45 protein-coding genes (1 of these 45 cut by a window edge) are annotated in these 57,671 nt (G+C 40.7%); 22 read left to right on the forward strand and 23 right to left on the reverse strand.

From position 1 onward, the window contains the following. Positions 1-181: 181 nt before the first annotated feature. Positions 182-1,834: a hypothetical protein gene (locus tag B9A18_RS18620; RefSeq protein ID WP_235005378.1), complete on the reverse strand. Its 1,653-nt coding sequence runs from the start codon at positions 1,832-1,834 to the stop codon at positions 182-184. Between the two features lie 210 nt (positions 1,835-2,044). Here B9A18_RS18620 and B9A18_RS18625 point away from each other — a divergent pair, with 210 nt between their 5' ends. The 4 genes from B9A18_RS18625 (at position 2,045) to B9A18_RS18640 (ending at position 5,503) form a co-directional block, all read left to right on the forward strand. Further along, on the forward strand, positions 2,045-2,968 hold the full coding sequence (locus B9A18_RS18625) for a metallophosphoesterase (RefSeq protein WP_235005379.1): 924 nt from the start codon (positions 2,045-2,047) through the stop codon (positions 2,966-2,968). Positions 2,969-3,314: 346 nt separating this feature from the next. Then, entirely contained in the window at positions 3,315-4,694 is a 1,380-nt protein-coding gene (locus tag B9A18_RS18635; protein WP_084291056.1) for a hypothetical protein, read from the forward strand. Between the two features lie 191 nt (positions 4,695-4,885). After that, a complete protein-coding gene (locus B9A18_RS25565; protein WP_262497676.1) occupies positions 4,886-5,020 on the forward strand; it encodes a hypothetical protein in 135 nt (44 codons plus the stop codon). A 45-nt stretch (positions 5,021-5,065) separates the two neighbouring features. Beyond that, complete coding sequence (locus tag B9A18_RS18640; RefSeq protein WP_084291057.1) at positions 5,066-5,503, forward strand: hypothetical protein; 438 nt, start codon at positions 5,066-5,068, stop codon at positions 5,501-5,503. Between the two features lie 66 nt (positions 5,504-5,569). Here B9A18_RS18640 and B9A18_RS18645 read toward each other — a convergent pair whose 3' ends face one another. The 10 genes from B9A18_RS18645 to B9A18_RS18695 all read right to left on the reverse strand — a co-directional run bounded on the left by B9A18_RS18645 (position 5,570) and on the right by B9A18_RS18695 (position 19,785). Beyond that, on the reverse strand, positions 5,570-6,826 hold the full coding sequence (locus B9A18_RS18645; protein ID WP_084291058.1) for a YeiH family protein: 1,257 nt from the start codon (positions 6,824-6,826) through the stop codon (positions 5,570-5,572). A 20-nt stretch (positions 6,827-6,846) separates the two neighbouring features. Beyond that, on the reverse strand, positions 6,847-8,280 hold the full coding sequence (locus B9A18_RS18650; protein ID WP_084291059.1) for a phytoene desaturase family protein: 1,434 nt from the start codon (positions 8,278-8,280) through the stop codon (positions 6,847-6,849). Further along, entirely contained in the window at positions 8,261-9,832 is a 1,572-nt protein-coding gene (locus B9A18_RS18655) for a hypothetical protein (RefSeq protein WP_200816395.1), read from the reverse strand. Before B9A18_RS18655 ends, B9A18_RS18650 begins: the two co-directional genes overlap by 20 nt. Before the next feature lie 22 nt (positions 9,833-9,854). Beyond that, entirely contained in the window at positions 9,855-11,327 is a 1,473-nt protein-coding gene (locus B9A18_RS18660; protein ID WP_084291060.1) for a hypothetical protein, read from the reverse strand. Positions 11,328-11,330: 3 nt separating this feature from the next. Next, on the reverse strand, positions 11,331-12,662 hold the full coding sequence (locus B9A18_RS18665; RefSeq protein WP_084291061.1) for a hypothetical protein: 1,332 nt from the start codon (positions 12,660-12,662) through the stop codon (positions 11,331-11,333). Positions 12,663-12,680: 18 nt separating this feature from the next. Then, entirely contained in the window at positions 12,681-14,054 is a 1,374-nt protein-coding gene (locus tag B9A18_RS18670) for a RagB/SusD family nutrient uptake outer membrane protein (protein WP_084291062.1), read from the reverse strand. 19 nt (positions 14,055-14,073) lie between these two features. Next, a complete protein-coding gene (locus B9A18_RS18675) occupies positions 14,074-17,160 on the reverse strand; it encodes a SusC/RagA family TonB-linked outer membrane protein (RefSeq protein WP_084291063.1) in 3,087 nt (1,028 codons plus the stop codon). Positions 17,161-17,604: 444 nt separating this feature from the next. Then, entirely contained in the window at positions 17,605-18,600 is a 996-nt protein-coding gene (locus B9A18_RS18685; RefSeq protein WP_084291065.1) for an aldo/keto reductase, read from the reverse strand. A 180-nt stretch (positions 18,601-18,780) separates the two neighbouring features. After that, entirely contained in the window at positions 18,781-19,398 is a 618-nt protein-coding gene (locus tag B9A18_RS18690) for a hypothetical protein (protein WP_084291066.1), read from the reverse strand. 30 nt (positions 19,399-19,428) lie between these two features. Beyond that, positions 19,429-19,785: a hypothetical protein gene (locus B9A18_RS18695; protein WP_084291067.1), complete on the reverse strand. Its 357-nt coding sequence runs from the start codon at positions 19,783-19,785 to the stop codon at positions 19,429-19,431. Positions 19,786-20,061: 276 nt separating this feature from the next. Between B9A18_RS18695 and B9A18_RS18700 the strand changes: the two genes are divergently transcribed. Together B9A18_RS18700 and B9A18_RS18705 are read left to right on the forward strand one after the other, a co-directional pair. Further along, positions 20,062-20,973 carry an Rpn family recombination-promoting nuclease/putative transposase gene (locus B9A18_RS18700; RefSeq protein ID WP_084291068.1) on the forward strand — a complete coding sequence of 304 codons (912 nt, stop codon included), beginning with the start codon at positions 20,062-20,064 and terminating at the stop codon, positions 20,971-20,973. 136 nt (positions 20,974-21,109) lie between these two features. After that, positions 21,110-24,271, forward strand: a complete 3,162-nt coding sequence (locus B9A18_RS18705; protein ID WP_144009543.1) for a T9SS type B sorting domain-containing protein — start codon at positions 21,110-21,112, stop codon at positions 24,269-24,271. 117 nt (positions 24,272-24,388) lie between these two features. Here B9A18_RS18705 and B9A18_RS18710 read toward each other — a convergent pair whose 3' ends face one another. Then, complete coding sequence (locus B9A18_RS18710; RefSeq protein WP_084291070.1) at positions 24,389-24,913, reverse strand: dihydrofolate reductase family protein; 525 nt, start codon at positions 24,911-24,913, stop codon at positions 24,389-24,391. Positions 24,914-24,959: 46 nt separating this feature from the next. Further along, complete coding sequence (locus B9A18_RS18715) at positions 24,960-25,325, reverse strand: hypothetical protein (RefSeq protein WP_084291071.1); 366 nt, start codon at positions 25,323-25,325, stop codon at positions 24,960-24,962. 137 nt (positions 25,326-25,462) lie between these two features. Here B9A18_RS18715 and B9A18_RS18720 point away from each other — a divergent pair, with 137 nt between their 5' ends. From B9A18_RS18720 to B9A18_RS18730, 3 genes are all read left to right on the forward strand, one after another. Then, a complete protein-coding gene (locus B9A18_RS18720) occupies positions 25,463-25,834 on the forward strand; it encodes a hypothetical protein (protein ID WP_084291072.1) in 372 nt (123 codons plus the stop codon). 62 nt (positions 25,835-25,896) lie between these two features. Further along, a complete protein-coding gene (locus tag B9A18_RS18725) occupies positions 25,897-26,271 on the forward strand; it encodes a nuclear transport factor 2 family protein (protein WP_084291073.1) in 375 nt (124 codons plus the stop codon). Positions 26,272-26,613: 342 nt separating this feature from the next. Then, complete coding sequence (locus B9A18_RS18730; protein ID WP_084291074.1) at positions 26,614-27,534, forward strand: Rpn family recombination-promoting nuclease/putative transposase; 921 nt, start codon at positions 26,614-26,616, stop codon at positions 27,532-27,534. Positions 27,535-27,569: 35 nt separating this feature from the next. On the opposite strand, the gene B9A18_RS18735 is transcribed toward B9A18_RS18730, so the two are convergent. Continuing rightward, on the reverse strand, positions 27,570-28,634 hold the full coding sequence (locus B9A18_RS18735; protein WP_084291075.1) for a DUF2652 domain-containing protein: 1,065 nt from the start codon (positions 28,632-28,634) through the stop codon (positions 27,570-27,572). 130 nt (positions 28,635-28,764) lie between these two features. On the opposite strand from B9A18_RS18735, the gene B9A18_RS18740 reads away from it, so the two are divergent. Further along, positions 28,765-29,610 carry a class I SAM-dependent methyltransferase gene (locus B9A18_RS18740; protein WP_084291076.1) on the forward strand — a complete coding sequence of 282 codons (846 nt, stop codon included), beginning with the start codon at positions 28,765-28,767 and terminating at the stop codon, positions 29,608-29,610. 23 nt (positions 29,611-29,633) lie between these two features. Here the strand turns inward: B9A18_RS18740 and B9A18_RS18745 are convergent, their stop codons facing one another. The 3 genes from B9A18_RS18745 to spt are packed head-to-tail and all read right to left on the reverse strand — an operon-like array spanning position 29,634 to position 32,021. Continuing rightward, on the reverse strand, positions 29,634-30,227 hold the full coding sequence (locus tag B9A18_RS18745) for a class I SAM-dependent methyltransferase (protein ID WP_084291077.1): 594 nt from the start codon (positions 30,225-30,227) through the stop codon (positions 29,634-29,636). A gap of 5 nt (positions 30,228-30,232) precedes the next feature. Beyond that, positions 30,233-30,814, reverse strand: coding sequence for a class I SAM-dependent methyltransferase (locus tag B9A18_RS18750; protein WP_084291078.1), 582 nt, complete (start codon positions 30,812-30,814; stop codon positions 30,233-30,235). A 1-nt stretch (position 30,815) separates the two neighbouring features. Next, positions 30,816-32,021: a serine palmitoyltransferase gene (spt, locus tag B9A18_RS18755; protein ID WP_084291079.1), complete on the reverse strand. Its 1,206-nt coding sequence runs from the start codon at positions 32,019-32,021 to the stop codon at positions 30,816-30,818. Between the two features lie 242 nt (positions 32,022-32,263). Here spt and B9A18_RS18760 point away from each other — a divergent pair, with 242 nt between their 5' ends. From B9A18_RS18760 to B9A18_RS18770, 3 genes are all read left to right on the forward strand, one after another. Then, positions 32,264-33,013 carry a YoaK family protein gene (locus B9A18_RS18760; RefSeq protein WP_084291080.1) on the forward strand — a complete coding sequence of 250 codons (750 nt, stop codon included), beginning with the start codon at positions 32,264-32,266 and terminating at the stop codon, positions 33,011-33,013. A gap of 88 nt (positions 33,014-33,101) precedes the next feature. Then, the gene (locus tag B9A18_RS18765; RefSeq protein WP_084291081.1) at positions 33,102-33,371 is read left to right on the forward strand and encodes a hypothetical protein; all 270 of its coding nucleotides are present in this window, start codon (positions 33,102-33,104) and stop codon (positions 33,369-33,371) included. A gap of 20 nt (positions 33,372-33,391) precedes the next feature. Beyond that, a complete protein-coding gene (locus B9A18_RS18770) occupies positions 33,392-34,099 on the forward strand; it encodes a Crp/Fnr family transcriptional regulator (protein ID WP_084291082.1) in 708 nt (235 codons plus the stop codon). 32 nt (positions 34,100-34,131) lie between these two features. Here the strand turns inward: B9A18_RS18770 and B9A18_RS18775 are convergent, their stop codons facing one another. From B9A18_RS18775 to B9A18_RS18785, 4 genes are all read right to left on the reverse strand, one after another. Next, the gene (locus B9A18_RS18775) at positions 34,132-35,847 is read right to left on the reverse strand and encodes a hypothetical protein (RefSeq protein ID WP_084291083.1); all 1,716 of its coding nucleotides are present in this window, start codon (positions 35,845-35,847) and stop codon (positions 34,132-34,134) included. 103 nt (positions 35,848-35,950) lie between these two features. After that, positions 35,951-36,097, reverse strand: a complete 147-nt coding sequence (locus B9A18_RS25185) for a hypothetical protein (protein WP_159452690.1) — start codon at positions 36,095-36,097, stop codon at positions 35,951-35,953. Between the two features lie 117 nt (positions 36,098-36,214). Next, a complete protein-coding gene (locus B9A18_RS18780) occupies positions 36,215-36,748 on the reverse strand; it encodes a hypothetical protein (RefSeq protein WP_084291084.1) in 534 nt (177 codons plus the stop codon). Between the two features lie 24 nt (positions 36,749-36,772). Further along, positions 36,773-37,369, reverse strand: coding sequence for a hypothetical protein (locus B9A18_RS18785; protein WP_084291085.1), 597 nt, complete (start codon positions 37,367-37,369; stop codon positions 36,773-36,775). A 373-nt stretch (positions 37,370-37,742) separates the two neighbouring features. On the opposite strand from B9A18_RS18785, the gene B9A18_RS18790 reads away from it, so the two are divergent. Beyond that, the gene (locus B9A18_RS18790; protein ID WP_084291086.1) at positions 37,743-38,576 is read left to right on the forward strand and encodes a DUF6929 family protein; all 834 of its coding nucleotides are present in this window, start codon (positions 37,743-37,745) and stop codon (positions 38,574-38,576) included. Positions 38,577-38,675: 99 nt separating this feature from the next. Here B9A18_RS18790 and B9A18_RS18795 read toward each other — a convergent pair whose 3' ends face one another. Further along, a complete protein-coding gene (locus B9A18_RS18795; RefSeq protein ID WP_084291087.1) occupies positions 38,676-41,045 on the reverse strand; it encodes a TonB-dependent receptor in 2,370 nt (789 codons plus the stop codon). Positions 41,046-41,275: 230 nt separating this feature from the next. Between B9A18_RS18795 and B9A18_RS18800 the strand changes: the two genes are divergently transcribed. Further along, positions 41,276-42,613 carry an alpha-L-fucosidase gene (locus tag B9A18_RS18800; protein ID WP_084291088.1) on the forward strand — a complete coding sequence of 446 codons (1,338 nt, stop codon included), beginning with the start codon at positions 41,276-41,278 and terminating at the stop codon, positions 42,611-42,613. A gap of 60 nt (positions 42,614-42,673) precedes the next feature. Here the strand turns inward: B9A18_RS18800 and B9A18_RS18805 are convergent, their stop codons facing one another. Next, positions 42,674-43,561 (reverse strand): AraC family transcriptional regulator, encoded by an 888-nt coding sequence (locus tag B9A18_RS18805; RefSeq protein WP_159452691.1) that lies wholly within the window; start codon positions 43,559-43,561, stop codon positions 42,674-42,676. Between the two features lie 392 nt (positions 43,562-43,953). Between B9A18_RS18805 and B9A18_RS18810 the strand changes: the two genes are divergently transcribed. The 7 genes from B9A18_RS18810 to B9A18_RS18840 form a co-directional block, all read left to right on the forward strand. Beyond that, on the forward strand, positions 43,954-47,034 hold the full coding sequence (locus tag B9A18_RS18810) for a SusC/RagA family TonB-linked outer membrane protein (RefSeq protein WP_159452692.1): 3,081 nt from the start codon (positions 43,954-43,956) through the stop codon (positions 47,032-47,034). Between the two features lie 10 nt (positions 47,035-47,044). Then, positions 47,045-48,766 carry a RagB/SusD family nutrient uptake outer membrane protein gene (locus tag B9A18_RS18815; RefSeq protein ID WP_084291147.1) on the forward strand — a complete coding sequence of 574 codons (1,722 nt, stop codon included), beginning with the start codon at positions 47,045-47,047 and terminating at the stop codon, positions 48,764-48,766. Between the two features lie 57 nt (positions 48,767-48,823). After that, positions 48,824-50,026: a glycoside hydrolase family 88 protein gene (locus tag B9A18_RS18820; protein WP_084291148.1), complete on the forward strand. Its 1,203-nt coding sequence runs from the start codon at positions 48,824-48,826 to the stop codon at positions 50,024-50,026. 101 nt (positions 50,027-50,127) lie between these two features. Further along, positions 50,128-51,372 (forward strand): DUF2264 domain-containing protein, encoded by a 1,245-nt coding sequence (locus B9A18_RS18825; RefSeq protein WP_084291091.1) that lies wholly within the window; start codon positions 50,128-50,130, stop codon positions 51,370-51,372. Positions 51,373-51,417: 45 nt separating this feature from the next. After that, positions 51,418-53,310, forward strand: coding sequence for a glycoside hydrolase family 97 protein (locus B9A18_RS18830; protein WP_084291092.1), 1,893 nt, complete (start codon positions 51,418-51,420; stop codon positions 53,308-53,310). 42 nt (positions 53,311-53,352) lie between these two features. Then, complete coding sequence (locus tag B9A18_RS18835; protein ID WP_084291093.1) at positions 53,353-54,699, forward strand: sugar porter family MFS transporter; 1,347 nt, start codon at positions 53,353-53,355, stop codon at positions 54,697-54,699. A 73-nt stretch (positions 54,700-54,772) separates the two neighbouring features. After that, on the forward strand, positions 54,773-57,671 hold the 5' portion of the coding sequence (locus B9A18_RS18840; protein ID WP_084291094.1) for a DUF5107 domain-containing protein. 431 nt of this gene lie beyond the right edge of the window; the window shows 2,899 of its 3,330 coding nt (coding positions 1-2,899); the start codon lies at positions 54,773-54,775; its stop codon lies off the right edge, out of view.

Genomic DNA, 57,671 nt, shown 5'->3' on the forward strand with positions numbered 1-57,671 from the left:
AGGCAAACTGGAAGGACGCCATGAAGAGGCTTTGGAAATTGCACGTGAACTCAAAAAAGAAGGGCTGGCTATTGATTTCATTGCTAAAACCACCAAACTGTCTATCAAGGAAATTGAGGTTTTATAGTTTATAATAGAATATTCTAAACACCCATTGAACGAAAACAGGCTGCTTTTCTGTCTAAATCTTAATTTTTACATCCTTAAATAGGAAGAGATTGTCGCTTATCCTGAGGGCTTTCTTACTGGCGGTTGTGACATTCCTGAGAATAACCTCCCTGGTTTTAACATAGGGGAACTTTTCCTGGTAGGTGTTGTTTGTCATTTGCGGATTGAAATTGGCGAAAATAGTAGGACCCAGATAATTATCCGGATGTTTAGCATCGTCAATCCGAAGGTTTTCAATGGTGATCCGTTCTGGCATATAGCAGGTATAGCCGAAATTATGCTGACCTGAATAAGATCCGCTGATCAGGGAAGCAGCAACAGATTTGCCGCCTGCCGGCACAAAGACACAGTTACGGATCAGCAGTTCTCCTTGCCATGTACTGCCGTAGTCGGAGCGCAGGTTAACAAAACTCCGTCCGCGGACGGTGGAATTTTCGATGGTCAGGAGTCCGCTGCCAATGGCATTGATTCCCATGTGTCCGAGGGTCGAGTTGCGGATGGTGGCATTGGCAACCCCCTGGTGGGCATCAAACCGGGAGAGCGTACAATGATCATAAAGTAGATTTTTGCAAAAGTTTGAGCTCAAAATCCCCCAGTACTTGCTGTCGTCGATGTCATTGGTTTGGCTGCAATTCAGAAAAGATATGTTAACCGCGCGGTTGGCAGAAAGGTCGTACGTACCCAATGAGACAGGCTTACCCGCCCTGCCAGTGGTGGTATAGGTCTTGTGTCCGGTTAAGACGGTGTTTTTTACAGTTACATAGGCGCAGTTACCGATGTTGAGAAAGCCTCCATATGGCGCACCATGGTCCCCCTCACCCTTGATGTAGTGTTGCAACCCCTCAACCAGCACATGGGACCGTCTGATCGCGATGCCCCGGTTATAATAGATAGACTTTGATTCGGCTTGATTGGCAATTGTGGTGAAACGGCCTCCGCTGATCTTCAGCAGATTTTTATCGATGGGCAGCGCAGTAATTTCCGTAATCTGTTCAAAATCCCAGATGATTGGGGCGTTCATATCCACTTTGCCGTTTTTATCGACAATAAAGATGTCGGTTTGAGAAGAACCATCGTTTAGGTTTAGCCCAAACCGGATGTATTGTTTTACGTTGGAATTTGTTACCGTGATTAAACAGGGACCTGGTAATGACAGCTCGATTTTTTGCTGGTTCCGCTTAAGTGAGGATATCTTTTCCAGTTTAATGGGTTTCAAGCCTGAACTTACCGTGAAAACAGAAGCATTGCGGTTTTTTACTTCAGTATCATCGATAATGAAAACTGCCGTTCCGAAATCAGTGTCGGTTTGGATAACCGCTGTGCGCTCCTTCCCTCCAATATAGTAAGTGGCTCCAGCATCTGCTTTAACCAGAAGGCCGTGCAGGTTGGCAAATGCATGGGTTGCGGCGATCACATCTATGTCATCGGTGGTTCCATCACCTTTGGCACCCAGGTCACTGTAGCGAACCAACCCGGCAGCTTTAAACTTAAGTACATCTTTTGGCGATACATTGACAATCAATTCCTGCTTATCGTTGGTGTATACCTGGGTTTTCTGCTCTAGGGATGTGACCATTACATTATTTTCGAGCGGGGCTTTATGCTGTGCCTGGGTTGTCAATACACAGTTTAAGAAGAAAAACATCAGGAATATATACTTCATCATAAGAATTGGTTTGGTCGTTATGAGGTTAAGATATATAAAAACTGGATAGGATAGAAATAAAAAAAGGCCCGTAGTTGAAGACTGGACTGCTTCCTTATGGCTACTCCTAATATAATGGACATAAACCCATTCTATTTAGCTGCTTGTTTTTTGCTTAATTTAGGTTAAATTTTAATTCCTGATATAAAGGGATCAACAATATAACCCTAAATGAAAACTAAAACAGAATTACGGATGGTAAGAACCAATTGCCATAGCTTTATTTTATGCTTTTTACTGTTTATCAATGGAATTGCAAAAGGGCAGCAAGCGCAGCCAATAATCCGGTTCGGAGTTATTGCTGATATTCAATATGCAGAGAAGGAAGATCACGGAAGCCGGTTTTACAGGAACTCAATAGAGAAAATGGATAGCTGCATTATAGGCTTAAATAAAAAGAAATTAGCATTTAATGTGGTGTTTGGCGATCTGGTAGATCAAGGCCCCAAGGATCTTAAACCAATAATGGCTCACCTCAGAAAACTTAGAGCAGGGTATAAGAATGTGTTGGGCAATCATGACTATGTTGATGTGAAAGACAAAGAAATGCTATACAAACAGTTTGATATGCCTGCGCCACACTATGTTTTTGAAAAAGCCAATTGGATGTTTATCGTACTGAACACAAATGAAGTTTCTGAATATGGCGCAAATGAGAATTCACCATTTTTAAAAGAATGGAGAGATCTTTCAGCTACTTTAAAAAGGGAAGGTAGGAAGAACAGCCTTCCATGGAACGGAGGGATTAGTTCCATACAACTGAACTGGTTGGAGAACAATTTGAAAAGAGCTCAAAACAAACAGAAAAATGTGCTTGTTTTTACTCACCATCCTCTTTATCCCGAAAATGGTTACGAAGCACTTAACAATCGTGAAATACTGCGCGTATTGGAAATGTATCCTAATGTAAAAGGGGTAATTTCCGGGCATCATCATGAAGGTAATTTTGCCTATTATAATAAGATTCCTTCTATAGTTCTTGAAGGAATGGTAGAGACTTCAAAAGAGAACGCATATGGGGTGGTAGAACTTTATCCAAATAAGATTGTACTGATCGGTCATGGTAGAATGACATCAAGAACACTTGATTTTTAATTTCATTTCTGCGTTAACTATTTCAATATATCAACTGTATGGCCAAGTGCCTCACAGCTTGTTGGGCAAAATCATGGGCTTTTTAATGAAAATATATTAATTGCAGAAATAATATTGTTTATATCAAATTTACCTATTATCTTCACTGTTGCTGTAGACCAGAATAGAATAGACTTGTGCAATGTAGCAATTTGGGATGTTCCTAATGCCGCTTATGAATTAACTTTTGAAGAATTAGTTGCAATTGAATTACCTTTTCCTTTTGTAGCTTACAATGGAAAGGCAAGCTTATGGCGATGTCGGAAATTAATGTTCATTGCAGTAATAAATTAACCCTTTATTAAATATGAAACAAACAATTTTTTTATACGTCTTTACCTTCTTCTGTTGCAGTGTTTATGCTCAGAATACGGGGATAACTTTTAAGTCTTCAGATCCAGCATTAGAAACGGCATTTGTCAGGGCAAAAGAAATGGCGTTAAGCTATAAAGGAAAACCCGGAGATCCGGTGGGGCCATGGTATGAATCGGCATTGCCGCCACGCTCTGCGTTTTGCATGCGTGATGTATCACATCAGAGCATTGCTGGCGAGGTGTTGGGCCTCAATAAGGAGAACAAGAATATGTTTCGGATTTTTGTTAAAGGGATCTCTGCCTCAAAGGACTGGTGTTCTTTTTGGGAAATGAACCATCTGGGTAAACCAGCTGTGGAGGATTACCGAAATGACCAGGCATTTTGGTATAATTTAAATGCAAATTTCGACCTGCTAACTGCCTGCTGGAAAATGTATTTGTGGACTGGTGACGAAGAGTATATTAAGGGGGCTGATTTTGCCAACTTTCAGGAGAAGTCTGTAACCAGTTTTATTGACAGCTGGGTGTTACAGGCAGATTCGCTCCTGAGCAGACCGACTCATCCAAATGCGCCGGTCCCTTTTAATGTGAATGATAGTTTTCATAGGTGCCGGGGTTTACCTTCTTATTCAGAAGGGGTTCCTAATATTAAAATGGGAGTGGATTTGGTTGCAGCAATATACAGCGGTTTAACTTCATATGCTCATATATTGGACGTAAAAGGACAGTCTAAAAAGGCAAAATCGTACAGAGAAAAGGCTGCGACTTACCAGAAAAACATTGATGCTTTTTGGTGGAATAATGCTACTTCGCGCTATAATACTTTCTATTCCGATAACCACAAATTTGGTCTGGATGAAGGCGAAACATTTTTATTATGGTTTGATGCCTTGAAAGATGGGGAGAGAAAAGAAAAGACGATACAGCATTTGCTAGCCAACAAATGGAATGTTGAAAACTTGTCTTATTTTCCGTTGATTATGTATCAGAATGGACAAGCGGAAAGAGCCTATGATTATATGCTACATTTAACAGATGTTTCTACGAAAAGAAGAGCATACCCTGAAGTATCTTTTGGTGTGGTTAAGGGATTTGTAGAAGGGTTAATGGGACTGGAAGCCGATGCCAGATTTAATCGGATAGCTACTTTGTATCGCGGTAAAACAGAAAGTACCTCAGAGGTTAAGGATGTACCAGTGCTGAAAACGTTAATCACCATAAAGCATGAAGGGAATAAAAGATCCAGACTAATCAATAATGGAAATAAGAAAGTCCTTTGGCAGCCGAGGTTTATAGATAATCAAGGGAAACTGATTATTAAACCTGTAGTTTGGGTGCAGCCGAAAGCCTCAAAAGAAATCACTCGCGTATAATTTAGGCTTGGCAAATGTAGGTAACATCTTTCCAGTAAATAAGATTCTACTCCTTATTTCAAAGATGAAGAATGAAATACTCATATGTAAGTATTTTTAATAGTCGATTTCTGATTATTTTTTTTTTAAAAAAGTCCTTAATATTTTGTAATATTGTGTCAGTCAATATCATATAAACTAACCTCTCCAGTATGAAGAAATTCAAGAACAGTGCACTTGTTCGTAAAAAGCTGATTACCCAGGCTTTTAATCAGCTCTTATCTGATGATAAAAGTGTTCTCACTGAGCAGGCTTCGCAGGAAACTTCAGGAGGAGGCACGAAATAACAGCAAAATCAATTATCGCAACCAACTAATAAAAAAAACGCTTTTATGAATAAATTAATTACTTACCTCGAGGCTATAGCTGCAAGTAAAGTGAATGAGTTGTCGGATACTTACTATTTTCGCAAATTTGAGAGCGTAAATCGAAAAGAATACCAGCATTTTGTTCCGATCCTATGTGAATATATTACTTACGAAAGGAATTGCGTGGCTAGGTTTACAGCATATGATGCTTTGGCGATGATCCTTTTACCCGATTCGGGAAATGGGGTGATTGACTTTTTGATAGACAGACTGGCATCAGGATTAGATTATGAACTGGATATTCTTCGTATTATCAGTGAATTAAAAATTCCACAGGACACAAATCTTGAACCATTAGAGGAGATACTGCTTGGCAATAATGAGCGAAGTAAGAAATTGGTACGTATGGTTCTTAGCAGAGTTGAACAGGGAGAACTTTTAGAATGTATCCCCATACACTAAACTTTCTATAGAAGAAATCGAATCCCTATAAACCCCAGCTTTATAAATTTACTCATCTTCCCCCTGTTATCCAAAAAGTAAAAACGCGATGATTAGCGTAACAATGACATTAAAGCCTTGTGCAATTAAAAAGGCATAAAATGGCTTCTTACTGTTCCTACCAAACAAATCGGCAAAGTTGGTTTCCAGGCCGATGCTGGTAAATGCCAGTGCAAACCAAAGCCCCTGTAAATTCTTTAAGCTGCCTTTAATTTCCCCATTCACTGTTGCCGGAATAAAGAAAGAGAAAAGGAGCGAAGCCGCAATAAAACCAATTACAAATTTAGGGAAGCGCTCCCAGATCACCTTAAGCGTAGGCTTCGCTGCTTTGTCTTTTCCTGCCGGATGCTGTGTGTAGGTCCAGTAAACGGAGATCGCGAAGGCCGCAATTCCCAATAGTACATTCTGCGAAAACTTGACGATGGTGCTGATCTTTAAAGCTTCTTCGCCAACCAGACTGCCTGAGGCCACAACGGCTCCGGTGGTATCAATGCTGCCTCCCAGCCATGCGCCGGTAACGGTCTGCGGAAAATGAAAGTAAGCTGCAATATAAGGCATGAAGATCATCATCGGGATAGCCGTGATGAGCACCATCGAGATCACGTAGGACAGTTTTTTTGAATCACCCTTAATTGCCCCTGAAGTGGCAATTGCTGCCGATACCCCGCAAATGGAAACCGCACTGGAGATCATCATGGTCAACTCCTCATCTATCTTTAATTTTTTACACACCCAGAAAGCAAAATACCATACAGAAAGTACAACGGCCAGGGCCTGTATCAAACCCAGAGAACCAGCTTTTAATACGTCTGAGAAGATGACACCCGTACCCAGCAATACCAGTCCGATCTTCACAAACAACTCGGTTGATAAGGATGATTTGAACCATTCTGGTAAGCGGAAGAAATTGCTGATCGCCAATCCAATGGCTAGGCTAAAGATCACAGCTTCCAGGTTTAAGGCTTTGACCTGGCTATTGCCAGCCATGATGAGTGCGATGATGGTCAGCACATATACGGCAGGAAAAGTTAGTACCGCACTTTTTACTGATTTTCCGGTTAAAAAAGCCCCCAGTGCGGCAATGATGATAACAAAGATGAACTGTAGCCCGATATAGCCGAGGTTAGTTGGGGTGACTACTGTATTATAAAGATCGTCTGCATTTTCCCAGTTGAATTGGGGAACTGGTAATAGAAGTCCGGATAGTGATAAAATAATAGTGACTGCGCCGAGTATTACGACAACCCAGTCTTCATGAATGCTTAATTTATTGGTTGCTGACATTGATGTTTAGATGTGTGTGTTTAAATGTTAATGGAAAATATATCTTTTAGTGCACGTTTGGCAGCATGGTAACCACACATGCCGTGTACGCCTCCGCCCGGAGGCGTGGAAGAGGAGCAGAGATAAAGACCCTTTGCCGAGGTCCGATAGGGAGAGCTTCTTAAAGCTGGACGGGTAAAGATCTGCCCCAGGTCAATTACGCCGCCGTTTATGTCTCCACCTATATAATTTGGATTGTAGGCTTCGACCTGCGCAGTGTTCATGGTATGTTTGGCAAGGATCCTTTCCTTGAAACCCGGTGCAAAACGTTCTACCTGGTTTTCAATAGCCCCCGTCATGTCTTTTACAGATCCATTTGGCACATGGCAGTAGGCCCATGCGGTATGTTTTCCTTCGGGCGCCCTCGTGGAATCAAATAAACTTTGCTGGGCAAGCAATACAAAGGGTTTTTCTGCATGTTTGCCCTGCCAGCTCAGCTTCTCGGACAAGGTGATTTCTTGAATCGTATTGCCGATATGTACGATGCCCGCTTGTCTGGCCTGCGGCGCAGTAAATGGGATCGGGCCATCTAACGCCCAGTCGACCTTAAAAACCCCCATGCCATAGCGGTACCTTTCCAGCTGCCACTTGTAAATGGAAGAGAATTTATGACCGGCAATCTGTAGCAACTGTTTGGGTGTGATATCGAAAAATATGGTTTTGGAACTGGGCAGTTCATCCAAAGATTTGATAAAACGCCCTGTCTCAATTCTGCCGCCTATCGAAATAAAATAGGAAGACAAGGCATTGGCTATTTTCTTAGATCCGCCTGTAGGAATGGGCCAGCCCTTTAAATGTGCTGCTGCCATGAGCACCAGGCCAATTGCAGAAGTACTTAGATTAGATAAGGGCTGTATCGAATGGGCAGCCATCCCAGCCCATAGGCCTTTTGCTGCTTTTGTTTTAAAACGTTTGGCCAAAAAAGAAGCAGAAGTAAGCGCATTCAGCCCAAATTTAGCCATGGCAATGGGATGCTCAGGGAAGTGTAAAGGACCTAAAACATCGGATGCGATATTTGGCCAGTCCCTAACCAGCGGTTTCATCAGTTTGAGGTAAGCCCGCTCATCATCACCAAGTAAGCTTGCGGTTTCTTCCAGCGAGCTGCCCAGGACTGCCGCTGTCCCATCATCAAAAGGATGCGCTGCAGCCAGGTCCGGAAATTCATAGATTAAGCCATGGTCCTGAAGGGGAAGGGTATTAAAAAACGGAGAACCGATGGCAAGGGGATGAACGGCAGAACAAACATCGTGGATAAAACCCGGCAAGGTTAATTCGGCAGAGCGCAGCCCGCCACCAATCTCAGCCTTCCCTTCAATGATCAATACCGATAAACCCTGCTGCTGCAAGGCAATGGCGGCTGCCAGCCCATTAGGACCGGAACCTACAACTACTGCGTCAAAATCTGTTCTGTTCAATTTGATTGTTATTTAAATGGTTTGACATGCCCTGGCGTTGTGAAGATAGGGATATTTGGGTTAATGGATATTTTTTAGCAGAACGGTCTAAGACCACATAAATGGAGTCTTTAAATTCATTAAGACCTGAAAGGATGATCCGGTTTGCCGATGGTCTTGAATAATGTAACACCTGTTTCAGGTGACGGTTTGTTCTGCTTTTATTTTGCAGATACAACACGTGTTTAACGGTATCGGCCTTATAGTAGTACCAATGCCTTCCAGCCATCCCGCTGGATTCCCAGGTGATGTTTAAATCCCGTTGTGCAGGATCTTTCTTCCTGTGTTTCTTTTCGGGATCTCCGTAACGGCGGATATCTCCCTGCCAGTGAAAATGCCATTTTCCATCGTAGACTTCGGTTCTTCTCGGGTAACTTCCGGCAGCAAACATTTCAATGTCCTGCGGACGGTTGGCCAGCTTGATGCTGATGGACGACCAGTCTTCAAAGGTCACATCATGCCAGCGGATTGAATCCTGCTGAGAATAGGGAACTACCTTATTGTTCAGCTTAAATTCCGTCACTTCGTAAAAACCCGCTGAACCTTTCAGGCCCGGCGTGTTAGGGATTTTATAAAAGTCGTTGTGGGTGTAGCCGTAGACTTCCAAAATGAAGAACAGGACCACAAACACGAAGTTGAATGCATATTTAACAGCCAGCCGCGCATATTTTTGCCAGGCTATTTTAAACTTTGGATAATAATGCACAATCCGGGCATCCTGTTCCTTTACAATCAGGCTCCACACGCCGGGAACGTCATGCCAGAGGATAAACATAGAAAGCATGGCCATAGCTGCACTGGGTACCTGCTCGCCGATATCGTAAGCATGATTGGAAATGGCAATGTTACCAAATACAATCAGGGTAATAGCGGCACCAATGCCGGTTGTGCGCCTGAAAAGCAGTAAAAAGCCGCCGATAAATTCTGCGAAGCCCAGGAATACTTCATAGCGCGGCGCAACGCTAATGGCTTCCCAGTACAGTCTTTTGGCAAAGAAATCGATCAGCTCCGTATTCCACAATCCTTCGTATTCCCGGGGCATTTGCATCACAAACAGCTTTTTGTAGCCCCAGCCAATTCCTGCATAAGCAACACGGTACCTGGCGAATACCCTGACCCAATAATATAACAAATTGTACTGCGTACGCTGTTGATCCAGCGCGGTCCAGATGATGCCCCCAATGATGGCGATGAGCAGGATAAAGGGGAAGTTGATATAGCTGGCCGGGCCAAAAAAGCCGCTGGCTGAAAATATATTGATAAACTGGGGATTGAAAAAGGCGACAACCTCTGTCAGTTCCCTGTAGGTCAGATGCGCGTAGTCAAAATGATAGATCATCCTGTAAAACCCGGTATCCAGAGGGAAACAAAATAGGGTAACGAAAATGAACGCAATTCTGAACGCTATTTTCTGTGTTTCTGTCCAGCGCTCGTTATTGTAAATCCCGGCTGCTGCCTGCCTGGCTGCAGGCTGCCCACTTATGGGCCTGGCTGTTAATGTTTCTGTCGACATATCTTATTAATCTTAAAATCAATCAGGGCTGCACGATCACAGACTTTTCCCGGTTTTGATAGAGTGGATAAGTTTTATTTTTCCTGTTCAATACAATGTATATGCTGTCCTGATGTTCATTTTTGCCCCATAAAATGAGCTGGGACGCCGATGGACGTGAATAATGAAGGTCTAATTTCTGATGGGCATATACCTTGTTTTTATTTTGCAGATGCAGCACCTGGTTCACTGTGTCCGCTTCGTAATAAAAGTGCCTGCGGCCACCACCGGTACCCGCCGATTCGTAAGTCCGGTCTACATCCTTAAACTGCTTGCCACGCCCGGCCTCGCCATGGATCATGAAGGTATTAAACACCGAAAAGGATAAGGTTGACCATTTTTCGAAGGTAACATCCTGCCACCGTAAGGAATCGACCGGTGAATAAGGGATGACTTTATTGTTGATCCGGAACTCCGAAACATCATATAATCCTCTAGCATTCGTCAGTCCCGGACGGGAAGGCACTTTGTAAGAATCATGTTTGTAATTTTGCCAATGCAGGTAGGCGCTGGTCACAAAGAAAAATCCGAATACAAAGATCTTGAACGTGATACGGCCGTACTTCTGCCAGGGTTTACTAAATGAGGGATAGCTGATTCCGAGTTTAGCACTTTCTTCCTTTACAATTAGTTTCCAGACCGCAGGGATGTATCGCCACAATACAAAAGCACCGCCCAGCGCAAAGAAGGATGCCGCCAGATGGATGCCCCCGTCATAGGCATGGTTCGCAAAAGCGATGTTGCCGATCATGGCCAGCGATAGAGCCGCACCCAATGCCCTGGTCTGCCTGAAAAATAAAAAGCCCATAATGAGCAATTCTGCGAACCCGGCAAAAATTTCATAATCATGTACAAAACTGAACTGGATCCAGTAGAGTTTCTGGGCCACAAAATCGCCGAACGGGGTATTGAGCTGTGTGAGCGCCAGTTCGGGCATCTGGGTAGGGAAGACCTTTGAGAAGGTCAGCCCCTGCAGCTGTATGACCATCGAATAACTGACACCTGCGGCTAAAAAGTAATATAGGGTATCATAGTTTCTTCTCTTTCTGTCGAACAGTCCCCACAATGCCGCGCCGGCCAGTCCTATGACAAAAGCCAGTCCCCAGTTCACATAGCTGGCCAGTCCAAATTCACCGCTTTCGGGATAGATGGTCAGAAGACTTTGCTTTGATATCGGAATTCCACCGGTATCATTGGCACCCGGACGCTTACCAGCCACCTTAATCGGATTAAAGGAGGAGCCGCTAAGCCTGCCGATATCCCTGATGTGCAGATGCGCCCAGTCGGTGGTAAACCATTGCCGGTAATAGGCCGTGTTCAGGGGGACAATCAGCACAAAGAAAAAGATGAAAAATGTACGGAAAAAGTACTTTTCAACAGGCGTCCAGCTTTTTTCTGCAACGGACTGCTCCAACGTTATTGTAGCTTCGGATGTTGTTGTAGCTTCAGCGATCATCTTTTACAGTTTAATTGGTTTTCTGCGTCCTTCAAACAACAGGTATTTCTTCTGGATCTTCTCCAGAACGGCATAAACTGAGTCTTTCCTTTCGTTTATGCCCTCAACCACAATCGTAGAATCATTTAGGAACTGATACGCCAGAGTGTAGCGTTCTGCCGGGTAATTCTTGTTCTTATTTCGGAGCTCCAGCTGATGACGAACCGTGTCAGCCGTATAGGCGTAATAGCGACGGCCACCAATGCCTGCCGATTCATAGTTGCGGTCGATATCCTGCTGATGAAAGCCATCACCCGTAGAAAGATCCAGTTCAATTGGCTTCGCCGTCTTGATGCTGATGGTCGCCCATTTTTCAAAGACAACATTTTGCCAGCGGTTGGTATCGGTTTTGGAATAAGGGATGGTCTGGTTGTTTAACTTAAATTCCCGGACGTTATAATACCCATAACTACCTTTTATACCGGCCGTTTGTGGAATCTTATAGGGATTGGAGCTATAATTGGCATAAGTACTAACGCCTAAAGCCAGGATAAATAAAACCGCCAGGGCCTTAAGCGCTGATCTTACCTTCCCGAAGCTTTGGCTTAAAATAGGCTGGAATTTGTTGGCGATGGTATACTTCTGCAAGACCAGCAAATTGTATAGCCTGGGTAAATCATAGGCAAACAGTACTGCCGCTATTGTGGTCAGGTAAGCACTGTACACCTCCTGTCCCGCATCGTAAGCCAGATTTGCCACAAACACATTCCCTGTAAAGCCCAATATAATTCCCGAACCGAAAGTTGCGGTACGCCTGCACAGCAGCAGCCCCCCGGCCAGCACTTCAACCGCGCCGAGAAATACTTCATAAGGCTGCGTAATCCCTAAAGTATGGAAATAGATTTTCCAGGGAAGGAAGTCGCCGTAATTGGTATGCAGGTTACTGAGCGAAGGGTAGGGCATCTGCAGGGGAAAGAGTTTAATAAAACCGAAAGCAATGATGCCGATGGCCAGCCGGTACCGCAAGACGACACGCAGCCAATAGTACAACTTGTCGTAGTCTGTTTTTTCATCTTTAAAGATCAGCGGCCACGCGATTGTTCCAGCTCCCGCGATCAGAAAGGCAATCAACCAGTTGGCATAACTGGTTAATGAAAAGAACTGAGGGGAATAGGTGGTCAGCTTAAACAGGTCAAAAAAGGAAAAGTTGGACCAGTTGCTGAAAAGGTCGCGGTAAAACTTCCAGTCTAAGGGCACAACCTGGATAAAAAAGTAAAGAAAGAGCAAACGCAACAGTACCTTTTCGTAGTTTTTCCAGTTGGCAGGCCGTCCCGCAGTCGTATTAAATAAATGCATAGCTTTAATCTTTAAGGATTAATAATCTTTATTCTGTTCCAGGTTAGGATCCAGCTGGATCTGGGTAACCGGTATCGGGAAGACATATTCATGGTCCGATACTTTGGTGTTGGGATCTAATGCTTCAAGCACAGCTTTTGCCCTGCCTGTTCTGGCCAGGTCAAACCACCTGTGCGCTTCCCAGGCAAACTCTATCCGCCGTTCATTTTCGATAGCCAGCAGAATCTGCTCTTTGGTAACAGCGGTAGAAGGTAAAATTCCCGCCCGGTCCCTTACCTGGTTCAAATCGGACAATGCACCGGTGCTGGCAGATAAATTGTTTAGCTGCGCCCGGGCTTCTGCACGGATCAGGTACAGCTCCGCTATTCTGAAAATATAGGTAGGGTCGGTTGCATCTTTCCGGTAATACAGGTTCCCGAACCAATTGGTGATCCCGCTTTGCGTAACACTGCCAATCAGTGCGCTCCTTCCGCCTGATACCGCAGGATCATTAAGCAGCTGTACAAACCGGTCGTTTGGCGCATAGCGGTATTGTCCGCCGTTGGTCGAGTGCTGCATCTGGGTGCGGATGGCGTTAGGATTGAGCACGCTGTACTGCAATTCAAAGATGGATTCTTTGCTGGCGCTTACATTGTTGGCAAACCAGGCGCTGAAAGGTTTAACCAGGGTATAATCTGCCGTTTTATCAATCAGTTTGGTAGCGTATTCTTCTGCCAGTGCCCACTCTTTTTTATAAAGATGCAGCCTTGCCCTTAGTGCCCACACGGTACGTTTGGTTGCCCTGATCCTGTTCAGCGCATCGGGTAACAGCAATTCGGCATCTTCCAGGTCTTTCTGTACCTGCGCATAGGTTTGCTCCAGCGTACTTCTTTTTACTTTAGGACGGCTATCCAATGATACCGTTGGCTCCAGAATGAGCTGTACGCCGCCCCAGGCCCTGGCCAGGTCAAAGTAAGCCAGGGCTCTGATAAATTTAGCTTCACCCACGTATTGGTTTTTAAGCGCTGTCGTCAGCAGGGGATCCGTCACGCCGGGTACTTTGCTGATCACATGGTTGGCCCGGTTGATGGTATTGTAAATGGCAATCCAGGCCGTGTTGAAGAATACTTCATCGGTTCTGAAATTTATATTGACCAGGTTGGCCGAGCCACCGGTAGTCAGGTTTTTCACATCCCCGCTGGGAAAATAGCCTAAGGTGACATAGGTTTCGCCGTAATACCCGGAGTTACCCATTTGCCGGTAGACTGCTCTTAATGCGGTTTCACTTGATCCCTTGTCATATATAGGGTTTTCATCTGATACGGCGTTGACCGGCTCGGTGGTCAGGAACTTCTCGCAGGAACTGAGGGAGATCAGCAGCAAGGAGAAAAGGATATATTTTATCGTGTTCATGTCAGTGTTTTTTTAATGATTATAGGGTTAGGTTGACGCCCAGCTGCACCGTCCGGGGTTGTGGAGGGGTACCGTAATCGTAGCCCTGTATGTTCTGTGTACCCAGGTTGGATTCTGGATCTGCACCGGTATATTTAGTGAACAACAGCAGGTTGCTGCCGATCAGGTAAAACCTTAGCTTTTCAATTCCGGCCCTGGAGGTAAAGCCTTTCGGTAAGGTATATCCAAGGGTTAGGGAACGCAACCTCAGGAATGAGGCATCCTCAAAAAAGCGGCTGTTCTCTTGCCTGGCATAGTTGGCATCTGTTAATTTTGGTGTATTGGTGATTTGTCCGGGACTGGTCCAGCGGTCCAGCTGGCTTTTCAGCAATACGCGTCCTGCATCCAGTGTACCTCCTGTTTCACCCAGCATCCTGTTGTGGTTCCAGATGTAGTTGCCATAAGAAAAAGTGAAGAACACACCCAGGTCCAATCCTTTATACGTGAAATTATTGGTCAGTCCCCCAAAAAACTTAGGCCAGGTGCTGCCCACGATCTGCCGGTCATCGGCTGTGATCTTACCATCCTTGTTGTAATCGTCAAATATGGCATCGCCGTTATCCGGGTTGACAGACAATTGCTTGTACAGCCAGTAAGAGTACAACTCTTTTCCCTGCTGTAAGCGGATCAGGTCTCTTCCCGCAAAGGGAATGTCGGCAGGTATCTTTTCAATGGTATTCTTATTTCTGGCAATGTTGAAATCTGTTTTCCAGGTAAAGCCGGTCGTTCTCAGGTTGGTGGAATTGATGGCCAGTTCAAAGCCTTTGTTGCTGATCTCGCCAAAGTTGGTGAGGTAGGAGGAGAAGCCGGAAGATCCCGGAACGGCCACCTGCAGCAGTGCATCACTGGTGTATTTGTTGTAATAGTTGAACTCGATATTCAGTTTGTCTTCCAAAAAGCCAATGTCGAGCCCGGTACTGAACTGTGCGGTACTTTCCCATTTCAGGTTAGGATTGGCCAGTTGTAAAGGGGCCGTTCCGGGAAGCTCTGGGCCGCTTGCAACATCTGCATAGCCAAAACCACCTGTCCACAAACCCTGGGAAGCAAAATCATTGATCCCCGCCTGGTTTCCGGTGATCCCGTAGCTGATCCTGTATTTTAAATTACTGATCAGGGAAACATCTTTCAGGAAATTCTCTTCTTTTATCCGCCATGCGGCACCAACTGCCGGGAAATAGCCCCACTTCTTGTTCTTGCCAAATTTTGAAGAACCGTCTGCCCTTACCGTAAATTCTGCATAGTATTTTCCTGCATAATTGTAATCCGCCCGAGAGAAAAAGGAGGCCAATGTGCTGTTTGTCATAAACTGCGCCGCAACTTGTGTGGCTGCCGAAGAGATCTGCGTATATGAGTTATTAGGGAAATTGGTACCCGTAGCAGATACGTTCTTCACTTCTATACCTTGTAAGGTATTCCCGATCAGTATACCGAAGCTGTGCTTACCGGCCTTGTCGTTGTAAGCTAAAGTCTGCTCGTTAATGGCGGTCGACGACTGCGTGATACTTTGCGTTCCCCGGCCTCCGCTATTGCCCAGAATGGTGCGGGTATCCCAGTATTCATTTTCCTCGTAGTTGTTGTAATCCACACCAAAGGTAGAGCGGAACTTTAACTTAGGCGTGATCGCATAATCCAGGTAAATGTTGCCGGTATAATGATAGCTGTTGGACCATAGATTTACCGTGCTGGTGAGCACATCAATGTTGTCGAAATTCACCCATTTTAATGGTGTGCCGTTCGCATCGAAGATGGGGAGGTAAGTGGGTATATTTAAGGAGGCCTGCAGCAGCGTTCCGTTGGCCCCGTTTGCAGGGCGTGCCTGGTCACGGTGACTTCTGGAAACGGCATTACTGGTACCGATGGAGATTTTATCATTCAGTTTATGATCCAGGTTAACCTTTAAGCTGGCCCTGTCGAACGACATCGGTTTCCAGATGGATTCCTGATCTGTATAACCGCCGCCCAGGTAGAAGCGTGTCCTGTCGGATCCGCCCTGAAGGGACAGGTCGTAACTGCGCAACGTTGCCTTACGGTTCAGATAGCTCATGCGGTCGTAGGTAGGCTGCGTTTCTGGCAAGCCCCTTCCGGCAACGCCGTTGATCACCTCGCCGGCTGGCCTGAAAGGTTGTGGTTTGCCCATATTCCGGCTATACTCATTCACCAGCGCAGCATGCTCCGCACCGGTAGTGGTTTTCCAGATGCGGTCTTCCGGTGCCCATCCTAAGCCTTCGGAGCCATTAAACTCTATCCTGGTCTTTTGTCCGTAGGTCCCTCTTTTTGTGGTAACCAATACCACCCCATTGGCGCCCCGCGACCCATAAATGGCAATCGCAGTGGCATCTTTCAAGATTTCGATACTCTCAATATCCGAAGGATTGATGTCCGAAAGGGGGGAGGTTCCCCTGTCCTGGCCTATATTCTGGAGACTGCCGTTGTTTACCCATACCCCGTCAATGATGTACAAGGGGTCATTAGTGGCATTGATGGAAGTAGCGCCCCTTACGCGGATAAATATATCAGATCCGGGTACGCCTGTATTTGAACTGATCTGCACGCCAGCGGCCTTTCCCTGTAGCTGTGCATCAAAACTTGCTTCAGGAATGTTTTTCGTTCCCGATGGATCTATTTTGGAAACAGAACCGATCAGGTTTTTACGCTGCTGCGTAGCATAACCAATAACCACCACATCGTTAAGCTGACCGGTGTTTTCTTTGAGCTTGATTACCAGGGGACTGCTGTTCGCTATTATCGTCTTTGTTTGATAAGACAGGTGTCTGATCTCAAGTGTATATGGGAACTTTTGTCCGGTCACGAAATCAAAGCGGCCATCGCCATCCGTTTGCACAGAATGTGTGGTTCCGGTAATGTGTACACTTACACTTGGAATGCCCTGTTTGGTCAGCGAATCGATCACCTGTCCTTTGAGGGGCGAGTTGATCAGTGGCTTGGTTTGTGCGTAAGACAGGAAGGGTAATAATAACAATACTATGCTACTGATCTTCAATAGCTGTAGCTTTCTTAAGAAAGAACAGGCAGGATAGGAATGCCCGGTCTTTTTAAAATTTTGCATAACTTTAAAAAGTTTTAATTAATAAAATCTGTTGGTTAAAACGAACCGGCATTTCAGTAAGTGATTGGCGTTGCGTACTGAAGGCCGTGATAAAGGCAGGATTTCAATCCTGTCTTTATTATTGAGCTATAGCATGGAATGCTGCTGCATGGGACTGCAACAACAGCGAGAAGAGTTTCTCAATTGGTTTGGACTGCAGAGCGCAATTCCCTTTTTTACGTGTAAAAATCTTTTCATCCCGAATATAATTTGACTTTTTATGATTTGTTTGCGCGTCAACCCGGAACAAATGTAATGGCATTTTTGGTAAAAACAAATTAAATCTACCGATTTAGTAGTATTTATTACAGGTGTAGGGGAGGTGTTGTTGTAATCTGTTGATTTAAAGTCGCTTAAATTCTAAGTGGAAAGCGTTAGTACTGTAGTTGCAGGTGCTGTTCTCTCTTATCTGGACAAGCTCAGTTGATTTAAATGCGCTGTGATCTTATCGATTTCTTCCTTACTTAAGCGGATATCAGCAGCAGCTGCATTGCTCAAGGCTTGTTGCGAATTCCTGGCTCCGGCAAGGGCAATCGTTATACCGGGCTGCTCAAAGGTCCATTTAAGTACCAGCTGACTTAAGCTGGCATTCTTTTCTTCGGCAATAGGTAAGATCTTTTCAAGGAAGGCATTCACCTTTTGCAGGTTCTCATCCTTAAAGAAATAGATTCCCGCGCGGTGGTCATCTGCGCCAAACTTATAGCCTGGTTTCATTTTTCCTGTTAAAAGGCCCCTCTCAAGCGGGCTGTACGCAAGGATCGATTTACTCTTTTCGATGCAATAGGGAACGATTTCTTTTTCGATATCGCGTTTAACCATACTGTAGGGAACCTGGTTTGAAACCGGATTGAGGTATTGTGCGGCCTCATCCATTTGTTCCGGGTTATAATTACAAACGCCTGCGTGACGCACTTTCCCCTGTTCGATTAGTCTTGCAACCGCTTCCATGCTTTCGGAAATAGGAGTGGTTGTATCCGGCCAGTGGATCTGGTACAGATCTATATAATCCGTGCCAAGCCTTTTCAGGCTGTCTTCACATTCTTTGATGATACTTTCCTTACCAGCGTATTTATAGATGTCAATCACGTTGCCGCTGTTGTCCTTGCTGTGCATGGCCAGGTTGCCCTTCGCAAGGTCCCAGCGCATTCCAAATTTTGTAAGTATTTGTACCTTGTCCCTCTGGATATCTTTGATCGCTTCTCCAACAATTTCTTCGCTAAGGCCCTGGCCGTAGATAGGTGCAGTGTCGATAGAGGTTACACCCGCATCATAAGCTGCTTTGATGGCATTAATGGCTTCACCTCTTTCGGTACCACCCCACATCCATCCTCCGGCTGCCCAGGCACCAAAGGTGATCACTGATATTTCAAGATTGCTGTCGCCTAATTTTCTGTATTCCATAAAAAAATAATGTATTCCAAAAATACTGTTTAAGTATTCACTTACAAATGAACCCGGCAGTATTGTTTGAAAACATTAATGCTACGTTCCTGTATAAATGGAAGATTTTCAGAAGCTTACATTATTTCTGTTCGGGGGTACCTGACCAAAATTTTATATAGGGTAAAGGCTGTATTACATCTAATCATTCTTAATTGAAAACCCTTTAATAGTAGGAGTAGAAGTAAACAGCGTGTTCAGTTCTTTTAGTTTTTTCTCATATTCCACTTGATTAATTACATTGTTATCTAATAACCAGATTAAGTTATAATACTGAGGTTCATAGCTTAAATTTTTATTCAGTTGTCCATGTCGCTGTAGCAGGAATTGTCGGCGTCGGGATAAGATTTCATCAATAAATTTGTCAACTGTTTCTTTGTCGGGTTTATTACTGAAAAATTCTATAGGGTTAGGGTTACCTGCCGAAGTAAGGTAGCACGCTGTTTTAAAAGTGAAAAAATATAAGAAAACCAATAATGAAATTAATATGAGAATGAACAACTGCATAAACGGATCAACTTGCCCTCCATTTTGGCGGTCGAAATAAAGCACGAATGAGACAAAAGTTAGAAAAGCAGCAACGACCAGAAATATTTTTTGCCCATTTTTCCAGTGAGTTATTTTGGTGCCAACATTTTCATATTTTAGTTCGTACTCGTGTATTTTTCCTATGCTGCTTTGCCGTATTGAAAGACCGTCTTCAATAAAACGGAATTGTTTTTTTTCTAGTAATGTATGTTGGGAGAAGTCGTATTGCATCGGAGATTAATTTAATGTCGAAAAAACAAATTATCTTTTATCTCGGTCTGCAAATCCAAGTTTAATGTGCTCATATTCCATGCGTTCTGGTTCACGTTCTTTCCATTCTTTAAAAATGCTAACCACATCTGCTAAAGATTTTATTCCATTAACATAATTTGCTTTACCCCAATAAAACCAGGCAATATGGATGTTTTGAGCATAAATTCCGGGTTTAACCTGACTTCCAACGGTCTCCTTACCTTTGATTCCGGTAAAGAAATCCAACTTCCCACCTTCTTTTGAATGTTGAATAATTAGCTTGCGGAGGCTTACAGAGTCCGGTGTTTGCGCCACGGTATCAATAACGAAAAATGCGAGTAGGAATAAGGATAGGAAATATTTCATATAAGACGTTAATTGATTTAATACACGAATATAAAAATAAGCTGTCAAAATTTACTGTTCAATTAAGATCAATTTTATAGAGCATCATTATTTATCGAAAAGATGAACTATCATTCAACATCGATAATATTTTGTTAGATTGAAATATGGATAGGTAAGCCAAATTTTATATAAGTTTTTTTAGGTTAAACTGCGTTTTCCACCAAATTTCTAGTGACACTTTTGTCGTAATTTTTGTCTAAGTAGATTTGCTGAAATGTTTTTAATCAGTCAAATATGCCAGAAGAAACTACTTTAACGAGCTTTATCCAACCAGTAAATGGTGTCGACATTACGCGCTTCATTGACCCTTACAGTGATTTTGGGTTTAAACACATTTTCGGCAAGGCACCCAATCGGGATTTTCTAATCCGTTTTCTAAATGGTGTTTTCAAAGGGCGGAAAGTAATCGTTGATATTCAGTATAACAATACGGAGTATAAAGGTCCGGGTAAGGATTACAGAAAAACAGTATTTGATCTATACTGTACTGGTGACAATGGCGAAAAATTTATCGTAGAAATGCAAAAGGCTAAGGTTGAAAATTTCAAAGACAGAAGTGTTTTCTATACGGCTAATCTGATTCAGGAGCAAGGCATCGGAGTAGTCGCCAATTGGGATTATCAGCTTCCTGAAATATATTTTCTGGCGATCATGAATTTTAAATTTGATGACAGCCACCCCGACCATTTTATACATGATGTTCGGATGATAGAGATCAATACAAGCAAAGAGTTTTACCCAAAATTGGGTTATATTTTTATTGAGATGCCAAAATTCAGGAAAGCTGAAGGAGAATTGGAGAATGAACTGGAAGAGTGGCTTTACATCTTAAATAACCTAAAGAAATTTACAGAAATTCCGGTATCTTTGAGAGGGAATTACAAATATGAGAAGATATTTGAAATTGCAGCAGTTGGCAACTTAACCCCCGAGGAGATGAACGAATACCAGCAAAGCTTAAAAATACAACGTGATAATTATAGCGTCGATAAGGCAGCTAGAAATGAGGGGCGAAAAGAAGGACATGTGCGAGGACGCGAAGAAGAAAAGAAAGAAATCGCTCGTAATCTAAAAAATATTGGCATAACTCCGGAGATTATTGCTAAATCTACGGGCCTGTCTATAGAAGAAATCCAAATTTTATAACTTCCCTCTTCTAATAATTGAAAGAAGGCGATTCATATCTTTGAAACAATATGGCATTAACTGATACTCCTGCCATCTGATAAATAAATGAACATATAACACTCTCAAATATTTTATTCTTTTTATTGGCTTGCAATTGCTTGCATTCAATGCATTTTCGACAGTATTTACTGTAATCAACAACGCAGATTCTGGTACTGGTACACTCCGTGATATGTTGACAAAAGCAGCGGCAAATGGTATCGCTGATGCAGATGTGATTAATTTTAACCTTACTGATCAAAGCGAAGCCGGTAGAACCATCGTGATATTGGATCAGTTACCACTAGTGTCCGCTAATTTGACTATAGATGGTTCCTCTCAGCCAGGAACTGCATTTGGGCTAAGTACATCAAGGGTAAAAATCCTTACAGGCTTTGCTTATACTAAATTCGCCAATGTGCTATTGCTGGAGAATGTGCAGGATGTTAAGATTTACGGCTTGTACATCAAAAATGAAATGGCGTGTCCCAGTGGTGAGGGCTGCTATTATTGGCAGGGAATAGCGATTAGAGACTGTCGGAATATTGAAATTGGTGCCGCTGGTAAAGGAAATGTTATATTAGGATTTCAATATGATCTAGGGATGAATTTGCATTTGACAGGAGGACAGATTCATTACTATAGCGTAAACTTTACGCTGAAGGCAAATTTCATAGGAATTGAACCTGACGGCATCACACGGTCAGATATCATTTCAAAGCCTGTAGAGGTAAATTACGTAATTGGTGAAATCAATATAGGGGGCACTCCGGATGAAGGTAATTTATTTCCTAACGGCTTTTCGATTCACCAGACCAATTCTGAAAATTATACTGGAGAAGGTGTCGAAATGTATGTCACACCAGCCACCATCAGGTTCAGAAACAATAAAATTGGTGTAGACCATAGCGAATCTATTACATTTCCTTCCTCTGGCTTCCGCTTTGACGTGCATACTCCAAAAGGGAAAAATACAGTCTTTATAGAAGATAACATTATTTCATCATCTACTGCATGGGGAATTACGCTAATCAACAATTTCCATGAAGTGAACATCAGACGTAACTATATTGGAACAGATCGCAGCCTTACCAAAACACTTCCGGTTGGTGACACAGGCATATTCGTGTACTACTGTACCAATGTGAAAATTGGCAGTAGCAATCCCGCAGACAAAAATTACATTGCCAATTGTAAGCCCATTAATGTTTGGCCGTATTCCACAGTTTCTGTAAACAAGAATAGCTTTTTTTGTGTGCGTAACATGTACCCTATGATATACAGAGGCAATGGAACTTTCTTCTTTCCAGTAGTAAAAATATCATCGATTACTGGTACTTCTTTATCGGGAAACGCTACACCTGGGTCAGCGATTGAGCTTTTTTATGCCGACAGATGTGGCAGTTGCGCTCCTGAGACTTATTTTGCCAGTACAACTGCTGATGAATCGGGCAATTGGCATTATGATGGTCCTATTCAGGGTAAAGTCATAGCTTCTGCAACATTTAATGGAGCTACTTCTGAGTTTACCAGGCCAGAATTGGATGTTGCCAACGTGAAAATAGAAAATACCTGTCCAAACTATGGATCGATTAAAGGTATAGTCCCTTCCAGCTATACCGATATCAGCTGGATAAATGAAAGCGGTGCTGAGGTGGGAAGAGTTCCGGATTTATTGAACATGCCACCTGGGAAATATAAGCTCAAAATAGGATACGGTGATTGTTCTGCAGAAACTCCTTGGTATCAAATTAAACTCGGTGTATCAGTTGACGCATCAACTATTGCTGTGACCAACGCTTCCTGCAATGGAGCAAATGGATCTGTTAAAGGTATTACCATCACCAATAATACTAGTTCTGCTGTTCAATATAGTTGGAAGGATGCTGGAGGTAATGAAATGGGAAGGGCTTTAAAATTAGAGAATGTCAGGCCCGGTAATTACCTCCTTAGTATCAAGCTTGCTGACAATAGTTGTGCCATGTCGTACGGGCCGGTAGAGATTAAAAACATCAGTGGGCCGGGAGTCAGCGAACACAATATTACTGTAGTCGCTTCTGAGTGTGGCAAGGCTGAAGGGAGCATTGCTGGGATTTCAGCTACTGGCTTAGGTGTCCTAAGGTATCAGTGGAAAAACGAGCTTGGAGAAGTTGTAGGTACTGGCCTGGATTTATTGGATAAACCTGCTGGCAGCTATAAACTGGAGGTATTTGATGAATCGGCATGTGGATCTGTATTTTCGTCAACCATACCAATTCCCGAAGTCAATGGAATATCATTAAACGATATGGGGACAATTCAAAATGTTACCTGTGGCCAAAGTAATGGCTCAATAACTGGCATTCAGGTTTCGGGGGCAACGCAATATCAATGGTTTGATCAATCGGATCAATTAATAGCTACAACCACCGATCCAAACCTAAGGGATGTTAAAGCAGGAAGGTATTACCTGGTTGCTGCCAATTCCAGCTGCAAAAAAACAAGCCAGCTGTATACGGTTGGAGGAAATGTAGCTGTGTTAGTGAATAATAATCATGTTCAGATTAACCACGATCACTGTAGTCTGAGTACCGGGACTATTACTGGTATTGAAGTTTCTGGTAAGCTTCCATTTAGCTATAGATGGGAAAATGATGCCGGTGTAAACTTCGGAAATCAAAAAGATTTAAAGAATGCTCCACAGGGGATCTATCATTTAACGATAACAGATGCTGCGGGCTGTTCAGCGGTATCAACTTATCAGTTATTGAACCAAAGTGAATCCATACAGCAACCAATGGTAAGTGATCTTCAGCTTTGTGGTAAAGGTGAAGCGATATTGATTGTAAATAATGTGACAAAAGATAGTGGGTACAAACTATATGGGAATGAATACGGCTTAATCCCATTGGATGTACAAGAATCCGGTCAGTTCAAAATCAATGTAAACGAAAATCGTAAATTTTATGTTAGTCGATACATAGGAGGGTGTGAAAGCCCGAGAACTAAAGTTGAAGTTACTGTTGGTTATGCCGCTTTAATTATTCCGAATGCATTTTCACCAAATCATGATGGTAGCAATGACAAATGGATCATAAAGGGAATCGAAAATTACCCAAAAGTAAGTGTTAATATTTTCAATCGGTATGGGGAGAGGGTTTTCGACGCTCCTAATTATAAGGTACCATTCGAGGGTAATAGGAATGGTAATCCATTGCCTGCGGGGGTGTATTATTATGTTATCAAAATTGGTGAAGGATGCAGGGCAATTTCAGGAAGTCTGACTTTATTACGTTAGAATAGGACTTCAGATCGTTATGCTTTGCGTTTCACATTTCTATACTTTTAACTTACTTCTCCAAGTGTCGATGCAATGTTCCATTGTTGGAAGATTATAAATGCTGATTAATCCCTTTCAACATTTATAATGAAGTTGTACAAGTCCTGTGTCAAATTGCTTGGTTGAAATGAGTTTTAATTCCTGCTCAGGCCGGCCATCTTTGAATAGTTTTGTACCATCACCAACAAGGATCGGGATTATTGAAATTACAAATTCATCAATTAAGTTTTCTTTTAAAAGTTCGTGTACTATTTCAGCCCCGCCCTCAATAAAAATATTTGGCCCTGACTCACTTTTTAGCCTTAAAATAAGCTCCTTTATGTTGCCTGCGTAAAAGTTTGTGTTACCGATACTTGGTCTCGCTGTCCTCGTTATGATGAACGAAGTTTTATCATCATGATAAAATTCTGGAGCATACTTCATTATCCAGTCATAGGTTTTTCGGCCCATTATAACGGTGTCAACCGTTTTTGCAAAGTCGGCGTAGCCATAGTCTTCTCCCTCTTTTTCAACGATTGAGAGGAAATCCAGGTTGTCATTTGGTTTAGCAATGTAACCATCTAAACTTGTTGCGATATATAAAATTGCTTGTCTTGCCATTGTCGTTTTAATTTATGTCTATACTGTATTTACTAATTTAGTCCCTTCACTCCGAACCACCATGCTCCGGTGATTTATTCAATATTGTAAGCCGTTTCTCAAATTGATCACCTCCCAGGCGTATAATCACCTTGAAACCATGGCCTCCATATCTGATTTCCATTAGGAAATTTAGCAGAAGTGGTTTTATAAACTCAATAAACTTATTGCAATACCCTTCAAAATCTGGGCTGATGTATTTCGCCCGGTATGCTTCGCTAAATTCAGTAAAGTTGAATCCAATTGCTTGTTCAGTGTTATTTACAAATCTTGTTTTGTACCGGATGTTATTGTTTAAAGGTTGATTTAACCTGATGTGGTTAATCAGCTTATGCTGCAATAAATCGACGGTATCTCTATAATCAGGTACCATGATATTATAAATTAAGCTGTAAAATTACTAAAAATATTAGTAAATAAATAAAGTATTTTATTGCAATATTAATTGGATTTTATTTGACTGATTCGACTTTTAATATTTAGGTTTGCTGTAACTAACTTTAATATAATATGTATGAGAACGAGAGGGCAGCATTTGGCGCGCTGACCGAATTATTAAGCGAAATTGCAGATTACAAAAGAAAACTATATCCGACTGTTAATCAGCGTGCTTTTCTAATTAAACAAACGATTGCTAACGCAATTGCTAGTCATCAATCTAATTCAGACAACCAAATTGGAGGCCAAAAGCTAGATAGCCTGGAGAAGAACATTGCCGATATAAAATCAGAGATCAATACAACTTTAATTCCTTTATTTGAGCAGTTAGGCGACCAGGCAAGGTTAAAGCTTGTTATTGGTGTTATGGAAACATTGGATCATTTGCAGTCATTAATTGACAGTAAGCCTAGATTAAGTAATGTAAATTCTGATCAGGCATAGGTGACTTAAATCATCAAACCATATCCACTTAGTTTTGTTATAACCTATCAAAACTTGATATTATGGAAAATCAAATTCTTGAACTTGAAAAAAAGTATTGGAAAGCGATGGAAACCCGTGATTTTAATACTGTAAAAAGCCTTACCCACTTCCCATGCATCGTAGCTGGCAAGGATGGAGTAAGAAGCGTAGATGAATCTACATTCAAAAAAATGTTTGATTCAGGAGAAGGCAGTCGGCTGAAAGTGCTAAATATTTCTGACGCCCAAAGTGAAATTATGAGTGAAGATAGTGCTGTTGTAGCCTACCTTATCGAATTAGAATATGGCGCGGAAAATAAGAAATCTTCAGGAAAATGCGCGTGCACATCAACATGGATTATGGAAAATGGAAATTGGGTCTGTGCCATGCATACGGAATCTGACTTAAAAAATTAAAAAAAGGGGCAGTCTCTCGACTGGCCCCTTAATTAACGTTCTCGTATCTATTTAACAAAAGAGCCTCATAAAGGTTTTACTTAGTTTCTTTATGCCATCATCTTTTGTTCGATCAGTCTAAATGATGGAACGTTAATGATGGATATTTTTCACTGTAAAATCTAGTCGAAGCTATTCCTGAAGGATGAATTTTATTTGGAAGGTTATTGAATGTTTGGTGCTCAACCATATTTTATTCTGTTAAGTTAAGCTCCTTTGGTGGATTCCACCAAATTTCTCATTACCTGTGTGTTGCAGTTGCGATCTGTTTAGTTTTGCATCTAGAATTTACAAGCAGCCACTATGACAACTTATATCGATCCATTTGTAGACTTTAGTTTTAAAAGGTTATTCGCTACTGATGAGAGTAAACCCATTTTGATAGGATTTCTAAACAGCATCTTTAAAGGCAGAAAGTATATTACCGCCATTCAATACGGTAAAAATGAGTATCACGGAGAACATATTGATGAAGGTGGGGTGGTATTCGACATAACCTGTACGGATGTCGATGGCAGTAAATTTATTATTGAAATTCAGCGGGGGTATCAGAAGAATTTTAAAGAACGTGCATTGTTTTATACTTCGAGGGCTATAAGTGAGCAAGCACCAAGAGGAGGGCGGAAGGACTGGGCTTACAATTTAACTGAGGTTTACCTGGTCGCATTCCTGGAAGATTTTAATCTGCCTGATAGCCCAAGGTCTGAGTATGTTCAGGATATCTGTCTGGCCAACAGGTACACAGGGAAAATATTCTATGATAAACTAGGGTTTGTTTTCATTGAGATGCTTAACTTTGTGAAGAAACAAAATGAGCTGGATAAAGAACTGGATAAGTGGTTATATGCCTTGAAGCATTTAACGGAGTTTAATAAACGTCCTGAATATTTATCCGGTCCGGAATTTGATCAACTGTTTAATCTGGCTAAGTATGCCAATCTAACTAAGGAGGAAAGAGAGATGTATAACGCAAGCTTAAAATACAAGTGGGACAATAAGAACGTGATGGATTACGCTAAAGCCGAAGGGAAAGCTCGGGGTATAGCTGAAGGAAAGGCTGAAGGAAAGGCTGAAGGAAAAGCTGAAGGAAGAGCTGAAGGGCTATTAGAAGGCGAACGCAAAAAAGCGGTTGAAATGGCGCTTAAATTAAAAGCTAAAAATATTAGGGTTGATGAGATTTCGGAACTAACCGAGCTCTCTATCGAAGAGATTGAGGTTTTGTAGGAGATACGCTCTTGTCTTTGGGGAGGAAGTAGTTGTCATAAAGGAATCTTTTTTAACAGTGGAATGATGTTCTCTAATGACTTTTTAAGCGTAGATTCCAGTTTTTTTTGACCTGATGATCCTAAAATAAAATCTGTAATCCAATTTCTGGTTTTATAAACATCTATAGTAAGTCTTGTTTCATTGTCTGCTAATTTCATCAATGTGAAGTAAGTCACCTGATCTCCTTTTTCATCCGTTTCAGTAAATTCAATCTTGTCATGGTTATAGGAGTAGCTGCTGGAATAGTAAAGCATTTTTCCATTATTTAAGGTCCACATGCTCCGCATGCCTACCCGTGGTAAAAGGTGGTCAATTACCTGTACTTTTTCTACGCCCTCCCACCAGAGATGACGGTATTCAAATGCGCCTGCAGCATGAAATAGGGTAATGAGGTCAGTTTCATATACTCTTGAAGCACTGTATATTTTTCTTTTATTGGAGAGGTTTAATGGGGGTAAAGGGGCATCATGTATCTCATTTTTTAACTGGCTCAGTTGTGTATAATGAAAGTGTATTTCCCCGGATTCGGTTTGCTTTATGCTGTCACTCCAATTCATCCATGCTGTAAAATCAGTTGGAGGGCGATCGTCCAGAAGGTCTTTGGTCACCAACCAGTATTCATGTTGCGTGATATCGTTCTTCAAAAGCTGGTGTGCAACGATAACATCTTTACCAATCAGTTTACTGAAATTCTTCACATGGTACTGCGTAAACTCACCATAGTGTGTGATTACTTTTAAAGAAAGGTCGGCTGCCGAAGTACAGGCCTGGCATTGGCAATATTTCCTTCGGTCATAAGACATCAGGTTTTTGTGAAACAGGCAAAACATCTTCTCCACCTGTTTATACAATTCTTTAAGCTGTGGTGGTTCGCCAAATTTGTAAAAAAGAATCGCGTCGCCTTCTATTTCGGAAACTTCAAGTCCTATTTGATTTGCATTAATTAGCAATTCAAGCAATTCCTGTATGATCATCCGACTATGGTTAATTTCTGATTCTGTTACAAATCGAGTGAAACCACTGATGTCAGGGATAAAAAGCAGACCTTTTGTTTCCATTTTATATTAAAGTTACAAACAATAAATCATCGGGGAAACAACAGAATAAAACAAACTTTTTATCCCTGAACTTGTTGACCTTCTATATCGTCGCAGACTTATATAACCAATAATTTTAACACCTAAAATCATGGATCAAGAACTCGAATTAATACGTGATCAGCAGAAAGAGGTATGGAACAAGTTTTCATCTGGCTGGAAGAAATGGGATGAACTTATGATGGACTTTTTAAAGCCTGTAGGCGACGAAATGATCAGACAACTTGATCCCAAGGGGAATGATACGGTTTTGGATATTGCCTCGGGAACTGGCGAACCCGGACTAACCATAGCGTCTTTACTGGATAGCGGGAAAGTTATTCTAACCGATCTTTCAGAAGATATGTTGAAAATCGCTGCTGAAAATGCGGCAGACAGAGGAATTAAAAATATTGAAACCCTTGTTTGTGATGTTTGCGAGTTGCCATTTGAAGATAATACATTTAATGCTGTAAGTTGCCGGTTTGGCTTCATGTTTTTTCCTGATATGCTTTTGGCAGCTAAAGAAATGGTGCGCGTGCTGAAACCGGGAGGAAGATTTGTAACATCAGTATGGGATGTCCCCGAAAAAAATTTCTGGGTTACTGCAATTATGGGAACCATCAATAGAAATATGGATGTGCCTGCCTTGCCACCCGGAGCTCCCGGAATGTTTCGCTGTGCCAAAAGTGATTTGATGTCTGATATATTTAGGGAGGCAGGTTTAACAAATATTTTGGAAAAAGCAGTTTCAGGAAAAATGAATTGCCAGACAGCGGATGTTTATTGGAACCTCATGACTGAAGTTGCTGCACCGGTAGTTGCGGCACTTAGCAAAGCCGATGCGGCTATGAAAGATAAAATAAAAGCAGAAGTATATGAGGCGCTGAATCAAAAATTTCCTGATGGAAACGTTGTGATTGACTCAGGTGCGATCGTCTTTTGTGCGGTGAAATAATGCTTTATAATTGTGTTTTGATGTTATTCTCTCATCCACATCTTTAGCGCCCAGTGAAAAGAATTATCAATTAACTGATAACTAGAGGGAATTTGGTTTTTTGATCCATGATAGGTAACAAGCTTTGTTCCTGATGGTTTCTGATCAAGCTTTTTTAATAAAAAATCAGTGTAGTAATTATACAACTCTGCGCTCGTTTTTACTTTTTTATCTATACCATTTTCGGGTTTTAGATTTTCATAAAAAGAATTGAAAAAATAGAAATGATCATATTCTTCGAAATTGAGCTCTGTTAAATTTCCGTGTATAAATCCCACATTGGGCAAATTAATATTGGTTTTTGCTAATTCTGCATGTAAAAATAAATCTTGTCTTTGTTCTATCCCATAAAATTCGGTCTGAGGATTATAGAAACCAGCCGTAATGCAGAATTTACCTACACCGCTTCCTATGTCTAAAACCCTTGCATTTGGCTCTGCCAGGAACTCACTTGCTTTTTCTGCTATATTTAATGGAGTCCAATGTGTTGGAGATAAATTTTTAATATATCTTGGGTATAGATCGTCAAAGGCCAAGTCTTCATCAAAGCGGAATAGATCTAAAAACTGTTCTTGCATATTGTTTATGATTGTTTAATCCACATTTTCAATAAAATGTCTCGATAAGTATCAACGAGTTTGTAGCTTGACGGAATTTCTTGTTCCAGACTTTGAAGGGTAACCAATCTGGTTCCAACAGGTTTTTCTTCTAAAGCGGTAAACAGATATTGGCAATAGTAAAGATAAAGACCTGCAGAAGTCTCTATGGTATCATCTATACCATTTGATTGGTCAAGATTCTCATAAAAGGAATTAAAATAGTAGAAATGATCAAACTCCTTAAAGTTTAGTTGCGTAATATTGGCATGGATAAAGTGGACATTAGATAAAGAGGCTTTTTCTTTTGCTTTTTCAGCTAAATGAAAAAGGTCTTGTCTTTGCTCAACCCCATAGAAATGCGCGTCCGGATAATGATGGGCGGCGCTGAGGCAAAATTTACCTACGCCACTTCCGATATCCAGAATCCTGGATTGGGGTTCCGCTAAAAATTCAGCAGCTTTTAATGAAGTATCCAGGGGAGTCCAATATTTACGTGACAATTGTTGGATATGTTCTGGATATAAAGCGTCAAATTCTTGATCATTGTTAAATATGGAATTATTCATTTCAATCTGTATTAACAAGTATGTTAACCCTGGCTTCGATAAAGGCGGCTTTAATTTTCTCTATGGCTTCCTCAATCTCCGGATAGGTATGGGTTGCCATTAACGAGAAACGAAGTAGAGATGATTCGGGATTTACAGCGGGAGAAACTATAGGGTTAACGAATATTCCTTTTTTACTTAGAATATTAGTAACATGGAAAGTTTTATCGTTGTCTCTTATGTAAACCGGAATAATGGGACTATCAGTTGGGCCAATCTCAAAACCAGCCGCTAAGAATAACTTTTTAGCATAATTTGTATTCTTCCAAAGCCGGTCTATACGCTCAGGCTCTGATTCAATAATGTTAAGGGCAGCAATAACACTGGCAACAGCAGAAGGAGGCATGCTTGCACTAAATATTAGTGATCTTGCCCGGTGTTTCACATATTCAATAGTTTCTGCAGTTCCCGCAATAAACCCACCAAGTGAGGCTAGTGATTTACTAAAAGTGCCCGCAATCAGATCAACCTTGTCTGTTAACCCAAAGTGTGATGCAGTTCCAGATCCATTAAAACCTATTACACCTAAACTATGTGCATCATCCAACATAATGTTGGCACCATACTCATCTGCTATCTTTACGATATGAGGTAAATTAACCAGATCGCCTTCCATGCTGAAAATGCCATCTGTAACAATCAGCTTTGCTGCATCTTCAGGTAACCTGCTTAATTTCTTACGCAGGTCGTCCATATCATTGTGCTTGTATTTAATGGTTCTGGAAAATGACAATCTGCTACCATCAATGATAGAAGCATGATCAGATTCATCCAGGATAAGGAAGTCGTTCCGGTCGAGCAGGCAGGATATCACGCCCAGATTGACCTGAAAGCCAGTGCTAAAAAGAACTGCACTTTCTTTACCTACATAAGCAGCTAATTTTCTTTCCAACTCAATATGAATGTCCAAAGTGCCATTTAAGAATCTTGATCCGGCACACCCTGATCCATATTTATCAATTGCAGCCTTAGCGGCCTCTTTAATTTTTGGATGGTTTGTAAGTCCCAGATATGAGTTAGAACCAAACATTAGAACGCGTTCTCCATTTATAACCACTTCCGTATCCTGTCCGGATTCTATAGTTCGGAAATAAGGATACAATCCTTTTTCCTTAATTACGGAAGCACCTTTAAATTGAGAAATTCTTTCTTGTAGTTTTCTATGCATAGTTGCTGTTTTATTCTTTATGATTTCTAATCAAGCCGGATGGTTTTATCCTCTGGAAGAGCAAATATATCGGAGAAAGTATAGCACTTTTACGTAACGAAATCAGTTGAATACATGATAATTATCAGTTTTTCGGAAATACTGGGTTCAACTTACTTTAATCTATTTTGTAATTTTTAAATTGCCTTTTGAGAGGGGCAATGCTCTTTTTGGCCTTCCGGAAAATTCATTAAGTAATAGGCATGTTAAGACATTTGGGTGCTAAACGTACTCCGCAACATAACTTGAAATTGGCTACACTGCTTGGCCTTACTGCAGGTTTTGTAAATGCAGCTGGTTTTTTGGGTTTTGCAGTCCTGACGACAAATGTTACAGGTCATGCAGCTCTATTTGCCGAGCACATTGCATTACAGGATTGGAAGACAGCCCAGGTAGTCGCATTATGGATGTTTCTTTTTCTTGCCGGAGCTTTTATCTCTAGCTTAATCTTATCCTTTACAGGACCAAATCAACGTTTCTCTTATTCAATCCCAATATTTATTGAAATTCTTATTCTTTTCTTTTCAGCCATTTATGGGGAAAGGTATGATGGGAGTTTAATCGCTAAAGAGATTTTTGCAGGAAGTTTGTTATTTGCTATGGGGCTGCAAAATGCACTGGTCTCTTTGATTTCTGGTTCCGTTGTTCGAACGACGCATTTAACGGGCACTTTTACAGATCTTGGAATTGAACTTGCACATCTGGTGCATAAATCCGGTAAAGATCAGGAAACGATCAAATCAAAAATAAAGCTCAGATTAGTTATTATCTTCTTTTTTATGTCAGGGGCCGTAATTGGGGCTTATTTATTTGATCACTTTGGATTTGGGTGTTTTTTTGTGCCTATAGTGATTTTATTTTATGCGTTACTTTATGATATATTTCGAATAAAGGTTAAGCGTTTTTATCAAAAGACTTCAAAAGCAATGAAAGGAACCTTTTTAAAAAGCTGATTTTTATCAGCTATTGCGATGATATTCTTTCGTAAAATATCCTTTGCATAAAAGATACCTTTGCTTGCTGGCCATTAGATTTTGATACATGAACTTAGATAAATATATAACCGCGATTTTGGAAGAAATCCGGGGAACAGAGAATTACCAACAAGTAGAGGCGGTGCTTATTGCTTCAGTTAAACAGGTACGGGAGAAGGAATATGGATCGGTTAAATATTTTACCGAACTGGAGAAATCTATAGAATGTTTATCACCATTAGCGCTAAACAGCACCCAATTTAGCTGTTTCCGATATGCACTTATTTTTTTGAGACTACTTTCTAAAGAGGAAAAGACAGCGGGGTTACCAGCGTAATAAATTCCTATCTTTGTTGAATGAGTTTGTCAGGAATTTTTCCAATTGATAAATGGAATTTTACTACGCAGTCAATACTAAGTGTACTTTCGGAAGAAGACTTTGCTTTCCTGATTTCGAAGCAAGGAGAACAAAAATATTCGAAGGGTGAAGTTCTATTCAGGGAGGGGGTTGTCCCTGCCGGTATTTTTTATATTCACCAGGGGAAGGTTAAAAAGTATAAAGTAGACAAAATAGGGAAAGAACAGATTATCTATGTAGCCAATACAGGGGAATTAATCGGATATCATGCTGTATTATCGGAAGAACGTTACCCTGATTCTGCAGCAGCCATGGAACCATGTTCAATTTGCTTTATTCCAAAAGAGGACTTTTTGACTATTCTAAATAAATCGCCATTGTTTGCCCATCGGCTATTAAAGGCTTTGAGCCACGAGTATACAGTGCTGGCGAATAATATTTCGGTATATACCCAACGTTCTGCAATGGAAAGGCTGGCTATATCGTTGATCGTAATTCGTGAAAAATTTAAAGCTGAGACCGTTGAAGGTCAGAAGGTTATGGTTGATATTTCCAGGGGTGATTTGGCAAACATGGCCGGACTGGCAAAAGAAAACGTAATCCGAATGTTAAAAGAATTAAAAGACGAGGGGATTATTGGAACTGAAGGACGGAAAATATGGGTAGAAGATATTGGAAAGCTAGTTGCCAGATCAAATTTTAAATAACAAAAGCATCAATTTATTAGCCAGGATAAATCCTATCTGCTATAAACCGAGGCCGGTGGAATCTTCTCTGCGCCAGAGAACGCCCTAAGGTAAGCAGCTTTATATTCAGCCATCGCCTCAACTTTATGCAGGGCGCTTAAACTTTGATACAGCCCCAATAATGACCAGCCATTTCCTGGGTTTAGTTCCAGATCCATTTTGTAAACCAGCTCTGCATCTGCCGGTTTCCCCAGCTTTAAAAGGTAGGCTCCTAAAAACTGTCTTGCAGGAAGTGGCCAATCCATTGGCTCAGCGTAAACCATCTCGTCTTCTATTTTTATGGCCTCATTGAGGCTGTTAATGCCGGCAGTATTCTTTCTCTGATCAAATAAAATAACGGCATTTAAAATGTTCTCCGCAATCTGCGCGCTTTGCAATGTCGTATTAAAAGGGATGCGTCTCTTTTTTAAAATGGGATCTGTTATTTTACTACGCAACTGAACAAGCTGCCCGCTTGCCAACTCCGGCTTGCCTGTATACACATATGCAAGCCCTTTGGCAAAATTATCCAATATCCCTGCATATGTCCAGCGGGTATCGGGCTGAACAGTATCTTTTAATAGCTCATCCCATTTACCAAGCCTTATCTGGGTAAAGAGCGGCATCATGTATAAATATTGGGCATAAGTATCCTCATACATTGGCTCAACACTTCTTCTGCACTTTATGGCATCCTGCATTCCTTTAGTATACATTCCACCTGTCAGGCCGCAAAAAGCCTGTACTGCAAAATAATGCGACGAATGTTTGTTAAGCTTAAGGTGCCTGGCCAGTGAATCATAACGCACAAGGTTCGCATCGGCCCTGTCATTGGCCTCTACACCCAACGGATACAGGCCGTTTCTTTGGTACACGTGGCTTGACATGTGAACCATGTGGGCCACGCCCGGAAAAAGATCTTTCAGCAGTTGTGCATTGGCCAGGGCAAGCTCTGGCTGACGCGAAGCTTCCGTTAAATGTATATAATAGTGTAAAGCACCAGGATGTTTTGGGTTTTCCTGCAATACAGTTTTACACAAATTTACCACTTCAGGTGTCCATTCTTTCGCCGATCCGTCGTTGTTCCAGAAGTCCCAGGGATGGATCAGCATCACCGCGTCTATAAATAGCGCCTTAATGTCTGCATCCTGAGGGTATATGGAAATGAGCGCTTTCATACCTTGTGCATACGCCGCGTTCAGATTCGTTTTTACAGTATCAGCATCTGATGATGGATACCGGAGGCTCATCACCTTAAACAGGTCCCGCTCTTTTGCAGATGCTTTACCGGCAGATTGGTTCATCAGTTTTAAAACTTCTAATATGTTTTTAGGGATGAGGTACATGTGGGCAGAATTATAGTAAGGACCCATAGCCAATGCCTGACCCCAATAGATCATAGCACAATTGGGATCAAACCTGGCTGCTTCTTTAAAGGAAGCCAGCGCTTCCTTCATATGGTAACTATAATACATAGTTAGCCCCTGATCAAAATAAACCTGCGCGCTGTCGCTAGCCGTCGATATTTGGTAAGAATAGTGTCCCCAGCCCGGCAGATGCATCATAAATTTACCGTTATCCGCTGTACCAATATTTTCTGTGGGAGACAAAGAACCACATGTTGCTACAGTTTTCTTGCTGTAATCCGTTAGATATGAAGGTTCTTGGGGGTATTTATCGCCGCCAGAAAAAAAGAGGAAGCATATAAAAAGCAGTTGTATTGTTCTCATAATGTTGGCAATCTAGTTATATGCAACAAACTAAAGCTCAATTAAGCGGTGGAGGATCTTTTGGATCATTCGCCGATGCTTTTGATAGATGAAGTGTTAGATATTAGATGTCTTCGGGCTTAATCTCGTTGCCTTCCTCGTCTATCTGCTGATGCTCATGCCAGTTGGTATTTTTAGTATTGGTTGGCTGCTCTTCTTTTATTTTTTCGTCCGGATTTTGCTTCTCGTCTTTTTCTTTTGGGTCTATCATGATTATTCATTTTAAGTTCTAAATGATAACAATCAACAGTAATAATGGTTCGGGAAAGTTGAAATGATCTTCGGTAGTCGTAACTTAATGCGCAGTATTGACACTGACTTTATCTAGTTAATCACAGATCTTTAATGAGATCGGATTCTTCGATTTTCTAAAATTATATAATTTGCCGTGATGGATACGCATACTTTTTGAATTAGCAATCAATAGGAGTGTATCTTTCTTTTGCTCACATTTACCATCTAGAAAACCAGTAGAAGATCTGGGATTTTTACTATACGATATACTAAATTCATTGTATTTATTCCATTTGGTAATTTTAAAGGTTGTATCCTGGAAATTAAAGCTCCATGCATTGAAAGGTTCTTTATATTGATTGCTCAATTCTAAAGTGAAAATCCAGTAGGTAATGACAGATGCGACGATACAATTAATGAAGAACATAGGACTGTAGACTCTTTTGGTAAAAAATAATATTACCCCGATGATAATATTGATGGCAAAAGCAAAAGGTACAACAATATACACAACCATAGCCGATTCCGGTCCATGATCTGAATTTATGGCCCAAAGCCAGATGATCAGCAGGTCAATAAGTGCGAGGATTATTGAACCTTTCAGGAATTTTGGGGATGAAAAACTCATATTATTTGGCGGAGGATGGACGTTTTATGCGCTTTGTGAATATGCAGCTAAATCCCCCAGCAAATTCAACCAACTCTCGTCATAGAACCTGTTGCCCTTATTAAGCAAAATCCAATTCTGCTCTGTCATTTTAAATAAATGCTTAGCAACGCTATGATCCATATCACTTGCAGCAATTTGCATCAAAAAGTCAAATGCATTTTCCAAGATACAATGATAGATATACCCTTGATAAGGTACATTGGGTAATTCTGGTTCTATTGCCATAACTATGGAAAATATTGTTGCAGCAGCATCTATAAAATTATCATCTTCAAAGTATGCCTTTGCTTTCTCCATAAACACATCAGCCAATTCTTCAATTTTTTGCTCACCAGCTTCAGATATAAGGTTAGCTTCACCCTTTTCATCCTCAATAAAACCTTTCAGTAAGGAAATCCCCTCAGCTTGTGATAAAGAAAGAAATCTCACAATCATTTTAGCCTGCATATAACGATCGTCCTTGACATACTCCTTTAGCATGATTAAATCTGTCTGATCTGGAAAGTTTGCAAGTTTTTGCTCCAATATTGTGAGGTGTTTCTCCAGTGAATAAGTCCCCCGTTTTAAAATATATCCCATCTTTCTATCTCCTTTACTATTCTATACTTTAAGTTTACACACTTTGTTTAGTTAAACAAAATCCAACAACTTCTTTCCTTATTTACCGTGACGTACCTACTCATCTTTCTGTACATCAGATATTTCTGTGCACCTGAAAAGTATGCGTACTAGTTCATAATGATAATGTGAATACAAGTTCCAATTAAAAATAGCTACAAAAAATAGATCATTCCCTGATTTTGATGGACTATTATATTTAATTTATTCATAAGATTGTAACATCAACAATAATCCCATATGCAAATTATAGATGTTTTATTTTATATTTAAATCACCTTAATAACTATTAAATGATAATAAATGGGGGAGGTAACGATGGAGCTTTTTAAGGATGAATAGGTTAACAATTGAATTGTTATTTCACATTATAGGAATAGGTTCTGCATCTGGTTTATTTTTAAAGGACAATTCGCTTTATGTGATTGGTGATAATAGTTCTTATTTCTATGAATATGAACTCAAATCGTCAGCTTTAAAACGTTATGCGCTTAGTGAATACCCGACTGAAAATATAACGAAGAAGGTCAAGCCAGATTTTGAAGCACTTGCTTTTTATGGAGATTCATTTTATCTTTTTGGATCCGGGTCTACAGAGAACCGAACAAAAATGGTTCAGTTAAATTCGGCCAATAAAGAAAGAGTTTCAGTGCTTGATTTATCTGCATTATACAAAAGCATGCAGGTGTTAGCTGGGTTGAACGCAGAAAACTTTAATATAGAAGGAGTAGTTCATACCGGAGATTCCTGGTATTTCTTTAATCGTGGGAATGGAAACTCAGGAAGAAATATTGTTTTTATTGTTCATGGTGAGGATTTAAACGGAAATGCTAACATTACATTTACTGAATTCAAGCTCCCTGAAATTAGAGGGTGCCAGGTCAGTTTTACTGATGCCATTGAAGTGGGGGATAAGCTTTACTTTTTAGGAGCAGCGGAAAATACGAATTCTACCTACAATGACGGTGAAGTTTTAGGAAGTATCATAGGCTGTATAGATGTCAAAACAATGAAAGTAGTATTCACAAAGGAAATTTCAGACCGGCATAAATTTGAGGGGCTGACTTTACAGCATAACTCAGAGAACGAACTATCATTCTTGTTATGCGAAGATAATGATAGCGATAAGTTGGGGGCAGATATTTATCTATTGAAGCTTAAGCCTTAATTTGATGAACAGCGCAATGGATTAAAAAAATCCCGGAGCACATTTAATGCTCCGGGATTTTCCTATTTCTCATCAAATTTAAAATTCTGTTTTCTGAAGCTATTTTAGATCTACAACTAAGCCAAGTGTAACATTTGTTCCTCTGCCCTTAACATAATATTGATCCATGCTTGGCCATAAAGAACGCGCTGGAAAGTAATCTTTGTTCAAAAGATTTTCTATACCAAGCTTTACACCGATCATAGAATTTACTTTATAGGAAGAAGATAAGTTAATAAGCTGATAAGGTTTTACACTACCCTCGTAAGTTTTATATACCCCTGTAGTTGGGTTTGGACTAAATCTGTTTCTTTCGCCTGAGGCAATAAGATCAGTACGGATATTTAGTTTTTTAGATGGGCTGCTGTACTTCACATAGGTTGTAAATTTTGAAGGCGATATTCTGTCTCCACCCAGGTAAGTATCCTCTGCATCGTTGTACTTACCATTCTGATTCCCATCTCTTTTGCCATCTACATAACTGTAAGATGCACCAACCATCAACTCTTTTGTCGCATACACATCAGCAGAAAGCTCATAACCATATACTCTTTCAGGCTGCCGAACGTTGATATAAAAGCCATTTTGCTCAACAAAACTAGATCCAAGGTTCGATTTACTGATATATGCAGCACCCTCTATGCGTAGAAAGTCAAATTCAGTACTGAAACCGGCTTCATAGTTGTTCACTATAACCGCTTCTGTCTGAATTAAAGAAATGTCATTAACCTTGGCTGCCCTGAGTACAAGACCAACATCTGCCACTGAGAATCCCTGAGAAAAGTTAACGTAGGGTTTAAAGAAATTGTATTTTTTATAACGCAAACCACTATTGAAAACAAGGTTACCATATTTCAAATCCCCACCTTTTACATCAATACTTGTCCCAAAAGTTTTAGTACTGGCGTTATACGGCTTAAGCGTAGTATAATCTTCGACTCCTATTTTGATACTCTCATATCTTAGTCCTCCGTTAAAAGCAAAATCTCCAAAAATCGTTGCATTCAGCTGCGCAAAGGGTCCGGCATTCCCCATATTCATTTTAGGCACCCAGGTTCTTCCATCTAACAGGGGTTGCGAGGTCACATCATTTAGCAGATCGACACCATAGGTTAAATCTGCATCTACAGCTCCTTTTAGCCTAAAAGGAGTGTGAAAATCTAAACGAAGCCCTTTTTTTGAAGAGCGAATCGTAGATTGCCCACCACCCTCAAACTGAGGACTATAAAAGAACACAGTACTGACATCCTGCAGATATGCACTTACATTTAGTCCTGTCCCTGCAAAAAAATCGTCATTGGAATATTTTAGCTGGGCATTGTGATTCCATCGGGTCCCAGGTTCTGTACCGGGTGTTGTGCCATCAACTGCAAGCGTTTTTCGACCATCTTTAATTGAGCCCATAACTTCTGCAAGATTGGTTTGTTCAAGACTTTTGAAGAAATTATAACTCAGCTGGATACGCTGATCATCAGCCAGCTGATAGCCCAATTTCGCAAAACCATTATAAACTTTATTATTGCTCAATCCGTAAGTTGGCCCTAAAACATCCCCATCGGCATCCTTTACTTTACCTGTTTTTTCATAACTGCCACTGGCTGTATAATCGATTTTTTTAATTTTTCCATATAAAGATTGGTAAATTCTTCCTCCAACGGTTCCTTGGGTATTTAACAGAGATCCTGTTGACACAAGTTCTGTTTTTGATGAAATTTTTGAGCTGTAGTTTTGATTACTTTTAGTAATATAATTGATCATACCTCCAGAAGCTCCATTGCCATAGATTGAGGTAGCGCCTTTGATGACTTCAATTCTTTCTATAACATAAGGGTCTATTGTCCTCATGTCCACCGATCCGTTTCTTAAGGGCGTAGTCTGAGGAACACCATCTACCAAAACCAGAATTTGTCTTCCCCGAAGTGTTTGGCCCCAGTTACTACTTGATCCAGATGACAAAGCCAATCCGGGAACGGCAATGGCAAGGATATCACTAGCGTTATTATTAACAGTCTGAAGATCCTGGATAGCTTTCGAATTCACAATCGTTACCGAAGAAGTAAGATCCTCCTTTAATTGTTCTTTTTTTCTTGAGGTCACCACAATTTCATTTAAAAATGAATTTGAGGCCGGAAACAATGAAACTTTCAGCTCCCTGGTTTCAGAAGAATCAATCCGAATCTTCATTTCTACTGGTTCAAAGGACACCGAAGTGATCTTTAAGGAATAGTCACCCCCGATCAGATTGGACAATATAAATTTCCCAACAGAATCTGCGAGTGCTTTTTTATTTGTTTTGCTGATATGAACCGTTGCACCTTGTATGGGATTACCAGCACGATCTGTCACCTGTCCGGTAATTGTTCCGGTGGTTTGCGCCTTGCCTGTTAGTGCACAAAGGAATAACGTAAATAATAGTATTAGTTGCTTCATACTTTAAAATTTCAGCAAAACTAATCTTATTTGGATTGAATACAAATAAAAACAGCGATTGTCCTAAAATTCTTTATATGCTCATAAAATTAAAACAAGGGTGTTATTTGATCATAATAGAAAATACATCCTATATGCCAATATTACTTAATGAATTGACATTATAGTAGAATTGTAAATGTCATTTACTCCTTTCTTTGTTTTAACCAAATTATAAAAATTAAACACATATGAAAAAGATAGGTTTGTTTATGGCAGGATTAGCGTTATCCTGTTCCGTATTTGCCCAAAAGAACTATTTAGAAGAATCAAAATCTGCCAAAATCCAGCGAATGCAATGGTGGGAAGATGGAACATTCGGTATGTTTATTCACTGGGGATTGTATGCCGTTCCTGCCGGAGAATATAACGGAAAGGGTGGTGGTGCAGAATGGATTATGGAAACCCATAAGATCCCAACACCTGAATATGAAAAATATGCTCAACAGTTTGATCCGCAAAAATTCGATGCTAAAAAGTGGGTGAGTATCGCCAAAGCTGCAGGAGCTAAATATATCGTCATCACATCAAAGCATCATGATGGTTTTAGTATGTGGGATAGTAAGGTAACCACATACGATATTATGGATGCAACGCCATTTAAAAGAGATATTTTAAAAGAATTATCAGATGCCTGTAAAGCTGGTGGCATTAAGTTTGGTTTGTACCATTCTATTATGGACTGGCACCATCCCAATGCTAATCCAAAGCAAAAACCAGAGGTGCAGCCGGAATTCTCTAAATACAGAGAGGAGTATTTAAAGCCTCAGTTAGCAGAGCTGATTAAAAAATACGATCCTGCAATATTATGGTTTGATGGAGAATGGATTGCTGAATGGACTGAAGACCAGGGTAAAGAGCTTTACAATTACCTGCGTAACCTAAAACCATCACTATTAATAAACAACCGTATCGGCAAAGCCAGAGGAGGCATGGAAGGCATGAATAAGTATGCAAATGCTGCAGGAGATTTCGGTACGCCAGAACAGGAAATTCTAAAAACGAATTCTCAGGAATATTGGGAAAGCTGCATGACGCTTAATCAAAGCTGGGGATTTGTTAAAAATGACCACAAATGGAAATCATCACAAACACTTATCGATAACCTTGTTGATGTAGCAGCAAAAGGTGGTAACTACCTGTTAAACGTTGGTCCTAATGCTGAAGGAGAGATTCCTGAACCAAGTGTTGAGCGATTAGACGAAATCGGTAAGTGGCTTGGTGTAAACAGGCAATCTATTTATGCAACTAAAGGTTTAGCAAATTATAAAGAAGGCGATAATATCCGTTTTACACAGAGCATGGATGGTAAAACAACTTATGCCATCTTTAATAAGTATGATCAAAATGAGTTGAAACTGTCTTCAATACAGCCAAAGGAAGGATCAAAAATCTATATGCTGGGTGTAGATAAGCCATTAACCTGGAGAAAAAACAATGGAAGCTTTACTGTAAAATTACCAGCCGAGCTGCCTTGTAAATATGCATGGGTATTAAAAATACAAAATCCAATAAGTAATTCCAGATAAGGAACAGTATTCCGGAGGATGTAAGAAGGGTAACATAAGCTGAGTTTATGTTACCCTTTTTTATTTACCAATGGAGGAGTTTTTCCGATATTGTTTTGGGGGAACCCCCATAGTATCAGTAAACAATCTTGAAAAATAATATTGATCATTAATTCCAACCTCTACTGCTATTTCATTAATTCGTAACAACGAAAATTGCAATAATTGACATGCTTTTTGAATTTTTAGATAAATACAATATTCGATAGGTGCATACCCTGTTTTTTGTTTGAATAATAATGAAAAATGCGATAAAGAAACACCAAGATAGGAGCACAACTGTTTTAATATAATCCTTTCCTTTATATGATTGTGCATATACTCGATTGCTTTTTCTGTTACATCATTACTTTTCTGTGTAGGAATCGGAGAAAATCGGTCATCATATAAAAAAGAACCTAGAAAATGCCATGATAAGATACTCGCATAGCCAGCGGTATGCTTTCCATACCCTTGTTCCAGATTGTCATAAATGGAATCAAATAACTTAATACGCTCATCACTAAATGCGACTTTATTTGTTTGCATCAAAACCTTTTGAAACAATTCTTCGGCCATTGGATCTGAAGTACTCCCTTTAAAATGCATCCAGTATATAGTCCAGGGATTTTTTTCATTTGAGCCATAAGCATGTGGAGTGCCTTGTGGAATAACCAGGAATTCATTTGCCTGTATAACAAATTCTTTGTCTTTTATTTTACACCAGCCATTTCCGGCAATACAATAGATAAGAATATGTTGCTGAGCACCATTCTTCCGGTGACGATAATGAAATTCTGCTTTCGGGTAATAACCAAGATCTGTCGGATATAACAAATTATTAACAAGTGTTTGGTTAATTTTTTCTACCGCTTTTAAAGGCAGTACAATAGCCCTTTGTCCTGTAAAACCTTCTTTCTTCTTTGTCATCAGTAATAAACAATTGGATAAAACACTATTATAAGAAAATAATCCATTAAAAAGAAACATTCGTCCATTTTTATATGTTCAATTCTCATTTAAATTTGATAAGCAAGAGGATAATACAAAATAAAACTAAATCGCGGAGGCTGACTCAACCTATACCTCTAAAATCAGATGAGGTAAATGCAGAATATATTATTGCTTTTTAAAAGAAAGGAGAATTAGCATATGAAGTAACTATTACACCTAAAGCTTTAAAAAATTAAGCATGGAAAAAGCTTACGATTGAGATTTTAAAGAACATTACTTATACCAAAGAACCAAATATTAAATGTATGAAATGTTACGGAATTAGTTTATACAGGGCCTCCTGTATAAAAAATAAAATTATGTTGGTCATGAGCTTATCGCTCATTTTAATGGCCACATCAAATCTTCAGGCTAGTGCCGAAGCCAAGACTGGAAAGATTATACTAAGAGAGAAAAATACAAGGACCGTGGCACCCATCAGGGTTTCCGGTAAAGTTGTCGATCAAAAGGGCGCACCTATGGTTGGAGTAAGCATAACTACTAAAGGAGTTAGCGGAGGTACTGTTTCCGATGTAAACGGTAATTATACTATTAATGTGCCTTCTGAGAATGCTGTGCTTATATTTCAGTTTCTGAGCTATGTTAAGCAGGAAATTACAGTAGGTAAGGCCGAAAATGATAAGAAAGTTATTAATGTAACTTTAAATGAAGATACTAACGATTTAAATGAAGTTGTTGTAGTTGGCTATGGCACACAGAAAAAACATGCCGTTACAGGTGCTGTTGTAACTGCTGATTTAAAAACGTACGACAAAGTTCCGGTAAATAACATTTTGGAAGTACTAAAAGGTACTGTAGCCGGTCTGAATGTAGGTGAAGCCAATACCGCCGGTGGTGTACCGGGTGTTACCATTAGGGGGACGAATACTTCGGCAGCCGGAAACAGCCCATTGATTATTCTGGACGGTACTATTTTCGAAGGGTCAATGGCTGATATTTCTCCCTCTGATATTGAAAGTGCCACAATTTTGAAAGATGCAAGTGCCGCTGCGATATACGGCGCCCGTTCGGCAAACGGTGTAATTTTGATAGAATCAAAAAAGGGTGGTAGTATAAACGGCAAACCTAAGTTTGAGTTTCAATCAAGCTACGGTACCATAAGTGAACTGCAGCCATTAAAGGTATATGATGCACCTGGTTATATGCGTCACGTGTATGATGTGATTAGAGACAATGGCACCAATATTACCTTTGAACAAGCGCCTAATTACCTGCAGGTTGGAGAGAAGAAAAATTATGACGCCACGCCCGACCATGCTCCAACTTTAGTTGATCCATATAGTGTGTTCAGCCAGACAGGAAGAAATGTGAATACTGGCCTCAGCATTTCACAGCGGACCGATAAAATGAGCTATTTTGTATCAGGTAACATGACTGATCAGCAAGGTGTGATCATTAATGATGCCTTTAAGCACTATTCCGTTCGTTTAAACCTGGAATCCAATGTCACTAACTGGCTCACATTAGGCGTTAGATCTTACTATAGTCACAGGAACTATCCGGACGCACGAATCTATGGTGTGGGCAGCGGCTCAAGCAGTCCTTATCTATTCAGTCCTTATGCTAATTTGTATAACGCTGATGGCACTTATAATATGTATCCTCAAACAACGACCTCGTTTATCAATCCATTTCTTGTGAGGGCAACGGAAGCTGAAAACAAAACCAATAACTTAAACGCCATCTTTAATGGTACCATTAAAGTGCCCTGGGTTAAGGGACTGACCTATACTGCCACGTATTCGAAAACCCTCAATGGAAATGAAAACGGTTCATTCTACGGTTTAGATACTTATGAAGGTTTGGCACCTAAGGGTAAAGGATCAAGAAATTATTCCACTGCAAACAGCACACTTCTGGATCATCTGATAAAGTATAACCACACTTTTGGGGGTATACATAACGTAGATTTGACATTGCTGCATTCAGATCAGAAGAAAACATTCTCCGGAATGGGCGTCTCAGCAAGTGGTTTTGATAACGACCAGTTAGGAATGAATCGTTTACAGGCCGGATCCATTCAAAATGTATCTACCTCTGCATCAGAAAGTACAAATATCGGTCAGATGGCAAGGCTTACTTATTCTTATAACAGTAAGTACTCTGTAACCGGTACGGTCCGTCATGATGGTTTTTCTGCTTTTTCAGCCAATCACAAGTATGGCGATTTTGTATCAGTTGGTATGAACTGGAATATCATAGAGGAAAAATTTATGAAAAGTATTCCGGTAATTAATGCTTTGGCATTAAGGGCCTCTTACGGCACAAATGGTAATCAATCAATTGCTTCATACAGTACCTTATCCAAGATTTCAAATGGCTATTATTACTATCAGGGAGATGGTAGTTATACCTATACCCAGGGGGTTAGTACGATAGGTAATGATGACTTGGTTTGGGAATCCACTACAGGACTGAACGCCGGAATTGATTTTGCAATTTTAAACAGCAGGCTAGCCGGTTCAATAGATGGTTATATGACAAGAACCAATAACCTGGCCTTCAATTTAAATCTTCCCGGAGCTTCTGGTTTTTCCGGTATTCTAGCTAATGCAGGTGAACTCCGTAACAAGGGACTGGAACTAAACCTGCGGTCTTTAAATGTGACCGGCAGGAAATTCAGTTGGAGAACGGAAGCAGCTTTTTCGCTAAACAGGAATAAATGGCAACATCTTTTAGGAGACCGTGATGGTGATGGTAAAGAGGATGATATTGTGGGTTCTAACCAATTTATAGGAAAGCCTTTGTCGGTAGTGTATGGCTATAAAGTTACCGGTATGTGGCAACAGGAAGATAAAGACAATGGAACGATCATGGCTGGTTTCCTGCCAGGGCATTATAAGCTGGAGGATGTAAATGGTGATGGGAAAATTACGTCCGACGCTGACCGTGTATTTATGGGGAACACCAATGCCAATTTCCGGTGGAGCTTAACCAACACTTTCAGCTATGGTAATCTTTCGATGATGGTTTACTTAAATTCCATTTGGGGCGGTAATGGTTATTTTATCAACGGAGGTAATACCCCATGGGACGATGCTTATGCGAACAGAGCCGATATGAACCATCCTATATATGATTATTGGACACCTGAAAATCCGGGTGCCGAGTTTCCCAGACCCAGCTATAAAGATAAAGCGATTGCCAAAGCACCAAAATATTATGACAGGAGCTTTATACGTCTGCAGAAAGTTGCAGTAAGTTATGATGCATCCAAACATGTGAAAAAATATGGTGTCAATGGGTTAAATATTGCTCTCAGCGCCGACAATCTTGCTACTTATGCTCCTCATTGGATTGGTCTGGATGCAGCTACAGGTAACGGACTTACAGTGTCCTCCATTCCTTCGCTCAGGACTGTTTCTATGAACATTAATGTAAATTTTTAAGCAAATGATCATGAAAAAGATATTTTTCTACTCCATTATATTCGCAACATTTGTTGCAAGCTCCTGCAAAAAACCCTTAACGGAGGAGCCGTTGGATTTTTACACACCTGAAAATTCATATACCAATAAGGCTCAGTTTGAATCAGCACTAGCGAATAGCTACCTAAGTATCAGATCTAATTTTTATGCTGCAACTGATGCGTACTCTAACTATGATATGCTTGGTCTTGATGTTGATCTGACCCATGTTGAATCAAATGCATCAGCTACCAAAGTACAGTATTTTGGATGGGCTACCATGAATTCAGATAATGGGTTTGCGGGCAAATGGTGGCCACGCTTGTATGCGCTTATCGCACAGTCGAATACAATTATTGACAGGGCCGATGCCTCAGAAGCAAAATGGACTTCTGACGCGGAAAAAAATGCTATCGTTGGCGAAGCAAAATTTTTGCGGGCCTTTGCCTACCGGTTTTTAGCCAATATGTGGGGTGATGTACCATTGGTACTGAAAGAAACCAGGGTGCCAAAATTTGATTATACAAAATCTAAGCAGTTAGAAGTGTACCAGCAATGTAAAGCCGATTTGGAATTTGCTGTGCAGTATATGCCTGCCATTGACCAGGTAAAGGGCGGCAGGGCACCCAGGGAGGCAGCTTATCATTTATTATCGGAGATTAATATTTGTTTAAAAGATTATCCCGCGGCTATTACTGCAGCTACTGCAGTAATCTCAGGTGGAAAATGCAACCTGATGACCAGCCGGTTTGGCCTGAGTACAGGCTTTAAGTTTTCCGGTTATGATTACCGGGGGGCTGGCTTACCATGGGGTGATGTGTATTGGGACCTGTTCCAGGAAGGAAATATGAACTGGAAAGAAGGTAACAAAGAAGCCATCTGGAATGTATCTCAGGATCCTACCATAAAAGGAGGGGATAATATCGATGTACATGCACAGGGAGGTTTCTTTGTAATGGACAGATGGTGGGGGCCTATTCCATGGCAGGCCAAGGATAAAAACAATGTATCTAACTGGTTAATGGATACATTAAGCGGCAGGCCGGTAGCTTCGTTAATTGTATCGGGTTATGCCGATAGTGTGATTTGGAAATACAAAGGTAATTTTAGCAGGGATTTACGTAATTCAGAATACAACATTCAACGTACCTATTATTTTACTAATCCGGCCAGTGCTTATTATGGGCAGGCGATTACCAAAAGTAATGTGGATGCTTCAACGCTTGCTTTATGGGAGCCAAGATTAACACCTCATTTTAAGAAATTTATAAGACCCGTTCCAGTGGGCCTGGCAACAGATGCTTCGAGCAAACGTAAAAATGATAACGGACGTAACTGGAAAGACTGGTACATTATGCGTTTGGCTGAAACCTATTTGTTAAGGGCTGAAGCTAATATGCTGAAAGGTGATCTTACCGCTGCAGCAGCTGATATAAATGCGGTTCGCGGCAGAGCAAATGCAACCTCGGTAGCAGAAGGTGATGTAAATATGGATTTGATACTAGACGAAAGAGCCAGAGAATTGTACGGAGAGGAATTTAGATTAAATACACTGATGCGAACCGGTAAGCTTGTGGAATATCTGAACAAGTATAACGGTTACTTGAAAGACAATGGACTGGTTGCTCCAGCCCGTGTGGCCAAATTGCCTATTCCACGCAAGGAAATTGAAGCTAATAAAGGTGCAGTTTTATTGAATAACGAGGGTTATTAATTAATACTCAAGATGTCTGTTCCTGTAAAGGACAGGCATCTTAATAATAGTTTTTCTATGGAAACAAAATATAGATATAGTGTATTGCTATTTTTAACGATTGCTTTCTTCGGGACTAAGACCAGTGCTCAGCAACCCATGAAGTCGTTAATTGCAGAAAATATGCAGCTGGCGGCCAGTCAGTATAAGTTGTTGGCAAAAAAGGTGCCTGCAGACCAAATGCCAAGGTATTATGATCCGCAAAAAAATAAGTGGGGTAATAGCAATACCCAATGGTGGTGCAGTGGCTTTTATCCCGGCTCTTTGATGCTCATTTATGAATATACCAAGGATGAGGCCATCCTTAAGGAAGCAGAAAAGAAATTGGCAATTTTGGAGAAGGAAAAACACTATACTGGTAATCATGACCTTGGTTTTATGATGTATTGCAGCTTTGGTACGGCTTATCGGATTACCGGAAATCCTGCTTATAAAACTACTATTGATACAGCTGCCTTATCGCTGTCTACACGATACCGGCCAAATATTCAATCCATTCAATCCTGGGATAGTAACGACAAGTTAAAATGTCCGGTTATTATCGACAATATGATGAATCTGGAGTTGCTGATGTGGGTGGCCCAGCAAGGCGGCGATTCTAAATTAAAGGAGATTTCGCTTGCCCATGCCAACAGCACCCTGGAACGTCATTTCAGGCCCGATGGCAGTTCCTATCATGTATTGGATTATGATCCTGTTTCATCCAAGCTTATTCGTAAACTGACCTGGCAGGGGGCGGCTGATGAATCGGCCTGGAGCCGCGGACAATCCTGGGGATTTTATGGTTTTACTATGATGTACCGCTTTACCAGGGATAAGCGCTATCTTGATCAGGCAAAGAAAATTGCCAGCTTTATTTTTACGCACCACAATCTGCCTGCCGACCTGGTGCCTTATTGGGATTTTAATGCACCTGGTATTCCAGACACTTTCCGTGACGCCTCTTCCGCTGCAATCAATGCCTCAGCCTTGTTAGAGCTGGCGCAATATGTAAACAAAAAAGAAGGTAAAGGCTATATCAGTCGAGCAGAAAAAATTATTCGTTCACTGTCTTCGGAAAAATACAGCGCAAAACCTGGTAAAAATGGTGGTTATCTGCTTAAGCATTCAGTCGGCAATCTACCTTTCAACTCAGAAATTAATACAACCCTTACTTACGCAGATTATTATTTCCTTGAGGCAATGCAGCGCTATCAGCGATGGGTATTAAACATCAAGTAGTTTAGTCCATTATTTTTATTTGATAGTCTATTTTTTTCTGTAAAAAAGGATATATCTTCAATTTAATCTAAAACTAAAACCTTCACACAATTACTAGAATAATGACGCGAATAACTGCTTTAATACTATCCACTTTAATAGTCTCCATTGTTTTTTCTGCTCTTGGTCAGGAGAAAAGACAAAGTAAAACTGAACAGTATAACGGTCGTGAGTATTGGGTGTTTGTACTTGTAAAAATAGCAGATCCAGTGTTAAGGAACCTTAGTAATGGTCAATTGCGTGCTAAAATGCCTGTAGACAATAAGGAAATAAAGCGTAAAGAGGTTGCGCATTTGGAAGCTTTTGGACGAACCCTTGCTGGTATTGCTCCATGGTTGGAGCTTGGCCCAGACCAAAGCACTGAGGGGAAACTTCGTACCACTTATATAGATTTAACCCGCAAGGCATTGGCTAATGCGGTTAATCCATCTTCGCCTGATTTCCTTAATTTCAGCTCAAAGCACGGCCAACAGCCTTTGGTTGACGCGGCATTTCTGGCTCAGGGATTATTACGTGGTTACACGCAATTGTGGGAGCCACTAGATCAGCAGACAAAAACGAATATGGTGAATGCCTTAAAAAGTTCGCGTAGCATCAAACCAGGCGAAAATAACTGGTTGTTATTTAGTGCGATGATTGAAGCTTTTCTTATAAAGTCTGGAAATGAAGGAAACATAGAACCCATTGCTTATGCATTAAATAAACATGAAAAATGGTACAAAGGAGATGGAGCGTACGGAGATGGGGCTGATTTTCATTGGGATTACTATAATAGTTTTGTGATTCAGCCTATGATACTTGACATCACCAAAGTGTTAAAAGAAAATGATAACGATCAGATTATTACTTATGATAAAGCATTGAAACGAGCCCAAAGATATGCAGCTGTTCAAGAACGGATGATCTCGCCTGAAGGTACTTTCCCGCCAATTGGCCGTTCATTGGTTTATCGTTTTGGTGCTTTCCAGGTATTGTCGCAAGTGGCTTTACTTAAAGAACTACCAAAGGATGTTTCACCCGCACAGGTCCGTAGTGCTTTGTCGATGGTTATTCATCGTATGATTGTTGCGCCAAATACTTTTGATTCAGGGGGATGGCTAAAGGTTGGCCTCGTTGGCTATCAACCAAATATTGGCGAATACTATATCACTACTGGAAGCTTATACCTCTGTACAGTTGGGTTGTTGCCATTAGGGTTGCCTGCAAATGACCCATTTTGGACCAGCCTGGCTCAGGATTGGACAAGCAGGAAGGTTTGGAAAGGAATTGATTTGCCTGCTGATCACGCTTATAAGGAAGCAAATTAAACCTTCCTGAAAAAATTAGAGTTACAATTTTTAAAGAAAAAATAGATGAATAAGATGCTTATAGTGCTATGTTTTTTGAGTAGCACATTAATGATTCAGGCGAAAGACATTAAGATTTTAAGCCCGGATAAAAAGACGGAGTTAACCATTACTACGGGTTTAAAAAATGAAAAGGCGTTAAGTTATGCGGTCTCTTACCAGGGCAGCTTAATCATTGCCAATTCGCCATTAGGCCTTGAATTTGACAATGAGAAGTCATTGTCGGAGGACCTGACTATGGTATCCGTAAAAGAAAAAGTGGTGAAGGAAAACTGGAAGCCTGTTTATGGTGAGAAAGATAATTATCTGAATCATTATAAGGAAGTAACTATTCAATTCAAAGAAGATAAAGCTCCTCATCGTCAGTTTTCTATGTCATTAAGGGTGTATAATGAAGGAGTAGCATTTAAGTATAATGTGCTTACAAATAAGCAGGTGATGATTACCAGAGAACTTACAGGTTTTAGGTTTACTAAAGATCATCCATCCTGGATTGCAGGTAATGCGCAGTCGAAATATAAAAAAGGGAGCATTAGTAAAACAGGAAATGGAACTGAGCGCCCATATGTGATTGAAATGAATGATAATCGCTTCATCGCACTTGGTGAAGCTGCTTTAGTAGATCATGCCCGAATGAAATTTAACCGTTCTCCAAAAGATAGTTTATTGCTTGTTGCAGCGCTCGATGGGAAAGCAATTTACAATACAAATTTTTCTACTCCCTGGAGATATGTGATGATTGCGGAGTCTGCCGGAAAGCTATTGGAAAACAATCATTTTATCTTGAATTTAAATGAAGCAAATGCAATAAAGGATGTATCATGGATCAAGCCTGGTAAAGTTATTCGTGAGGTAACGCTGACTACAACTGGTGGTAAAGCCTGTATAGATTTTGCGGCCAGGCATAATTTGCAGTATGTTGAATTTGATGCCGGTTGGTATGGCCATGAGTACGATAATGCATCCAGTGCTTTAGCTGTAAATGTTGATCCTTCAAGATCTACAGGGCCATTGGATTTGCAGGGAGTTATAGACTACGGGAAAAGTAAAGGGGTTGGCGTGTTACTTTATGTAAACCAACGCGCTTTGTCGAAAGAGTTGGATGCTATCCTTCCATTGTTTAAGTCATGGGGGGTAAAGGGGTTGAAATATGGCTTTGTAGATGTAGGGTCGCAGAAAAGTACATCCTGGCTCCATGAGGCAATCAGGAAAGCCGCTGATCATCAAATGATGCTGGATATTCATGATGAGTACCGTCCAACAGGTTATTCCAGAACATACCCTAATCTATTAACTCAGGAAGGAATACGTGGAGAAGAAGAAAGTCCGGATAACCATCAGGTATTAACCACGATGTTTACCAGAATGATAGCCGGTGCAGGCGACTTTACCAATTGCTATTTTGCTCCGAGGGTAAACGAAATGGGATCTCATGCTTCTCAAATGGCAAAGGCGATCTGTATTTACAGTCCCTGGCAGTTTGTGTATTGGTACGATCGTCCTGCAGATTCACCAAGACAAAAAGGAGGAGCGGGATCAACGGCTTCTGTAATAACTGAAATTCCGGAACTAAGTTTTTATGATGCATTACCTACGGTATGGAATGATACAAAAGTGTTAGCAGGGAAAATTGGAGAACATGGAACAATCGCGCGAAGAAGCGGGGAGGATTGGTATGTGGGCACATTGACAGATAAACCGATCAGTTTTTCATTACCACTAAACTTTCTGGCTAAAAACAAACAATACCAGGCTACGGTTTATGCTGATGACGCTTCATTGTCGACCTCTACCAAAGTTGCAATAAAACAGATGAGCGTAGCTGCTTCAACAGTATTAAACATACAATTGCTGGAAAAACAGGGACAGGCAATTATTATCAGATCTGTAAAAAAATAGATCCTTATAAATCAGAATGATAACACCAGATATATCAACCAAATGACTACAGAAAAAATAATTTTTAATCACAAATACATCATTGGCATATCCTTTATTTCTGCTCTTGGAGGGTATTTGTTTGGATTTGACTTTGCGGTCATTTCCGGCGCCTTGCCTTTTTTAAGAACCCAATTTATGCTTGATCCCTGGTGGGAAGGGTTTTTAACCGGTTCATTGGCTTTGGGCTGCATAGTAGGCTGCCTGGCCGCAGGAACCATTGCTGACAGGAAGGGCAGGAGGCCAGGTTTATTGATGGCCGCAATCATTTTTGCAATGTCGTCCATTGGCATCGCTTTCTCATCAAGCCTAACGATGTTCGTAATAATGCGCTTTATTGCCGGGATTGGCGTAGGAATGGCATCCATGTTATGCCCGATGTACATTGCCGAAGTTTCTCCAGCTAAGGTGAGAGGACGTAATGTTGCGATCAATCAGCTTACCGTAGTTATTGGTATTTTGGTGACTAACCTGGTTAATTATTTTCTTGCTGACATTGGTCCGGATGCCTGGCGTTGGATGTTCGGATTGGGCGTAATTCCTTCATTTATATTTCTGATCGGGGTGTTGTGGCTTCCTGAAAGCCCAAGGTGGTTAATGAAGGCAGGTCATCAATCGAAAGCTAAAGCAGTACTCCATAAGCTTGGATCTGAGTCGTTTGTGAACTCAACATTTGCTGATATACAGCAATCACTTTCAGGGAATAATAAGCAATCCTACAAAGCTGTTTTTGAAAAAAGTGTACGTCCAGCTGTTATAGTTGGAGTTGTCCTGGCAGTTTTTCAGCAATTGTGTGGCATTAACGTCGTATTTAATTATACATCAACCATATTTGAGTCTGTCGGAGCCAATCTGGATCGTCAGTTATTTGAAACGGTAGCTATAGGCGCGGTAAACCTTATTTTTACGCTCCTTGCAATGTGGCAGGTGGACAAGCTGGGTAGAAAACCATTGATGCTGATCGGCTCTCTTGGTTTATCAGTTGTGTATGTGGTGCTGGCCTTCCTATTGCAGAACCAATTCCCCGCAAGTCTGATTTCAACTTTTGTACTTATTGCAATAGGTTTGTATGCCACTTCACTGGCCCCGGTTACCTGGGTATTGATCTCAGAGATCTTTCCAAATAAGATTCGCGGGACGGCTTCATCTCTGGCTATTGTTTCCCTATGGGGAGCGTATTTTATCCTGGTATTTACTTTCCCAATCCTGGCAGCTAAGCTTGGTACGTTCGGACCATTCTACTTGTACGCCGGTATATGTTTTCTGGGATTTCTATTTATAAAAAGAAAGGTTAAAGAAACAAAGGGCCAAACTCTGGAAGAGCTGGAGCAAAATTTAGTAAGACATTAATAAGCTAAGTAGATGAAATCATCATGAGCAAACAGTAATAACCAGTGCTCATGAAGCAAAAATACGCACACAAATGAATAAAAATACAGTTAACGTTTGGCAAGAGCAGGTAACCATACCGACCTATGGTACGGGTAAACCTAATAAAAACCCTATGTTCTTTGAGAAGAGAATTTATCAGGGAAGTAGTGGTGTTGTTTATCCGAATCCTGTGATAGAAAAAATATTGGATGAAAAGGAAGACAAAGCATACATTGGCTTATTTCTGGAAAACGATTATTTAAAAATCATGATTCTCCCGGAACTGGGAGGACGTATCCAGATGGCCTATGATAAAATAAAACAACGACATTTTATTTATTATAATCAGGTTATAAAACCTGCGTTAGTGGGGCTAACCGGGCCGTGGATTTCAGGAGGGATAGAGTTCAACTGGCCTCAGCATCATCGTCCAAGTACTTTTGATCCAATTGATTTTACTATTGAAAAGCATCCTGATGGTAGTAAAACGGTTTGGGTAAACGAAATAGAGCAAATGTTTCACACCAAGGGGATGGCGGGTTTTACCTTGTATCCGGATAAAGCATATATTGAAATTAAAGCTAAACTATTCAATAGAACCGACCTACCGCAAACTTTTCTTTGGTGGGCAAACCCAGCTGTTAAAGTAAATGATCATTATCAATCTGTATTTCCACCTGATGTGAATGCAGTTTTTGACCATGGTAAACGTGATGTTTCTGATTTCCCAATTGCTACCGGGACTTATTACAAAGTCGACTATGGTCCTGGAACCGATATTTCCATGTATAAAAATATTCCAGTGCCAACTTCATATATGGCTATTAACTCAGCGTACGATTTTGTTGGCGGCTATGAGCATGATACAAAAGGTGGTGTATTACATGTGGCAAATCATCATATTTCGCCAGGTAAAAAACAATGGACCTGGGGAAATGGCGATTTCGGTATCGCCTGGGATAGAAACCTGACCGATGAAGACGGCCCTTACATAGAGCTAATGACAGGGATGTTTACAGATAACCAACCTGATTTTACCTGGATCATGCCAAATGAGGAGAAGTCATTTACGCAGTATTTCCTTCCTTATAGTGAATTGGGAATGGTGAAAAATGCAAGTAAGGACATTCTTTTGGCCATCAACAAGCTTGAAAATAGATTGGAGATTAAGATTTACGCGACTTCTGTGCAGTCTTTAATTGATGTTAAGCTAAAAATAGATGGAGAAGAATATTGGAAAGAAACCATCAGTGTTTCACCGGAAAAAGTTTATGTGAATACGCTTTCTGTTGATCAAAATTTTGATGTAAATAGTTTATTATTGATGATCACTGCGAGTAATGGTCATGAACTTTTACGCTATGAGCCTGCAAATGACCAAAAGAATGTTTTACCGGAACCTGCAAAACCGGCACTAAAACCTGAAGAAATTGACAGCAATGAGCAACTGTTTTTAACGGGACAACACCTGGAACAATATAGGCATGCTACCTATACACCAGTTCCTTATTACGAAAAAGCACTTGAAAAAGAGCCTGGGGATATCAGAAATAACAATGCACTTGGATTATGGTATCTAAGACGGGGTCAGTTTAAAAAAGCTGAAAGCTATTTTAGAAAGGCTATTGAGACAAGTACAGCACGTAATCCCAATCCTTACGATGGGGAGCCATATTATAATCTCGGATTGTGTTTAAGGTTTCTGGGGAAGGATAAGGAAGCCTATGATGCCTTTTTTAAGTCATCCTGGAATAATGCCTGGAAAGCGACTGGTTATTTTTCTGTTGCTCAACTTGACGTTAAAAAGGGTAATTATGGGGAGGCGCTAGCACATGTAACTATAGCTCTGGACGGTAATGCCAATAATAGTAAAGCATATGTCGTAAAATCTACAGCTTACCGAAAACTCAATTTACCGGAAAGTGCTGTGTTAGTTGCTCTTAAAGCATTGAATAGAGATGCTTTCAATCTTGCTGCATTATTTGAATGTAATTGTGCTTATAAAGAGCTGGGGGATAATGCAAAAGCACAATATTATCTGGATGAATTACTAAGACTTTCGAGATGCTACGAACAAAATTTCATAGAATATGCGCTGGATTACGCTGCAATGGGCTTGTTTGCCGAGGCTGTTGATTTGCTTAGCTATGCCATTAAAGAGGAGGGGACAAGTCCACTTGTTTATTATTACATGGCTTTTTTCTATGGGCATATGGGGGAGGAGAAAGAAGTGAGCAGCTGGCTTAACCAAGCGGCGCGGGCAGACTCCTACCTTTGTTTCCCTAATCGTTTGGAGGAAATTAAGGTATTGGAATTTGCAATTTCAAGAAACCCATCGGATGCAAGGGCGCCTTATTATTTGGGTAATTTGTTTTATGATAAACGTCAATATCAGGAGGCAATAGCTTATTGGGAATCTTCAGCGAAGTTAGACGGGAACTTTCCTACGGTACAAAGAAACTTAGGGATTGCCTATTATAATAAGCTGAATGATGCTGAAAGCGCATTGACTAGTTTTGAGGCCGCATTTAGGCTTGACCCAACTGACGACCGGTTGCTGATGGAACTTCACCAGTTATACCTAAAACTGAATGATACTCCTCAAAAACGACTACTCTTCCTGGAACAACATCTCAATACAATAGAGGAGCGTGATGATGTTTACCTTGAACGGGTAGCGATTTATAATTTCCTGGGCGACTATGAACGGGCATTTGAATTGATAATGAACAGGAAATTTCATCCCTGGGAAGGGGGCGAAGGAAAGGTGTCCGGTCAGTATGTACTTAGTTTAACACAATTGGCCAGAATTAAAATTGAATCCGGAGCATTTTCCGAAGCTATTGACCTGTTGGTAAAGGCCCAGGTTTACCCACATAATTTAGGGGAAGGAAAGCTTTTTGGATCAATAGAAAATGACATCTTTTATTTTATGGGCTGTGCTTACGAAG

The organism is Pedobacter nyackensis, assembly GCF_900176505.1.
Taxonomy (GTDB): Bacteria; Bacteroidota; Bacteroidia; order Sphingobacteriales; family Sphingobacteriaceae; genus Pedobacter; species Pedobacter nyackensis.

What these genes read in the sequence shown, in the direction of transcription:
- B9A18_RS18725 (WP_084291073.1), top strand. Translation starts at nt 25,897, where the DNA reads ATGGAAAATCAAATTCTTGAACTTGAAAAAAAGTATTGGAAAGCGATG.
- B9A18_RS18620 (WP_235005378.1), bottom strand. Translation starts at nt 1,834, where the DNA reads ATGATGAAGTATATATTCCTGATGTTTTTCTTCTTAAACTGTGTATTG.
- B9A18_RS18655 (WP_200816395.1), bottom strand. Translation starts at nt 9,832, where the DNA reads ATGTCGACAGAAACATTAACAGCCAGGCCCATAAGTGGGCAGCCTGCA.
- B9A18_RS18810 (WP_159452692.1), top strand. Translation starts at nt 43,954, where the DNA reads ATGAGCTTATCGCTCATTTTAATGGCCACATCAAATCTTCAGGCTAGT.
- B9A18_RS18820 (WP_084291148.1), top strand. Translation starts at nt 48,824, where the DNA reads ATGGAAACAAAATATAGATATAGTGTATTGCTATTTTTAACGATTGCT.
- B9A18_RS18670 (WP_084291062.1), bottom strand. Translation starts at nt 14,054, where the DNA reads ATGAACACGATAAAATATATCCTTTTCTCCTTGCTGCTGATCTCCCTC.
- B9A18_RS18825 (WP_084291091.1), top strand. Translation starts at nt 50,128, where the DNA reads ATGACGCGAATAACTGCTTTAATACTATCCACTTTAATAGTCTCCATT.
- B9A18_RS18745 (WP_084291077.1), bottom strand. Translation starts at nt 30,227, where the DNA reads ATGCAAGAACAGTTTTTAGATCTATTCCGCTTTGATGAAGACTTGGCC.
- B9A18_RS18665 (WP_084291061.1), bottom strand. Translation starts at nt 12,662, where the DNA reads ATGCATTTATTTAATACGACTGCGGGACGGCCTGCCAACTGGAAAAAC.
- B9A18_RS18805 (WP_159452691.1), bottom strand. Translation starts at nt 43,561, where the DNA reads ATGACAAAGAAGAAAGAAGGTTTTACAGGACAAAGGGCTATTGTACTG.
- B9A18_RS18835 (WP_084291093.1), top strand. Translation starts at nt 53,353, where the DNA reads ATGACTACAGAAAAAATAATTTTTAATCACAAATACATCATTGGCATA.
- B9A18_RS18750 (WP_084291078.1), bottom strand. Translation starts at nt 30,814, where the DNA reads ATGAATAATTCCATATTTAACAATGATCAAGAATTTGACGCTTTATAT.
- B9A18_RS18700 (WP_084291068.1), top strand. Translation starts at nt 20,062, where the DNA reads ATGCCAGAAGAAACTACTTTAACGAGCTTTATCCAACCAGTAAATGGT.
- B9A18_RS18760 (WP_084291080.1), top strand. Translation starts at nt 32,264, where the DNA reads ATGTTAAGACATTTGGGTGCTAAACGTACTCCGCAACATAACTTGAAA.
- B9A18_RS18830 (WP_084291092.1), top strand. Translation starts at nt 51,418, where the DNA reads ATGAATAAGATGCTTATAGTGCTATGTTTTTTGAGTAGCACATTAATG.
- B9A18_RS18815 (WP_084291147.1), top strand. Translation starts at nt 47,045, where the DNA reads ATGAAAAAGATATTTTTCTACTCCATTATATTCGCAACATTTGTTGCA.
- B9A18_RS18770 (WP_084291082.1), top strand. Translation starts at nt 33,392, where the DNA reads ATGAGTTTGTCAGGAATTTTTCCAATTGATAAATGGAATTTTACTACG.
- B9A18_RS18645 (WP_084291058.1), bottom strand. Translation starts at nt 6,826, where the DNA reads ATGTCAGCAACCAATAAATTAAGCATTCATGAAGACTGGGTTGTCGTA.
- B9A18_RS18795 (WP_084291087.1), bottom strand. Translation starts at nt 41,045, where the DNA reads ATGAAGCAACTAATACTATTATTTACGTTATTCCTTTGTGCACTAACA.
- B9A18_RS18780 (WP_084291084.1), bottom strand. Translation starts at nt 36,748, where the DNA reads ATGAGTTTTTCATCCCCAAAATTCCTGAAAGGTTCAATAATCCTCGCA.
- B9A18_RS18640 (WP_084291057.1), top strand. Translation starts at nt 5,066, where the DNA reads ATGAATAAATTAATTACTTACCTCGAGGCTATAGCTGCAAGTAAAGTG.
- B9A18_RS18675 (WP_084291063.1), bottom strand. Translation starts at nt 17,160, where the DNA reads ATGCAAAATTTTAAAAAGACCGGGCATTCCTATCCTGCCTGTTCTTTC.
- B9A18_RS18790 (WP_084291086.1), top strand. Translation starts at nt 37,743, where the DNA reads ATGAATAGGTTAACAATTGAATTGTTATTTCACATTATAGGAATAGGT.
- B9A18_RS18775 (WP_084291083.1), bottom strand. Translation starts at nt 35,847, where the DNA reads ATGAGAACAATACAACTGCTTTTTATATGCTTCCTCTTTTTTTCTGGC.
- B9A18_RS18635 (WP_084291056.1), top strand. Translation starts at nt 3,315, where the DNA reads ATGAAACAAACAATTTTTTTATACGTCTTTACCTTCTTCTGTTGCAGT.
- spt (WP_084291079.1), bottom strand. Translation starts at nt 32,021, where the DNA reads ATGCATAGAAAACTACAAGAAAGAATTTCTCAATTTAAAGGTGCTTCC.
- B9A18_RS18715 (WP_084291071.1), bottom strand. Translation starts at nt 25,325, where the DNA reads ATGGTACCTGATTATAGAGATACCGTCGATTTATTGCAGCATAAGCTG.
- B9A18_RS18695 (WP_084291067.1), bottom strand. Translation starts at nt 19,785, where the DNA reads ATGAAATATTTCCTATCCTTATTCCTACTCGCATTTTTCGTTATTGAT.
- B9A18_RS18625 (WP_235005379.1), top strand. Translation starts at nt 2,045, where the DNA reads ATGAAAACTAAAACAGAATTACGGATGGTAAGAACCAATTGCCATAGC.
- B9A18_RS18800 (WP_084291088.1), top strand. Translation starts at nt 41,276, where the DNA reads ATGAAAAAGATAGGTTTGTTTATGGCAGGATTAGCGTTATCCTGTTCC.
- B9A18_RS18765 (WP_084291081.1), top strand. Translation starts at nt 33,102, where the DNA reads ATGAACTTAGATAAATATATAACCGCGATTTTGGAAGAAATCCGGGGA.
- B9A18_RS25565 (WP_262497676.1), top strand. Translation starts at nt 4,886, where the DNA reads ATGAAGAAATTCAAGAACAGTGCACTTGTTCGTAAAAAGCTGATTACC.
- B9A18_RS18660 (WP_084291060.1), bottom strand. Translation starts at nt 11,327, where the DNA reads ATGATCGCTGAAGCTACAACAACATCCGAAGCTACAATAACGTTGGAG.
- B9A18_RS25185 (WP_159452690.1), bottom strand. Translation starts at nt 36,097, where the DNA reads ATGATAGACCCAAAAGAAAAAGACGAGAAGCAAAATCCGGACGAAAAA.
- B9A18_RS18730 (WP_084291074.1), top strand. Translation starts at nt 26,614, where the DNA reads ATGACAACTTATATCGATCCATTTGTAGACTTTAGTTTTAAAAGGTTA.
- B9A18_RS18690 (WP_084291066.1), bottom strand. Translation starts at nt 19,398, where the DNA reads ATGCAATACGACTTCTCCCAACATACATTACTAGAAAAAAAACAATTC.
- B9A18_RS18685 (WP_084291065.1), bottom strand. Translation starts at nt 18,600, where the DNA reads ATGGAATACAGAAAATTAGGCGACAGCAATCTTGAAATATCAGTGATC.
- B9A18_RS18735 (WP_084291075.1), bottom strand. Translation starts at nt 28,634, where the DNA reads ATGGAAACAAAAGGTCTGCTTTTTATCCCTGACATCAGTGGTTTCACT.
- B9A18_RS18785 (WP_084291085.1), bottom strand. Translation starts at nt 37,369, where the DNA reads ATGGGATATATTTTAAAACGGGGGACTTATTCACTGGAGAAACACCTC.
- B9A18_RS18740 (WP_084291076.1), top strand. Translation starts at nt 28,765, where the DNA reads ATGGATCAAGAACTCGAATTAATACGTGATCAGCAGAAAGAGGTATGG.
- B9A18_RS18720 (WP_084291072.1), top strand. Translation starts at nt 25,463, where the DNA reads ATGTATGAGAACGAGAGGGCAGCATTTGGCGCGCTGACCGAATTATTA.
- B9A18_RS18710 (WP_084291070.1), bottom strand. Translation starts at nt 24,913, where the DNA reads ATGGCAAGACAAGCAATTTTATATATCGCAACAAGTTTAGATGGTTAC.